This window comes from Segatella copri, from assembly GCF_003465495.1.
GTDB classification, from domain to species: Bacteria; Bacteroidota; Bacteroidia; order Bacteroidales; family Bacteroidaceae; genus Prevotella; species Prevotella copri_G.
Map to the genome: position 1 here is coordinate 1 of NZ_QSAV01000022.1, position 54,905 is coordinate 54,905.

The window sequence follows — 54,905 nt, forward strand, 5'->3', positions numbered from 1 at the left end:
ATGGTTTCATGCAATATGGTGGCGAATGCGGGCAACGACAAGCCTATCTCTGTAAATGCACTTCCTGCCAAGGCTCAGACCTTACTCAGCCAGCATTTCAATGATCAGAAGGTGATGCTTGCTACCATTGAGTCGGGAGTTGTGAGCAGAAGCTACGACGTGGTTCTGCAGAATGGCACGAAGCTGGAGTTCGACAAAAAGGGAAATCTTACAGAGATTGACTGCAAGCAGGCCACCGTGCCAGAGCAGCTGATTCCGCAAGCCATCAGGAATTACCTGATGGATAATTATGCAGGACAATCGGTGAAAAAGATTGAAATGAACAAGAATGAATACGAGGTAGAACTGGCTAACGGATTGGATTTGACCTTCAACAAGCATTTCCAATTAATAGATATTGACTGATTATCAAGTTAACTGAACTTTCGCATATCAGGAAGCTAAGCTTAGCAAATAGTTAAAGTACGGACTGAAGGCCCAAAAGCCAAAAAAAAATCCCAGTCAGGATAAAACCTCGACTGGGATTCTTATTTTAAATCTCTCTCTTATTTTTCTCATCTATAAAAAGATGATTACTTCAAACCACGGTTGATAAGAGTTGTGTTGAGAAGCATCACGTACTTACGATACTGACTGTTGTTCAAGATAACGTGCATGTACTTGAGATCCTTCAAAACAGCCTTGTCAATCATTGCAGAACGTTCCTCACCCTTTGCTGTTGCAGCATTCATCATGTCTGCGGTGAAGTTCTTGTGTACATCAGCTACAGCCTCTACCTGGTCGATGTTCAAGCTCAAAGCATCTGCCAAGCTAGACATCTTTACATTCATGTTGTAAGCTGCTGTTGCATTTGTCTCCTCTTCTGCTGCGAAAGTAGCTGTTGCCATTGCAAACATAGCTACTGCTAATACCATAATCTTCTTCATAATCTTTTTACCTTTCTTTAATTTTGTGAGTCCTGCACATCCGTAGACGCCGGCTCTGTTAAACATTATCCTATAGTCTTTTTCTTTAAGACGCTGCAAAGATACGAACTTTTCTCTGTGTGCGCAAACATTTCTTGGGGTATTTTCAGTTTTCCGTCTATTTCTTGACTTAAATCAACAACAATACACCCAAAAAGGCGTCAGAACGTTAGAGATATTACATTTTCTCTATCATTTTGTAATATCATCGAAAAAAAAGCCCTTTTTCTTCGTTTATACCAATTATTATTTGTACCTTTGCAAAAGATTCAACCTATAAAACAAGCAAAATGGTACAGGAAAATCATATAGACAAGGCACTCGCCTTTATGGAAAGTCTCGAGAAACTGGGTAACCAGCTCAAGGCGGCTGAGGAACACCAGAAACAGCTCATCGCCCGAATGCTGGATCTCAAGAAAGAGAATCTGACCGACGGCGAGGAATATGCTGAACTCTCGCAGAAGAGCAAAAGTCTGCAGGACATCATCGACAAATGGCGCCCTATCTATCTGGAACGCATGGAGATGGTAAAGAGCGTAAGTATTCAGAAAAGAAAAAGAAATAATAAAAAATAAATATAGAAATGGAAACAAACAACAAAAACAAGTTTATTGTAGTTTCATACGCACTGTATGATGTAACTAATGGTGACAACGGCGAGGAGATGCTCATCGAGCGCACAACCGACGAGCGTCCGTTCATCTTCATCAGCGGTATGGGTGTTACCCTGCCAGCTTTCGAAGAGAAGGTGGTAGACCTGGCTAAAGGTGAAGAGTTCGACTTCCAGCTGGACCCAGAGCAGGCTTACGGACAGCACTATGATGAGCGCGTACTGGAGCTCGACAAGCAGATTTTTACCATCAACGGCCAGTTTGATGCACAGCACGTACAGGTAGGCGCTATCATCCCATTGCAGAACGAGGATGGCAACCACTTCAACGCAGTAGTGAAGAACATCAGCGATACAAAGGTAACCTGCGACCTGAACCACCCATTGGCTGGCTTGAAGCTCAACTTCTGCGGTCAGATTCTCGAGAGCCGCGAGGCTACTGCTGAGGAGATTGCCAAGATGGCTCAGATGATCAGCGGCGAAGGTGGCGGCTGCTCAGGTGGCTGCGACAACTGCGGTGGCGACTGCAAGGATGGCAACTGTGAAGGTGGTTGCGAAGGCGGCTGCAACAAGTAATAAACACCTTTATAATATATAAGGTAATGAGGAATACATTTGGTAATCTTTTCACTCTCACTACGTTTGGAGAGAGTCATGGAATAGCAGTAGGAGGCGTTATTGACGGATTTCCTGCAGGCATAGAAATCGACATGGACTTTATCCAGAGCGAGCTGAACCGCCGACGTCCAGGACAGAGCCACATCACTACGGCCAGAAAGGAAGCTGACAAGGTAGAGTTTCTGAGTGGTGTGTTCGAAGGCAAATCAACAGGAACCCCTATCGGTTTTGAGGTGCGTAACCAGAACCAGCATTCTCAGGACTATGAGAACATGCGCTGTCTCTTCCGCCCTTCTCACGCAGATTTCACCTATCACGAGAAGTATGGCGTACGCGATCATCGTGGCGGCGGCCGTTCTTCAGCCCGCATCACCATTGCCCGATGCGTAGGCGGAGCCTTGGCTAAACTTGCCTTGCGACAGTTGGGCATCAGCATCACGGCTTATACATCGCAGGTGGGCAGCATCGCGCTGGAGAAAGATTATCATCTGTATGACCTTAACACCATAGAAGATAATCCGGTGCGCTGTCCTGACCAGCGGAAGGCGAAGGAAATGGAAGATCTCATCGCCCAGGTTAAGGCCGACGGCGATACGATTGGCGGAATCATCACTTGCGTCATCAAGGGGTGCCCGGTAGGATTGGGCGAGCCTGAGTTTGACAAGCTTCATGCCCAACTGGGTGCTGCCATGCTTGGCATTAACGCCGTGAAGGGTTTTGAATATGGTGAGGGATTTGCCGGAGTTACTGCCCGCGGAAGTGAGCAGAATGATGTCTTTATCCCGAAGGCTGATGCTGCAGAGACGCCAGCTGATGCTGCTGCTGTGAATCAGGATATTGCTGCCCGTATTACAACAAAGAGCAATCATAGCGGAGGAATACAGGGCGGTTTGAGCAATGGTCAGGACATCTATTTCCGTGTTGCCTTTAAGCCAATTGCTACTCTGCTGATGGAGCAGAATACGGTAGATTTGGAAGGAAATGCCACCACGCTGACTGCCCGCGGCCGTCATGATCCTTGCGTTTTGCCAAGAGCCGTGCCAGTGGTTGAAGCCATGGCTGCCATGGTGATTCTGGATAATTATCTCTTGAATAAAACAATAAAACTTTAATTAGTGATTAATTAGTAGTGATTAGTGATTAACAAACTAATCACTACTAATTAATCACTAATCACTAATAACTACCTAAAGTTTACTGTCCTTTAATAGTTTTGGGCAATATTCATTAAAAAAGCATTTATCGCAGAGCGGTTTCGTACTCTTGCAAATATATCTGCCATGCAGCAGAATCCAATGATGCGCATTCGGAATATCCTCAGCCGGAATGTGTTTCATCAGATAATCTTCTACTTTTCGGGGCGTATCTGCCGTTTTCGGCACCAAACCCATACGATGACTCACACGGTAAACATGCGTATCCACCGCCATCGTAGCATGACCAAACCATACGGCACGAATCACATTCGCCGTCTTGCGCCCCACTCCTGCCAACTTCTCCAAATCATCCGCAGCCTCAGGCACCTCACCTCCGAACATATCAACCAGCTGGCGAGACATTTCAGCAAGATGCTTCGCCTTGGCATTCGGATAACTCACCGAACTGATCAACTCATAAATATCTTCCTCGCTCGCCAGTGCCATGTGCTGCGCATCAGGATAACGGGCAAAGAGAGCAGGCGTAACCATGTTGATGCGCTTGTCGGTGCATTGCGCAGAAAGCAAGGTAGCCACCAGAAGCTGAAATGCGCTACCGAACTGCAACTCGGTAGTTACATTCGGCAGCGCACTTCTGAAATGATTCAATATAAAATCGTATCTTTCCTTACGAAGCATTTCTCTTACTTTTTAGCAGGAGCAGCCTCCTCTTTCTTCAGCTTTCCCTTGTAAGCCTTGTTCAAGCCGGAAATCACCTCTTTTGTAATATCGTAAGCCTTGTCAGCATAGAGCAGGTTGTCACCACTCTTAGAGAAGATGATACTATACTTCTTGTCCTTGTTGTAGCGGGCAAGATAGTTGGCAATGCTGTCGTGAAGTGCCTTGTTGTACTTCTCCTGCTCAGCAGCAAACTCGTTGCTCAAGCGCTGCTGCAAGCCCTGCAGGTCGTTATTCTGCTTCTGCAGTCCAGCCTGGATAGCCTCAGCCTGCTCGCGGGTGTAAGCATTCTGCTGAATCTTCTGCTGGAAGTTGGCTGCTGCTGCCTGAAGCTGCTGGCCCTTCTGCGCAATAGTAGCCTGAATGTTCTGACCCTTCTTCTCCAAGATAGAAGAATACTCCTTAGCAAAGGTATACTGAGTCATGATAGAGTCTACCTCTACATAAGCAATCTTCAATTCAGCAGGAGCCTTGCTCTCTGACTTAGCCTCTACCTGAGGCTGAGATTTGTTGCATGATGCCAATGACAGGGCAGCAACAGCTGCAATTGCCACTGAACTCAAAATGTTCTTTCTCATTTTTTCTATCATATTATATTATTACTATTTTCTAATAAGCCTTGTTGGCTTCCCTTGCCTCGCGGTCCTGATCCACCACACAATGAATGCCCTGCTTGCGCAAGCCCGGATTGTCATGCACATGCTGGGAAGAGAACTTGCCGTTCTTCTTAAAAATCACCTTTACGCAAAATAATGCCATGCAGATAGCAATTATTAACACGCTTAATAACATTAATTTTATCATTTTTATTACCTTTGCAGTGCCTTAGTGCACTTTTGGGTGCAAAGGTACTATTTTTTTGGGAATAACCAAAACAAAATAGCAGAAATAAATGTTTTATCAAAACAAAATAATAGAAAATAAATGAATAAAAGTGAATTGAAGCCTGCTCTCGTGTTCGAGCAGTTCGCAAAAATCAACGAAATACCTCGTCCTTCCAAGCACGAGGAGAACATGATTGAGTTTTTGAAATCTTTCGGTGAGGCTCATCAGCTCGAAACGCTGGTAGATGAAACTGGTAATGTGCTCATCCGTAAAGCTGCCACTCCAGGCTACGAGCATGCTGAAACCATCATCCTGCAGAGCCACATGGACATGGTTTGCGATAAACTGGTAGATGTGGATTTCGATTTCCACAAAGACGCCATCCAGACTTACGTAGACGGAGAATGGCTTAAGGCAAAAGGCACTACATTGGGTGCTGACGACGGTATAGGCTGCGCCATCGAACTGGCTATCCTGGCAAGCAACGATATTGAGCATGGTCCTATCGAGTGCGTCTTTACACGTGATGAGGAAACCGGACTGACCGGTGCTCACGGCATGAAGGCGGGCTTTATGACCGGAAAGATGCTCATCAATCTTGACTCAGAGGATGAGGGCGAAATCTTCGTATCCTGTGCCGGTGGTCAGACAACCCATGCCACTTTCCACTTCTCACGCGAAGAGGCTCCTGCGGGTTATTTCTTCATGGAAGCTTCGCTGAAGGGGCTCAACGGTGGTCACTCGGGCGATGACATCAACAAGAAGCGCGCCAATGCCATCAAAATTCTTGCCCGCTTCCTCTTCCTCGAAAATGAGAAACTGGATGGAAGTCTGCGCCTCGTAAGCTTCAACAGCGGCAAAATGCACAATGCGATTCCTCGCGACGGAAAGATTGTTTTCGCCGTCAAGAATGCTGATAAGGAACAGGTTCGTGCCGATTGGAACATCTTTGCATCAGAAGTAGAAGATGAATTCCACGTAACCGAACAGGCTATGCTGTTCAATATGAGCAGCAGCGATGCAGCACCTGTCATCGAGAAAGCTGTAGCTGACAAGTTCGTAATGGCTCTCCAGGCTGTAGACAACGGTCCGCTTACTACCTGTCAGGATGAGGCGATTGCCTGGATGGTAGAAACCTCAAGCAATGTGGCAAGCGTGATGACCGATGAAAGCAGCATCAACATCGTAGCTTCTCAGCGAAGTAACGTGATGAGCAATCTGGCGAACATGACCAACACCGTAAAGGCAGCCTTCCTTCTGGCTGGCGCCGAGGTAACTGTAGGCGACAAGTATCCTGCCTGGAAGATGCGCGCCAACAGCGAGCTTACCGACCTGGCTGTGAAGGCTTACGAAAAGCTCTTCGGCAAAAAGCCATTGGTAAAGGGTATTCATGCCGGTTTGGAGTGCGGTCTTTTCTCAGAGCGTTATCCTGAGCTCGATATGGTAAGTTTCGGTCCTACCCTTCGCAATGTTCACACCCCAGACGAGGCTCTTCTCATTCCTACTGTAGAGATGGTTTGGGATCACTTGCTGGAGATTCTCCGCAGCGTGGCTAAATAAGCAAGCGTGCTAAATAAAGCAACGAGCTTCATAAAAGCAGCACAGCTTAATAAAAAAGAAGATGTCTATGATAAAGAAAATGATGTTTGTCATGGTTTCAGGACTTGTGCTGATGTTCACCTCGTGTGGCGATCAGCACAAGGCTCAATCTCTGGTCAAGGATTTTCTTAATGAAAACCTCGTTGATCAGGACTGCAGCTATGAGCGATTCTCCCGCCTCACTCCTACCGCCATGATCAGTTTCGACCAGATGAAGGTGATGCGACAAAATGTCAGCAAACTGCCTTACGTCAAGAAGAATATTGATTATAATGATGCAGCTTATCCCGACACCTTATTATATTTAAGGGCTACATACAAGCTGACCAACCATCAGGGCGAGAAGCAGGAAGTAACCCAAACCTTTTATCTTGATAAAGGTTTGACAAGAGTAATCGGGTTTAAGGAAAACTAAAAAAAAACAGTTAAGAATTGCCTTTCAGCAAGGCAGTAAGAATAAACAGAAAGAGTTGACTAGCATTTTAACTAGCCAACTCTTTTTTCATAAAATCTCTTATTTCTTTTCTAGCCAGAGTCAGACGATTCTCAGCCGCTTTATATCCGAGGTTCAGACTTTGGGCAATCTCGCTCACCTGCATTCCTTCGAAGAGATTCAGGCGGTAAACCTTGCTTCTCTTCTCTGTGAGCCGGGCAATGCCACGCTCCAGAATCTCGTTGGTCTGCTGGGCAGAGAAAACAGATTCGCCATCAACATCATATCTTCCCATCCAGTCACTAGCTCCCAGGAAGTGTTCATACTCCTCAATCTTATGCTTGCGCCGGTAATAATCGATAATCAGATTCTTGGCAATGGTGTATACAAAACAAGGTAAAGTAACAGGCGTAATCATCTTATCGCCTCGAAGTAATCGCACAAAAGTATTCTGCACGATGTCTTCAGCCTCGTCTGCCGGAAGCGAACGGGACATGACATACAACTTCAGCTCGTTGTAGTGTTCAGAGTAATAATCAGCAATAATGCTGTAATTTGAATTTGTTTGTTCCATGATGGCGATTTTTTTAATCATGTTTTTCGTTTATCGATATTGCAAAGGTAATAAAAAAAAGGAAAGCCACCAAAGGAAAGCGAAAAAAAATGTGCTAAATGTTCGTTTTGAAACATTTAGCACATATGATAGAAACAATTTGTAACATGAAATGTTACGCATCGCAAAGTTTTATTTCTTAATTCAAACCTTTTTACAGGTTGGATTACTTAATCATGTCAACGCTTCTCTTGAGGAATGCGTCGAGCGAAGCACCCTTCAACATACCGTTCTGAAGCAGGGCGAGGTCGATGAGCTGGTGAACAATGTTGTTGTTCTTAGCATAGCCCGAGATGATTTCGTTGCGCTTAGCCTTCTCATCGTTGATGGCCTTCTCTGTGTTGTGAACATCATCCTTCTCCTGCTGGGTAATCTCTTCAGGCTTCTTCTTGTTCTGCTCCTGATGGAGTACGGCAAGGCGAGCTTCCTGACCCTTGATTTCTGCAAGGATTGGCTTCAATGTTTCAGCAGTGTTGGCCTCAGCATCTTCCAATACCTTCTTTACCAGAGCATGGTCTGAGTTCAGTACGATGTTGTAGCTGTCTGGCATCTGACCGTAGAAGTTCATGCCTGCCTGGAACTGGCTCATCGCCTTCATACGGCGCATGTACTCGTTCTGAGTGATGAGCACTGGCTGGTTCTGTTCGCCCAAAGCCTGAATCTCAACAAAGAATTCTGTCTTGTCGAGTTGAGGCATCTGAGAGCGGAATACTTCTGTCAAGTTGTCAGACTGCTCTTTGCTCAAATCGGTCTTCTTAGCATCTTCCTTCACGATGAGGCGGTCGATAATGTCGGCGTCAACACGTGTAAAGCGGCTCTTCTCCAGCTTCTGCTCCAGCATGTTTACCATCGGCGTATCGAGCTGACCTTCCATCAGGAGTACAGAATAACCCTTCTGCTTGGCAGCTTCGATGTAAGAATACTGCTCTTCCTTATTGTTGGCATAGAGATAAACCAGGTTGCCGTCCTTATCGGTCTGGTTGTCCTTAATCAGCGTCTTGTACTCCTCGAAAGTAAAGTACTTGCCCTCAACATCTTTCAGAAGTGCGAAGTCCTTTGCACGCTCGTAGAAATCTTCCTGAGAGAGCATTCCGTAGTTGATGAAGATCTTGAGATCATCCCATTTCTCTTCAAACTCCTTGCGGTTCTCCTTGAAGATAGAGTTCAGACGATCGGCTACCTTCTTGGTGATGTAGGTAGAAATCTTCTTCACGTTGCTGTCGCTCTGCAGGTAGCTGCGGCTTACGTTCAGCGGAATGTCCGGTGAATCGATTACACCATGAAGCAATGTGAGGAATTCTGGTACAATGCCTTCTACCTGGTCGGTTACGAACACCTGGTTGCAATAGAGCTGAATCTTGTTGCGCTGCATGTCGATGCTGCTCTTGATGCGTGGGAAGTAGAGAATACCCGTGAGATTGAATGGGAAGTCTACATTCAGATGAATCCAGAACAACGGGTCGTCCTGCATCGGATAAAGGGTGTGATAGAACTTCTTGTAGTCCTCATCCTTCAGTGTACTAGGAGCCTTGGTCCAGAGAGGCTCCACATTATTAATAATGTTATCCTCATCAGTCTCCACATTCTTGCCGTCCTTCCACTCCGTCTTCTTGCCGAAAGCAACAGGCACTGCCATAAACTTGCAGTACTTGTTCAGAAGTTCCTCAATCTTGTTCTTCTGCAGGAATTCCTTGCAATCATCAGCAATATGGAGGATGATGTCTGAACCACGCTCAGCCTTGTCTGCATCTTCGATTTCGAAAGCAGGTGAACCATCGCAGCTCCACTTTACAGCCTTGCTTCCCTCTTTGTAGCTCTTAGTGATGATTTCTACCTTGCTGGCTACCATGAAAGAAGAATAGAAGCCGAGACCGAAGTGGCCGATGATGGCGTTGGCATTCTCCTTATACTTGTCGAGGAAGTCAGTTACGCCTGAGAATGCAATCTGGTTGATATATTTATCGATTTCCTCCTCTGTCATACCTATACCATGGTCGCTGATAGTCAAGGTTCCAGCCTTCTCATCGAGAGAGACACGAACGGTTGTGTCGCCTATCTCGCCCTTGAAATCGCCCTGAGCTGCAAGAGTCTTCAACTTCTGTGTAGCATCTACGGCGTTTGAAACCATCTCGCGGAGGAAGATGTCGTGATCTGAATATAAGAATTTCTTGATGACAGGGAAAATGTTCTCTGTCGTTACACCAATATTACCTTTCTGTGCCATAATATAAAATGTTTTTATTCGTATTTACTTTATTATTGTTTGGCAAGGGGACTTACAAATAGCGTGCCAAAATAAAAGCCCTCTTACCAAACAGAATAAAATAGCTGAAAAACATTTTATGATTCAGCGAAGCATTTTATGACTAAATGTCTCTTGGAAATCCCTTTGCCAAACCGCCTTCGCTTGTTTCCTTGTAAAGCGAAGGTAGGTCATGACCCGTCTGTCGCATTACTTCAACTACACGGTCGAAAGATACGGTATGATGGCCATCTGAGAAGGAAGCGTAGAGGTCTGCATCCAAAGCTCGGGCGGCAGCAAAGGCATTTCGCTCGATGCAAGGAATCTGAACCAGTCCGCAAACCGGGTCGCAGGTCATTCCGAGATGATGCTCCAATCCCATTTCGGCAGCATATTCTACCTGAGCCGGACTGCCTCCGAAAAGCTGGCAGGCTGCAGCCGAAGCCATGGCGCAGGCAACACCTACCTCGCCCTGGCAACCTACATCAGCACCACTGATAGAAGCATTCTGCTTTACGATGTTGCCTACCAATCCGGCTGTAGCCAAGGCTCTCAAGATGCGCTGTTCACTCATATCATGAGAAGTAAACATGTGGTAGAGTACAGCTGGCAATACACCGCAGGCGCCACAGGTAGGAGCTGTAACGATGGTGCCACCCGAAGCATTCTCCTCGCTCACAGCCAGCGCATAAGCATAAACCAAGCCGCGGCTCTGCAGGGAAGCACGGTAACCCTTCGCCTTTATATAATAGGTGGCAGCCTTACGCTGTAGCTTCAGCGGACCCGGCAAAACACCTTCATGGTCCAAACCATTCCTGATGCTCTGCTTCATCGTTTGCCAAACCATGTCGAGATAATCCCAGATATCATCCGATTCGCATTTCTCAACATACTCCCAGAATGAGCGTCCGTTATCATAGCACCATTGCTTGATGTCGGCGAGCTTGTTCAGATCATAAACATCCTTGGCGCCCAGCTCTTCGTTGCCGGCAGTACCATCTGATATAGCTCCACCACCAATGCTGTAAACGGTCCATTCATCAATAATATCGCCGTTCAGATCCTTGCCCACAAATTTCATTCCGTTGGGATGATAAGGCAGGAAAGTCTGTGGCTGCCAGATAATATTCACAGTTTTATGAGGTCTGAGCACTTCTTCTATTGCCACATCAGTCATGTGTCCCTTACCTGTAGCAGCCAGACTTCCATAGAGGGTTACTTCATAATAAGAAGCGTTAGGGCAACGCTCCTGAAAAAGTTTGGCTGCACGCTGAGGCCCCATCGTATGACTGCTCGATGGCCCCTTACCTACTCTATATAATTCCTTTAATGACTTCATTTTTCTCGTATTTAATATTTTTACTTATCGATTTTTTCTCTTTTAATGGGCTCAGTTACTTATTTCTTCAGTTTACCATCAGAAAGTTACTTCATCTGCTTGGCTTTCAGAATGATGACATCCGTGAGAGGTCTGTCGTTGTTCGCCTTATCGGTAGCCACATTCTGAATCTTATCAACCACATCCATGCCTTCAAGCACCTCTCCGAATACAGTGTAGCCGTTGTCAAGGTGAGGAACACCACCATGCTTGATGTAGCCCTTTTGCAACTGTTCTGAAGGAATGGCGTAATACTTGCCGTCCCGTTTCAGTTTTTCTACATAATATTCCATCTGCCGGGGAGAAAAATTTCTGCCCCAGGTGATGTAGAAATCAGTAGACGCCGAAGCTTTGGCCGGATTTTCATCATCTCCTTCGCGAGCAGCACAGAGCTGTCCGCGCTTATGATAATATTTAGGATAGATGATTTCTGCCGGAACCGTATAGTTTACATCAAACTTCTGCGGCTTTTCCATGTTCACCTTTCTGCATGAATAATCGCCACCCTGAATCATGAAATTCTTGATGACACGCTGAAAGATGCAACCATCATAATAGCCCGAATTGACAAGTTTCAGGAAATTATCCCGATGCTTGGGAGTATCGTTGTAGAGAGCTACGAGAATGTTACCCACCGATGTTTCCAGCAACACCTGAGGGCAGGTTGGATCGTGCGGTGTTTCCCAGTCGAGCAGAGAATCGGGCTTAGACGCCACAACTTTTCCGGCTGGTTCTGATGTGTTCTGATTGTCTTCACTCTGAGCGAATGTCATAACAGGCACCGTAAGAAGAGCGAGTGTCAATAATCTGATGATCTTCTTCATATTTTTGTATAATTTTACATCTATTTATGTTATCGGATGCAAAGATAATGATTTTATTCTAAAAAATTGATTTTTTATGTGGGAAAAGTTCCTTTGTTTCATACATTCTTCATATCTTTGCAGCAGAAGACAGAAAATGCAATCAATTATGAAGAAAAAAATATATTTTATCATCGCTTTTTGCACTTTCCTCACTACAGAAGTAAGTGCACAGCAACAGGTAAACTTCGGACCATTGCACAGTCCGGACAGTCCGCGCGAAGAATGGTTGCTGCCTGGCGATACGGTTTACCAGGCAGGAAAACCTATGATTTATCAGGGAAAACCGGTGAAAAATGCATATATGACTCCTGCCCGACTATCAGATAAGAAAGAAACTCTCGGCAAAAACGGATTGCTGGGTGATGCTTCGCTAGACAGCACCTATTATAATAATCCCATCTCCAACCTTACCAACGGCTTGAGTTATCCGTTGGGCTATGGCTGGGGGCTGCACAAGGGATTGAATCTCTCGGTAGATCTTTCTGCCTTTGCCACATTCGGCAAGAATGTGCCTCACAGAGGCGGTTTCACTCAGACCATCGATGCAACCTACCTGACGCCACTCACCAAAGACAACAAACTTTGGTTGGCTCTGGGCACTTATATCAACAACGTAAACTATGGTGGAGACAGTTATCATGACGGTGGAGTCTACGGCATTCTGGGCTACCAGTTTAATGAGCATTGGGAGGCTTACGTTTACGGTCAGCTTAGTGTAGCCAACAATTACAATTCTCTTTACGGCCGTTATGGCGGTTATGGCTATGGTCCATACGGCTATTCGCCTTGGGGCTACGGAATGTATCCTTGGGGGATGGGAAGAGGAATCATGCCGGGTGGCTACGGAATGGGAGTACCTGGCGCCAACGTTTTAGGAGCCGGTGTAAGATACACTAATTCCAAAAAGACTTTCTCTATCGGCTTAAACGTAGAAGGAGTATGGTATGATAATAAGACGCCAGCCTATTTCAAGCAATACGACTATCCTGTGCCAAAGGCGCCTGAAAAGGATTAAGGAAAAGGATGGTTTTAAGTTAAGAAAAAGATAAAGCATAAAAAGAAAGAGGTTCACTTTTCAATATAATCATATTGAAGTGAACCTCTAAGTTTATTGTGAAAAGAATCAGTTTACATAGAATTATCTCTCTCCATGAGATTATACCTATGAGTTAAGATTCTATTCAGCGAGAATCTGGACTATTCTTTCTGCTGAGCGGCCATCCCATCTGTCAGGAATGCCCGCTTTCTTCCATTCACCCTTCAGAAGTTTCTGCATAGTTTGCTTCAGTAACTCCGGATCTTCAGCAACCAGTTCGTTTGTACCCACCTTTACAGTTTCAATATGCTCAGTATAGCTGTTGAGCGTAATGCAAGGAACCCCATTGAAGGTAGCTTCTTCAGCCACATTACCCGAATCGGTAATCACACCTTTGGCGTGAGCTGTAAGATAAGCAAACGACAGATAATCGAGCGGCTGAACCACCTGGATTCCACTCTGATGATTACTCTCTTCCTGATAAGCCTTGAATGCGAGCACGAAGCCCAAGGCTTTACCTCGAAGCGGAGCAATCACCTTCACTCCAGCCTGGCGCGCCTCTTCATCTATGACAGAAATGAGCGATTTCATCTCATCAATGTTATTGACGATGGCCTTGCGGTTCAAGGTCAGAACCATATATTCTCCTTCTTTCAGATGAAACTCGTCCATGACTTCAGGCCGCTGCATTTTAGACTGAAGGAAGCGGATGTTGTCGATAAGCACATTTCCTACCATGTAAACCTTAGACAATTCTGCACCTTCCTTGTTGGCGATGCTGTTGTTTGAAATGCCAGCGGTAAAGAGAATATCTGACAAGCCATCAATCACCAGACGGTTGATTTCCTTTGGCATGGTAATGTCAAAACTGCGGGTTCCGGCTGCAATATGAGCAAGCTGCACCCCCTGCTTCTTGGTAACAATAGCCACAGCCATGGTTGAAGCCAGATCATCAACCACAATGACAACATCTGTAGCATTCTGCTGCAGATAGCGCTCAAACTGACCCATCACCTGTCCGGTAAGTTCGTTCATGTTTGGACAGTCTACGCCGAGATAAGCATCCGGTTTCTGAATGCCTAAGTCATCGAAAAGAGAAGATTCCAAAGTCGGATCATCCTCTTTTCCTGTGTAAACCAACTGATAGCTGATTTCGTTACCAGCTTCCTGAGCATTACGAATTGCTCTAATTACGGGCGCAACCTTGATAAAGTTAGGTCTTGCACCTGCAACGATACAGATTTTCTTCATTTTTATCCTGTTTTATATATTTACTGAAGTTACAGTTTACTGATGTCTGAGTGCTTTATTTCTTGAGTCAAAGGGCATTATCCATCGACTCAGAGGTCTTTATCCCTTGAAAAGGTCTTTGATTCCTCCTATAGAACCCAAGAGATTGGTTGCCTCGTATGGCAGATAAACCACCTTATTATCCTTACCCTGTGCTACTTCCTGCATCATACTGATGTATTTCTGGGCCAGGAGATAGTTGGCTGGATTCGTACTCTGTCCTACAGCTTCCGTAATCTTCTGAATGGCAATAGCCTCGGCCTCAGCCTTACGGATGCGGGCAGTAGCCTCACCTTCTGCATTTAGGATAGCCTGCTGTTTGGCAGCCTCAGCCTTGTTCACGATGGCAGCCTTCTCACCTTCTGAGAGCAGGCGCTGCTTTTCCTTCTCACCTTCAGAAGTCAGGATGGTAGCACGCTTGTTGCGTTCAGCCTGCATCTGCTTTTCCATCGCCTGGAGTACACTCTCTGGAGGTGTAATATCCTGCAACTCCACTCGGTTTACCTTGATTCCCCACTTATTGGTAGCATCATCCAAAACAGCACGGAGTTTGGTGTTAATCGTATCGCGGGAGGTAAGAGTCTGGTCAAGTTCCATCTCACCTATTATATTACGCAAGGTAGTTTGAGTCAGTTTCTCTATGGCGTTTGGCAGATTGTTGATTTCATACACACTCTTGAATGGGTCCACAATCTGGAAATAGAGCAACGCATTTATCTGCATCTGGATATTATCCTTAGTGATTACGTTCTGACGGTCGAAATCGTAGACCTGTTCACGAAGGTCGATGCTGTTTGTATAAACGTATCTTCCGTTTCTCATAGACACAATATCCTTGGCATGGTCAATGAAAGGAATGATGACATTAATACCCGGCTTGAGCGTAGCAAAATATCGTCCGAGACGCTCTATGATTTTCGTCTCACTCTGAGGGATGATAACGATGGTTTTCTTAACCACTACGAGTGCAAGTGCTACTAGAGCCACCAGCACATAAATTCCTATGTTCATGATGTTTATACGATTAAGTGAATAATGTTGACTCTAAACTTTTCTTACCTAAACTTTTTCTACCTTGAGGATGATAGATTCGTGACCTAAGATTCGAACCATATCGCCTACAGCAAGCGGTTCGGCAAGATGTGGAGCTTCCGCTTTCCAATCATCTCCATCCAGCTTTACCCTGCCGTATCCTCCGGCAGGAATCATCTCAGTCACTTCCCCTATCTGTCCTGCCAGCGCATCGGCGTTACTGCGGCGGTCTTCCCCACCCTTGTGTAGCGATTTCAGCAGATGCGGACGAACCAACCAGATGCTAAGCATAGAGCAGATAGCCCAAACCACTACCTGCACCCAGAAAGGTGCTCCTACTAAAGCCACAGGAATGCTGATGAGCGCACCAATGGCAAAACAAGTAACATAGAAATCGCCGGAAGACAACTCTAAGATGAGGCAGATGAACATCACCGACGTCCATACCAGCCAAAGGTTATGAGATAAATACTCCATACTTAACTATTTTAATTTGATTCTTCGGATTCGAGAGATTTGGAAAATTCCTTATTTTCTGCGGGTTATAGTCTTCTTTTTGCTACTGGTCTTCTTGGTTGTAGAAGTCTTGCTCGTAGAACCTACCTTATAAGTTGTCTGAGGTTTATAATACTTCAGCGCAGTAGGCATTTCCTTCTGCAAGTCAGCAATACGCTTGGTGTCTGAAGGGTGATCACTGAAAATATCACTCTGATTGCTGCTAGAGCCCTGCGACATTCGCTGCCAGAAAGGAATGGCCTGCTGAGGATCGTAACCAGCCATGGCAGCGAAGATAAGTCCCATGTAATCTGCCTCGGTTTCATTATCACGGGAATACTTCAGATTGCGGAATGAGAAATACCGTCCGGCAACTGCACTTGCCACATTACCTACACCATTACCAACTGTCTGGTTCAACACAGTTCCCAGGATGCTTGTACCGGTTTGCTGATTCTGCTGTTTGGTGAGCTGCTCAGCACTATGTTTAGCCACAGCATGAGCTATTTCGTGACCCAAAACGATTGCCAAACCGGTTTCATTCTGAGTGTAAGGCAAAAGTCCTTCATAAACCACGATTTTACCGCCAGGCATACAGAATGCATTGGCTGACTTATCTTGTACCAGGTTGAATTCCCATGAATAATTCTTCACATCAGCTTCAAATCCGTTCTGCTTCAAATAGAGTTCAACAGCATTGGCAAGTTTTTTTCCTACTCGCTGAACCATCGCCGTATTGGCTGCATTGGTCGACTTCTTGGCAGAAGCCATGTACTTTGTGTATTCCTGATTAGACAGACTGAGAACCTGCTCATCGGATACAGAGATGCGATGAGTGCGACCGGTCAGAGGCACCGTCTGAGTAGTGCCGCAAGATGACAGCGCAAGGACTGCCACAACCGTCAGAACTAAAACCTTAAACTTTTTCATCTTAACTTATGTATATTATGTTTATTCATTAAGTTTATGTGCTGTTTGAAACAGATTTTCTCTGCAAATATACTATTTCTAGTTGAAACCACCAAAGAAAAATGAGAAAAACATGAAATATAACCTAAAAATAACACAAGATAACTGACAAAAAAGGGGTGTAGGAAAAAAAGATGGCAAAAAATAAGGTGTGGCACAATCTTTGCAGTTTCGCAAAACCGTCAGGCTGCCAGATGACAGCTGCCCGAGAAAGCAGCATTATCAGCAGACTGGCTCTAAGAAGTATAACATTAAAATATTTTAATATGAACGCAAAGAAGGAAGTGCCTGTATTGCTTTTGACAGGCTACCTGGGTAGTGGAAAGACAACCCTTCTCAACAAGATTTTAGCTAACGAAAAAGGTATTAAATTTGCCGTCATCGTCAACGATATTGGTGAAGTCAATATTGATGCAGCCCTGATAGAAAAAGGTGGCGTAGTAGGTCAGAAAGATGATTCGCTTGTTTCTCTCCAGAATGGTTGCATCTGCTGCACATTGAAGATGGACCTGGTAGAACAGCTCAAGGAAATCGTAGACATGAAGCGTTTCGATTACATTGTCATCGAGGCTTCCGGAATCTGCGAGCCTGCTCCTATTGCACAGACCATCTGCTCTATCCCATCCCTCGGTCCTCAGTACATCGAGAATGGCATTCTGCGCCTTGACAGCATCGTTACCGTAGTAGATGCTTTGCGCATGAAGGATGAATTCTCCAACGGCAGCGACCTGATGAAGAAGAATATAGATGAGGAAGATCTAGCTTCGCTCGTCATCCAGCAGATTGAGTTCTGCAACATCATTCTTCTGAACAAGGCTGCAGAGGTTGAACCTAAGGACCTGGAGCACCTTAAGCAGATTATCCGTGCCATCCAGCCTAAGGCAGAAATCTTTGAATGCAACTATGGTGACGTTGACTTGAATCTGATCGTCAATACCAAGAAGTTTGATTGGGAAACCGTAGCCACTTCAGCCGGTTGGATTCAGGAGATTGAATCAGAAAGAAACGAAGAGCATGAAGAAGATGATGTAGAAGAAGCACATGAACATCATCACCATCATCACGATCATGACGAGGAAGACGAACATGAGCATCATCATCATGACCACCATGACCACGAGCATGAACATCATCATCACGACCATGACCATGATCATGAAGGCGGAGAAGTTGAGGAATACGGAATCGGCACCTTCGTTTACTATCGCCGCAAGCCTTTCGACCTGGGCCTCTTCGATGATTTCGTAGCAAGAAAATGGCCTAGAGACGTGGTTCGCGCCAAGGGAATCTGCTATTTCGATGATGAACGGGACATGTGCTACGTGTTCGAACAGGCTGGCAAGCAGAAGACTGTAAAGCAGGCTGGCCAATGGTTGGCTACCATGCCGAAAGACGAACTCGCCCAGGTATTGATGAATAATCCACAGCTGCAGAAGGAATGGGATCAGGAATTGGGCGACCGCATGATAAAAATCGTATTCATCGGTCAGCATATCAAGGAACAGAAAGATGCTATCATTGCTGAGCTCGACAAGTGCTTGGCGTAGAATCTTATTCACCCGGCTTCCTAGCAAAAAGCAAAGGAAAAACCGCTCAAAATGAGCAGCAAACAAGAAAAACGGAGGAAAACGAACAAAAAAAGTGAAGTTTTTCCTCCGTTTTTTAGTTTAATTCGTTTTTTTTTGTTAATTTTGCACCCGAATAATAAAAGCGTAATTAATATGAAGACAAACTTCAGACCGGCGTATATAAAGGACTTTGCTGCTTGCTGGAAAGTCATCGACCAGGCTCGCCAAAGTATGATAGAATCGGGACGTCATCAATGGACTGAGGAATATCCATCAGAAAAAGACATCAGAAAAGACATAGAAAATGGCAATGCCTTCGTTCTGACAGTAAATGAAGAGGTAGTTGTCTATGGAGCAGTCATATTAAATGGTGAACCCAAATATAAGAAATTAGTAGGCAACTGGATTACTGATGGCGATTATTATGTAATACATCGCTTTGCCACGTTGCCTAGTTTCCAGCGTGAAGGTTTAGCGCGTATTTTCATCAGTAAGGTGAACAGCATGTGCGAGGTAGAAAAAATACCTAGCATCAAGGTTGACACCAACTTTGACAACACGCCGATGATTAACCTTCTGTCTTCGATGGGTTTCTGCATCTGCGGACGTGTAAACTATGGAGGAAACAGAGGTCAGCGTTTCGCCTTTGAAAAACTCTCCATAGCCATGGAACCTGCAGAATAATTTCTTGCCATCGAAAAACACAACATTTGATTAACATCCTCAAACATTCATTATGGAAGAGAAACTATTGCAGATGAAGAGCTTGGTTGAAAGACTCAACCAAGCTTCGGATAGTTATTATAACGGAAAAGGCGAACTCATGACCGACTATGAGTGGGATGCCCTTTTCGACCAGCTCAAGAGATTGGAAGAGGAAACAGGCGAAATTCTGCCTGACTCCCCTACTAATCGCGTGTCAGAAGATTCTATCGTAGGAAAGAAAGAGGAGCATGAATTTGCCGCCCTCTCTCTGGCAAAGACCAAACAGGTAAGTGATCTTGTAAAATGGGCAGAAGACCGCCCTATCTGGATTTCATGGAAACTGGACGGACTGACCCTCGTAGTAACCTATGACGGCGGAAAACTCACCAAGATTGTTACCCGCGGTAACGGACACATCGGCACCAACATTACCCATTTGGCTCCAGCCATTTCAGGCATTCCTGGTACCATTTCAGAGAAAGGACATCTTGTAGTAAGAGGAGAAGCCGTCATTTCGTATACTGATTTCGAACAGTTCATCATCGAAAGCGAAGGCGATTACGCCAATCCACGAAACCTCGCTTCAGGCTCACTCACGCTGAAGGATATTGAAGAGGTGAAGCAGCGCCACATCCAATGGATTCCGTTCACCCTGGTTTATACTGAGCGGGAACTTACCTCATGGGGCGAACGCATGCAAATGCTGAAAGACCTGGGAATGAATCCTGTAGAACGTGAGCGTATTGACCACCCTACCACAGAAAATATCCAGCTGGAAATAGACAAGTTTACGGAAAAGGTGACAAGCAAGAAGAATCCTTTCCCGGTAGACGGACTGGTGATTTGTTACGATGATACGGCTTATGCAGCTACGGGGTCGGTTACAGGCCACCACGCTACGAGGGCAGGATTTGCCTTTAAATGGCAAGATGAACATGCTGACACCGTACTCGACCACATCGAATGGTCGTGCGCAGCCAGCACCATCACGCCTGTAGCTGTTTTCAAACCGGTAGAACTAGAAGGAACCACCGTGCAGCGTGCCTCGCTCTGCAATGTAAGCGAATGCGAGCGTCTGGGCATTGGTGACAAGGGAACCAGACTGCAGGTCATCAAGGCCAATAAGATTATCCCGAAGGTAATCAATATTACAGAGGTTGTGGGGAGTTTTGTCATTCCCAACGAATGTCCGGTTTGCCATGCGCCAGCCGTAGTGCGCGAGAGTGAGAGCGGCACCAAGACTCTCCATTGCACCAATGCAGCCTGCCCAGCCAAACAACTTAAGAAATTTGCCCGCTTCGTCAGCAAGGAAGGAATCAATATTGACGGAATCTCAGAACAGACTGTCTGGAAATTCATCAATCATGGTTTTATCAGGGAATATGCAGATTTCTACAAACTGAAGAATTATGCATTCGAGATTTCCTGTTTCGAAGGATTTGGCAAGAAGAGTGTAAGCAATCTTCTGGAGAGTGTTGAGAAGAGCCGCCATACTGATGGCCGTCATCTGCTCTACGCCTTGAATATTCCGCTCTGCGGCGGCGATGTGGCTAAAAAACTACTCAGCCGTTACAAGGTGAAGGAACTGATAGAAACTGCGCGCCTGAGCATGTTTGACGATGAGTTTGCAAGCATTGATGGTATTGGACCTGAAAAGAGTGCCAAGTTTATCGCCTGGTTCAAGGATGATGTTCATTTCCAGCATGTGCAGCATCTGCTATCCGAGCTGATTATCGAGGAGCAGGAGCCTGTAGAAACAGGAAATAAATGCCAGGGGCTGACTTTCGTCGTAACGGGAGATGTGCATCATTACAAGAACCGCAACGAGCTGAAGGCTTATATTGAAAGCCAGGGCGGCAAGGTAACGGGAAGCGTGAGCAAGAGTACTAACTTCCTGATTAACAACGATGCAGCTTCGCAGAGTTCGAAGAACAAGAAAGCCCATGAACTCAATATTCCAATCATTACTGAGGATGAGTTCATTGAAAAGTTTCAGGAGTAAACAAGTGAATTAAGCGAAATAAAAAGCGAAAGCCAGATTCCGGATTACGGACTTGGCTTTCGCTTTTCTAGTTTTAAGAACCTGCAAATTCTCTGTTATTATTCTCCCAGGAACTGACCCATGAAGAGAATGGCGCCACTGTTACGTTCGGTAATGAAATAAACGAATGGACGGTTGGCATGAAATTCTACACGCTTCATCTCGTTAGGACCCAGTGAGGTCAGCATCACAGCAGCTGTTACGGCAGCAGCCTTTGTTCCACGCTCGCTTACCTCAATCTTTGCCTTCTGCAACATCTTCGATACGTAGAAGCTGCCATTGGCAAAACGGCTGAAATCTGCCGTGCCTGGCTGGAAGATGCTTGGAGCTCCCAATTTACTAATAATCTGGTTGAGCGACAAATCCATCTCTGTGGTAAACTTAGGGAATTTTAAATCTACCTGGCAACGGTCCATGTCATTACTCAACTTCTGAAGTTTATCAGCATCCATCTCCTTCATCACCTCGCTGATGCTCTTGCCAGCCTTAGGAAGAAGAACGGTCATCTGATAACTTCCATTTCCGTATGGCAGCTCTACAGCCTGCAACATATCATTTTCTGTATAGGCAAACTTCTTGTTCAGGTGCATCATGTTCACCTTCTTAATATCGCGAGTGTAACCGCTGAAGTTCTCGAGTCTAGTGTTCTTCGCATCAAACTTCTCCTGCCAGGTTCCATTAAAATAAATAGCATTCAGGAGGTAAGAAACGGCTGCAGGGTCTACCTGGTCGATGATGCTAGGAATCATGCCTTTAGTCTGCTTCTTGCACCAGTCATTAATGCGAGTGGCAGATTTAGGAGAGGTAAAGTCCATGCTCTCCACGCCAGCCTGATAAGAATCGGCCACGGTGTGAGCGAAATCACTGTTCAATCTGAAATTCTTATTGATGGCGATAAAATTGGCAATGTTTACGGTTGTCTGCTTGTCGAGCTTGCCAGCCGAAAGCATCAGCGCCTTATAACAGTTGTTGAGTTCCTTTACGCTCACGCCCTCGCAACCAATTGCCTTCAGAATCTCCTGCTGAGTCTTGCCGTCGGCACCATTTGCAAGCATTCCCATCAGATAGGCGATGCTCATCGGCGAAACCACCTCAGAATCCATGCCGCTAATCTGCTGATAGAGTTTGAAAGCGAAATCATTATTCTTCTTCACAATGTTCTGCTGAGCCTCTGAGAGGATAAGATAACTCTCGTCCATTTCCTCATCTGCCGACGGACGGGCAGCCTCTGCCTCTGTTATCTTCTCAGCCTTTGTTGCGTTCTCATTCTGTGCATTCTTGCTTGAGCTGCAAGAAGTCATTGCCATTGCAGCTGAAGCTAAAATAGCTGCACTAAATACTTTCTTATACATATTTCTCTAATTTATTGGTTCATTTTAATGACTCAACGCTCCTGAACCCAAAGGGACTGTTCCTCTTTTTTAAAAGCAGTTCCCGAATCGGAATCTGAATCGTGAGTTCTGAAGATAAAATGAAAAACCGGCTAATCCTTGCACGGGAAAAGCCGATTTTACTATTTCTTAACAAAAAACAACTATGTTCTTTACAAAAAATCAATGCAGCGGTGCCTCTTCCGAAGGTCTGCCAGGCTTTATTCTGAGATGATATCTGTTTCCATCATATTCCACGCGCATGATGTTCGTCCTATTGGTCTTCATCTCATCGCTCGAATTAGCCACAAGATGTTCGTAGAGATCGATTGCCACATGTCCCATTGTTCTGCGCAGATTGATTTCGATGCAAGGAACCACGCCCAGTCCGGTTCTGTTTACGTCCTCACCTTCCTGATTCAGCACAGCCTCGCAGAATTCATCCTTCTCCCCTTTCGTGCAGATCATCATGTCAACGCCGAACGGGCCACTGTAAATATCCTTCAGCGCCGGCTCCATTACCTCGATGATGCGCTGTCTGATTCCGGCAAGCTGAGCCTCGCTAATGAGCGGTTTCATCATTTCCACCTTATCGGCTTCAGAGCAGAGCACATTGCCCGAATAGGCATTCTTGATCGTATCGAATAGCGAAAGACCGCGATAGAGCGCCTTGCCATCTTTCATTTCAAACTCCATGGCGAAATCTCTCACCTTATTATATAGGGGTTCTACGGTTACGCCGCCCTGATGATAAATCATGTTTGCCACCCATCTTTCGAAGGTAGGATAATCTCCGGCTGTTCTGAAGTCCTCAGCGCTCACATATTTCACTCCCCTCCCGCTACTGCTCCAGGGAGCCTTGACAACAGCTTTGCCGTGCTGGAGAATGAGTTCTTTGACGCGAGCCGTCTCAGTAACATATTCCACGCCACGCTGCAGATGAAGGGCAGCCCATTGCCTGCTGCTCACCTCGCGTACCTTATTTAATACAGCATCAGTCGGCAACATAATCTCCGGCATTCCCAAACGCTCCAACTCACCTTTCAGCGACAGGTTCCATCCCCAGGGATGAACACTGTCCAGAAATTCCGTCTTGAGCAGATGCTTCAGCTGAGGCTTGGTGATGAACTCAACCTTGCTGTTCAGTTCAGCTCCAAAATGACGCACCCTGTTCTTCGCAAAATCAATATCATCCACAAGTACGAGGTCGCCCTCTTCCGCCCAAAGAGCCGGAATGAAAGCAAGATCACTTCTAAGTTGTCTACCCGCATGAGGCGCGGTGAACTGTTTCAGATTTGCAGCCAAAGCCAAATCATGTTCTGGATTGAAAATATGTAACTTCATGGTGCAAAGATATAAAGAAAAGTGCAAAATAGGGAAGAAAATCCCCATTTTTACTTAGACAAGTGCTAAATAATAAAAAAAAAGTTACTTTTTGCTATCTAGAGTTTGCAAATTAGAAATATTTAATTACCTTTGCATCGTAAAAACAATTAGAAACGATATAAACTCATGGAAGAAGCATTCTTCAGAACACATACATACCTCGTAGAGCATACGGACGCACCAGTAAGACGCACTCTGATGGACGAAATCGACTGGAGCGACCGTTTGATTGGCATAAAGGGAACACGCGGTGTAGGAAAGTCTACATTCCTCCTTCAATATGCCAAGGAGCACTTTGGCCCTACTGACCGCAAGTGTCTGTATGTGAATATGAACAATTTCTATTTTCAAAGCAGAGGAATCGCAGATTTTGCAGGTGACTTTGTTCGCCACGGCGGCAGAACCCTTCTCATCGACCAGGTCTTCAAGCAGTCGGACTGGAGCAAGGAGCTGCGCAAATGCTACGACCTGTATCCAGAGTTAAGAATCGTGTTCACAGGTTCCAGCGTGATGAGACTGAAGGAAGAGAATCCTGAGCTCAATGGAATCGTGAAAAGCTATAATTTGCGAGGCTTCTCTTTCAGAGAGTTTATCAACCTGCAGACTGGCAACAGTTTCCAGCCATATACACTCGATGAAATCTTGCGCAATCACGAGCACATCATCAAGCAGATACTGCCCAAGGTGAGCCCGATGAAATACTTCCAGGACTACTTGCATCATGGATTCTATCCATTCTTCCTGGAGAACCGCAACTTCACAGAGAATCTACTAAAGACAATGAACATGATGACCGAGGTAGACATCCTCCTCATCAAGCAAATCGAACTGAAATATCTCACCAAGATCAAGCGGCTCTTCTATCAGCTAGCTGTAGAAGGTGCCAAGGCTCCCAACGTGAGCCAGCTTGCCGAAGAGATCAACACCAGCAGAGCTACGGTAATGAACTACATCAAGTATCTTGCTGATGCGCGACTCATCAACATGATTTACCCTACCGGGCAGGAGTTCCCAAAGAAACCATCCAAGGTGATGATGCACAACTCCAACCTGATGTACGCCATCTATCCTATCAAGATAGACAAGCAGGAGGTGATGGAAACATTCTTCGTCAACTCGCTCTGGAAAGACCATAAGGTAAGCCAGACCGGCAAGGACCACTACTTCATTGTAGATGGTGAGAAGAAGTTCAGAATCTGCGATGCGCAATCTCCAAACAAGGTGCGCAACAATCCCGACATCATCTACGCCCGATACAATACCGAGGTAGGCAAGGACAACAGGATTCCGTTATGGCTTCTGGGTTTCCTATATTAATATGGTGTTGGAATGGGCAAAAACATTCGAAAAACAAAAACAGAACTGAAAATTGAACTCTCAAACAGATTCAACTATCAAAGTTCAAAGGAATAAAAATACAAAACATTTTTAATATTTTATCTAAAAGTAAAATGGCTAAAGAGAAAAAATTTATCACTTGTGATGGTAACACAGCTGCCGCACATGTAAGCTACATGTTTACTGAGGTTGCTGCTATCTACCCTATTACTCCATCATCACCAATGGCGGAGCATGTAGATGAATGGGCTGCCAAAGGTCGTAAGAACCTTTTCGGTCAGCGAGTTTCTATCCAGGAAATGGAATCAGAGGCTGGTGCTGCCGGTGCAGTTCACGGTTCTCTCCAGGCTGGTGCCTTGACTTCAACTTACACTGCTTCTCAGGGTTTGTTGCTGATGATTCCTAACATGTACAAGATTGCTGGTGAGTTGCTCCCTTGCGTGTTCAACGTATCAGCTCGTACATTGGCTTCTCACTCACTTTGTATCTTCGGTGACCACCAGGACGTAATGGCTTGCCGCCAGACAGGTTTCGCTATGTTCTGCTCAGGTTCTGTTCAGGAGGTTATGGACCTCTCTGCAGTTCCTCACTTGGCTACATTGGAGACAAAGGTTCCTTTCATTAACTTCTTCGACGGTTTCCGTACTTCTCACGAGTACCACAAGATCGAGGAGATGGATATGGAAGACATCCGTCCATTGGTTAAGGAAGAGTTCATCGAGGACTTCCGTAACCGTGCATTGACTCCTGAGCGTCCTGTTACTCGCGGTACCGCTGAGAACCCAGAGACATTCTTCACACACCGTGAGGCTTGCAACCCTTACTACGATGCAATCCCTGAGGTAGTAGAGAAGTACTGCCAGGAGATGACTAAGATCACTGGCCGTGAGTACCACCTCTTCAACTACTATGGTGCTGAGGATGCTGAGAACATCATCATCTTGATGGGTTCTGCTACAGAGCCAGCTCGTGAGGCTATCGACTACTTGAACAAGCAGGGCAAGAAGGTTGGTATGGTTGCAGTTCACCTGTATCGTCCATTCTCTGTTGACTTCCTGAAGAAGGCTATCCCAGCTACTGTTAAGCGTATCGCTGTTCTCGACCGTACTAAGGAGCCAGGTGCAGAGGGTGAGCCATTGTACCTCGACGTTAAGTCAGCTCTCTACGATGACGAGCGCAAGCCATTGATCGTTGGCGGTCGCTACGGTCTCGGTTCTTCTGATACAACTCCAGCTAAGATCGTTGCTGTATTCAAGAACCTCGAGTTGCCACAGCCAAAGAACCACTTCACTGTAGGTATCGTTGATGACGTTACATTCACTTCTCTCCCAGAAGAGGAGGAAATCCCAATGGGTGGCGACGATTTGTTCGAGGCTAAGTTCTACGGTTTGGGTGCTGACGGTACTGTTGGTGCTAACAAGAACTCAGTTCAGATCATCGGTAACAATACTAACAAGTATTGCCAGGCATACTTCTCTTACGACTCTAAGAAGTCTGGTGGTTTCACCTGCTCTCACTTGCGTTTCGGCGACAGCCCTATCCACAGCGCTTATCAGGTAAATACTCCTAACTTCGTAGCTTGCCACGTACAGGCTTACCTCCACATGTACGATGTAACACGTGGTTTGCGTAAGAACGGTTTCTTCCTGTTGAACACTATCTTTGATGGTGAGGAGTTGGTTAACTTCATCCCTAACAATGTAAAGCGTTACTTCGCTCAGAACAACATCACTGTTTACTATATTAACGCAACTAAGATTGCTCAGGAGATTGGTCTCGGTAACCGTACCAACACCATCCTCCAGTCTGCATTCTTCCGTATCACAGAGGTTATTCCTTTGGATCTCGCTGTAGAGCAGATGAAGGCATTCATCGTTAAGTCTTACTCTAAGAAGGGTCAGGACGTTGTTGACAAGAACTTCGGCGCTGTTGACCGTGGTGGTGAGTACAAGCAGTTGACAGTAGATCCAGCTTGGGCTAACCTCGCTGACGATGAGGCTAAGGAGGATAACGCTCCAGCATTCGTTAAGGAGCTCGTTCGTCCAATCAACGGCCAGGCAGGTGACCTCTTGAAGGTTTCTGACTTCGTTAAGCACGACACAGTTGACGGTACATGGCAGAACGGTACTTCAGCATTCGAGAAGCGTGGTGTTGAGGCATTCGTACCAGTATGGAACGTAGAGAACTGTATCCAGTGTAACAAGTGTTCATTCGTTTGTCCTCACGCAGCTATCCGTCCATTCGTATTGACAGATGAGGAGCTTGCAGGCATCGAGGGTCTTGAGACTCAGGATGTAAAGGCACCTAAGGCTTTGGCTGGCATGCACTTCCGCATCGAGATTTCAGTACTCGACTGTCTGGGTTGTGGTAACTGTGCTGACGTCTGCCCAGGTAAGAAGGGTGAGAAGGCGTTGACAATGGTTCCATTCAACGTTGACGCAGAGGATATGGTCAAGGAAGCAGCTAACTGGGAGTATCTCGTACACAAGGTAGCTTCTAAGCAGGATCTCGTAGACATCAAGCAGAGCCCTAAGAACTCTCAGTTCGCTCAGCCATTGTTCGAGTTCTCTGGTGCTTGCTCTGGTTGTGGTGAGACTCCATACGTTAAGTTGATTTCTCAGCTCTTCGGTGATCGTCAGATGATTGCTAACGCTACTGGTTGTTCTTCTATCTACTCAGCTTCTATCCCATCTACTCCATATACAAAGAACGCTAAGGGTCAGGGTCCTGCATTCGACAACTCATTGTTCGAGGACTTCTGCGAGTTCGGTCTCGGTATGGTAATGGGTAACAAGAAGATGAAGGAGCGCATCGCTCACTTGCTCGAAGAGGCTAAGGCTAGCGAGAAGGTTTCTGCTGAGTTCGTAGCTGCTGCTGACAAGTGGATGGCTAACATGAACGATTCTGAGGGTTCTAAGGAGGCTGCTGCAGAGTTGAAGCCTCTCATCGCTGCCTGCGCTGAGAAGGGTTGCCCTATCTGCAAGGAGCTCAAGACTTTGGATCACTACCTCGTTAAGCGTTCACAGTGGATCATCGGTGGTGACGGTGCTTCTTATGATATCGGTTACGGTGGTCTCGACCACGTATTGGCTTCTGGTGAGGATGTTAACATCCTGGTACTCGATACTGAGGTTTACTCTAACACTGGTGGTCAGTCTTCTAAGTCTACTCCACTCGGTGCTATCGCACAGTTCGCTGCTCAGGGTAAGCGTATCCGCAAGAAGGATCTCGGTTTGATGCAGACTACATACGGTTACATCTACGTAGCTCAGGTAGCTATGGGTGCTGACAATGCTCAGACATTGAAGGCTATCCGCGAGGCTGAGGCTTATCCAGGTCCATCACTCATCATCGCTTACGCACCATGTATCAACCACGGTTTGAAGCGCAAGGGCGGTATGGGTCGTTCACAGCACGAGGAAGAGTTGGCTGTTGAGTGCGGTTACTGGCACTTGTGGCGTTACAACCCACTGTTGGCTGATGAGGGTAAGAACCCATTCACACTCGACTCTAAGGCTCCTAACTGGGAGAACTTCCGCGACTTCCTGCTCGGTGAGGTTCGTTACCTCTCTGTACAGAAGGCATTCCCTAAGGAGGCTGATGAGCTCTTCTCTCAGGCAGAGAAGATGGCTAAGCTCCGTTACCAGACTTACGTTCGTAAGAGCCAGGAGGACTGGAGCGAGCAGATCTAATCTAGCGAGATTTCAATAGGTTAAATATATCATCTCCGAAGACCTTGGTTGCGTTCTGCAATCAAGGTCTTTTTTGTTTAAAATGCTCCATATTCATGTAAAAATTGGAAATAAATGATGAAACATAGGGAAAAATCGTGATTTTAAGATTGAGTTCATTAGGGGCAATTCTAATTGTTTTGTAAAGAAAACAGAATATTCAGATGTGGTATAAGACGGGCTGAAAGCCCAAAAGCTCTTAGCACAGGGCGTATTGGGTAATTTCAACCGTACAGATCGAACTATTATGGATTTTTAATCCGCTAAAAGAAACGGAGCTAGAAGCGCAATCAGACAGAGCAATGTAAATCATCCTTACCTACCCAAAACAGAAACCAAAAGAGGCAAAAATCAGTGCTTTTTAGTGAGTTTTCGAAGAAAAAATGCAAAATAAGAGGGTTAGAAAGGTGTTTTACCCCCTCTACTAAGGGTGAAAAATGCCCCTCCTCGGCCATAAAAACAGCCTCTGAGATGATATATTTTTAACAAAAGCAACATAAAACAAGGATAAAAATGCAGAATTGAACAGTATAAAAGCTAACTTAAGTGACTTAATATGTAGATAATTATTATACACAGAACGTTAGAGTAGAAATATAATTAAATACACATAATACACTAATAACCAATACATTCAGGAATACACACAACCTATATCAGGTAAAACTCACAAGTTCATCTAGTGTGTCATTAAGGGTCAAGGTCATTAAGGGTCATTTTCATTTTCGGGGGAGAAAAATCCCCTATAGTATATATATAAATAAATATTTATATATACTATAGCTCAAAATGACACTTTCATTTTTCTAAATGACCCTTAATGACACTGACCCTTAATGACACGCTTACTTTTTCATCCTTACTTTCCCATTGTTGATTGTTTTGCAATAAAGTTCAGCTAGAAAACCAATAGAAATCAGTATCAATCAAACACTTACACTACTTCTCCGAAAGAAAGTCAGGGTAAAAGCTTGCATTCTGCCCAAAAATGTTGTATCTTTGCACCGGCAATCGAAAGAACAGCTTTTTGAACCTTGCTCAGGTCTTCTCTTAAGACCAACATGGGGCATAAATGATGGCAGGCGCTGGTCATCAATGAAGCCCCCGAAAACGGCAAGAACAGGGCATTCTGGGGAGTTGCTTAAAGAAACAAAAATTTGAACAAGAAGAAAATAATATGATTACAGTTGATGGATTGACCGTAGAATTTGGCGGCACCACCCTATTCAAAGACATTTCCTTCCAGATCAACGAGAAGGACCGTATAGCCCTGATGGGAAAGAATGGCGCAGGAAAGAGCACATTGCTTAAGATCATTGCCGGTGTGAGAAATGCTAATCGTGGCACCGTTTCCGCTCCCAAGGATTGCGTCATCGCCTATCTGCCTCAGCATCTGATGACCGAAGACGGCAGAACCGTATTCGAGGAAACCTGTCAGGCGTTTGCCCATCTGCACGAAATGCAGGCTGAGATTGACCGCATCAACAACGAGCTCACCACCCGTACCGATTACGACAGCGATGATTACATGCAGCTCATTGAGAAAGTATCCTCTCTCTTAGAGAAATTCTACGCCATCGACATGACTCATTTCGAGGAAGATGTAGAGAAGACGCTGCTCGGTCTCGGTTTCGAGCGTTCTGATTTCAACCGCCCTACAAGCGAGTTTTCGGGAGGATGGAGAATGAGGATTGAGCTGGCAAAACTGCTCTTGAAATCGCCAGACGTACTGCTGCTCGATGAGCCAACCAATCATCTCGACATTGAATCTATCGGCTGGCTCGAAGACTTCATCATCAACAGTTCGAAAGCAGTAGTTGTCATCAGCCACGACCGAAAATTCGTTGACGACATTACAACAAGAACCATCGAAGTAACCATGGGTCGCATCTACGACTACAAAGCCACTTACAGCCAATATCTGGAACTGCGCAAGGAACGACGCGAACAGCAGATGAAGAAATATGAGGAACAGCAAAAGATGATTGCTGAAACCAAGGACTTTATAGAACGCTTCAAAGGCACTTATTCTAAAACCTTCCAGGTGCAGAGCCGCGTGAAGATGCTGGAGAAACTGGAACTTATCGAAGTGGATGAAGAAGATACAAGTCGCCTTCGACTCAAGTTCCCGCCGAGCCCACGAAGCGGTGCTTATCCGGTTCAGATGAGCGATGTGGCGATGTCGTTTGATGGCAAGAAGATTTTCAGCGGCGTGAATCTTACCGTAGAAAGAGGCGACAAGATTGCCTTCGTGGGAAGAAACGGAGAGGGTAAGTCAACGCTCGTGAAATGTATCATGGGTCAGCTTCAGAACGAAGGAAAGTTGGAATTGGGACATAATGTGCAGATAGGTTATTTCGCCCAGAACCAGGCTTCTCTGCTCGATGGCGAACTTACCGTATTCCAGACGATTGATGATGTTGCCAAGGGTGAAATCCGCAACAAGATACGCGATTTGCTTGGAGCATTCATGTTTGGCGGAGAGGATTCTACCAAGAAGGTGAAAGTATTGTCGGGAGGTGAGCGCACCCGCCTTGCCATTCTCAAACTGCTGCTGGAGCCGGTGAATCTGCTGATTCTCGATGAGCCTACCAACCACCTCGACCTGAAGACCAAGGATGTGCTGAAACAGGCCTTGCTCGATTTCGACGGAACGCTTATCGTGGTTAGTCACGACCGTGATTTCCTCGATGGTCTTGTCAGCAAGGTTTATGAGTTCGGTCATGGTCGCGTCCGCGAACATCTCTGCGGCATTTACGAATTCCTGGAATCGAAGAAGATGGAAAATCTTCAGGAACTGGAGAAGAAGCAATAACCCCTATTCTATTGTTTTCTTATCAAAAAATATTTCAAGTATAAAACAAAAAGTCCTGATGTTTCAAACAAACGAAACATCAGGACTTTATTTTTTTCTATCTATTCGGAAAAACCATTCCCGAAAAATTCTATTCGGAAAAATTTCCTTCCGGAATTACCAAAGCTCCAGGCGCTGGTTCTTAGGAATGAACAGCTTGTCGCCCTGCTTTACACCAAATGCCTCATACCATGCATCGATGTGAGGAAGCGCACCATCAACACGCCACTTGCCGAGAGAATGAGGATCATTCTTTACGCGGTTGCGGATTTCCTTATCAGTAATGTTCTGTCCCCAAACACCTGCATAGGCGAGGAAGAAACGCTGGTCAGGAGTGAAACCATCCTTGTTCTTCAATGGCTTCTTAGCAGTAGCATTCTTGAAGGCATTGTATGAAACCATCAAACCACCATGGTCGGCAAGGTTCTCGCCGAGGGTGAAACGGCCGTTGGCATTCAGATCAGGCAATACCTTGATGTTGCTGAAGAAATCAGCATACATATCAGCACGCTTGTTGAAACCTTCTGCATCTTCAGCTGTCCACCAGTCCTTCAGATTACCGCTAGCATCATACTGACGACCCTGATCATCGAATCCGTGAGTCATCTCATGACCGATTACTACGCCGATAGCACCATAGTTGAATGCAGCATCAGCCTTAGGATCGAAGAAAGGATACTGGAGAATACCAGCTGGGAAGCAGATCTCATTGGTAGTAGGATTGTAGTAAGCGTTCACGGTCTGAGGAGTCATGAACCACTCATCCCTATCTACTGGCTTTCCTGCCTTCTCTGCAATCTCCTTATCGTTGGCAAACTTGCGGCAAGCCATTACGTTCTCATAATAGCTCTTAGATGGGTCGATGCTGAGCTTGCTGAAATCAGTCCACTTGTTAGGATAACCAATCTTTACATAGAACTTGTCGAGTTTGTTGTGGGCAGCTTTCTTTGTAGCATCGCTCATCCAGGTCTGAGCATCGATACGCTGACCGAGGCTGATCTGAAGATTCTTCACGAGTGTCTCCATCATCTTCTTAGAGCTTTCTGGGAAATAGCGCTTACAGTAGATGCTACCGAGCGCCTCGCCCAACTGAGCCTCAACCTGAACAGTAGCGCGCTTCCAAAGAGGATAATCCTCCTTACGGCCACTCATAATCTTACCGAAGAATTCGAAACGGGCTTCGCGAATCTCATCGCTGAGGTAAGAAGCAGAACTACAGATGATGTCCCACTCCATCAAAGCCTTCAATGTGCCTGCACATTCTGCAGCTGCCACCTTGTCATAACCGGCAAAGAAAGCAGGCTGACCTACGATCATCTCCTTGAGATATTCGCTCTTGATTCCCTCGGCGTTGGCAAGTGCCTCGAGAGGAATGTTAGGATAATTCTCCTTGAATTCTGCCAAGGTCATCTTGTTGTAGTTGGCCTGAGGATCACGAAGTTCGGTACGGCTCTTTGAGAAAGTAGCGAGCGTTGTTTCGTGAAGGAATACGGCAGAAGCCTTCTTGGCAGCTTCATCAGCAGAGAATCCATAGAGCTGGAACATCTTGCTGAGGTAAGACTTATAAGCCTCACGGATAGCTACGGTTGCAGCATCGTTGTTGAGGTAATAATCCTTGGCACCGAGAGTAAGACCGCCCTGCATCAGGTTGTAGATGTTCATGGTTACGTTCTTCTCATCGGCAGCGAAACCTGCGCCATAGCTCAAACCTAGACCCATCCATGCATACTTAACCTGAAGCTTCTGAAGCTCGTCCTTGGTCTTGGCAGCTTCAATCTCATCCATAAGAGGCTTTACAGGAGCGATTCCAGCCTTGTTGCGGCTGTCAACATCCATAGAGAGTTTGTAGAAATCAGACAATTTCTGCTCAATGGTTCCAGCCTTGTAAGTCTTCTTCTGGAGTTCAGAAAGAATGGTGTTGATGCGCTTGTTGTTGTTCTCAGCAAGCTGGTCAAAACTGCCATAACGGCTGTAAGCGGCAGGAAGAGGATTGTTCTTCTGCCATCCACCTGTAGCAAACTGATAGAAACTGTCTGCTGGCTTCACTGTCTGGTCGAGATTGCTCATGACAAGACCCGATTTATTCTGAGCATCAGCGCCTAATGGCAAAGCTGCAATCAGCATCATCGGTAAGATCATTTTCATTTTCATTTTCTTCTCTTTATTTTATATTAATGTTACTGTTATTTCGAAACTTCTTCCAATTCTTCCGAAAGGAGCATCCAGCGCTCGTTCTCCTCATCGAGACCCTTCATGAGTTCGGTGTATTCAGTAACGAGTTCCATGTTGGTTGCATTTTCCGGTTTCATCAGGAGTTCATCAATCTCCTTCTTTCTCGCTTCCAGTTTCTCAATCTTTGCCTCACATTCCTTCACGGCTTTCTCAGCCTTACGGATCTTCTTCTGCTGTTCCTTATGTTCAGCGTAGCTCTGCTTGCCGGATGTGGCAGAGGCAAGACTGTCGGCTGTAGAACCTGATGCGACAGAAGAACCGGAAGTATTGGCAGAAGGCGAACCGGCAGAAGCCATACTCTGATTGGCAAGAGCCTGATTAATATTCTCGGCATTATGGGCACGGAGATAATCGTAAATACCACCGAGATGCTCACGAACCTTGCCGCCGCCAAACTCATAGACCTTATCTACCAGACCATCGAGGAATTCACGGTCATGGCTCACGATGATGGCTGTTCCATCGAAAGCCTTGATGGCTTCTTTCAGCACATCCTTCGACTGCATGTCGAGGTGATTGGTAGGCTCATCGAGAATGAGGAGATTCACCGGTTCGAGCAGGAGCTTGATCATAGCCAGACGGCTGCGTTCGCCTCCACTCAGAACCTTGACAAACTTCTCTGAAGTCTCGCCGCCAAACATGAAGGCGCCCAGGAGATCGTTCACCTTCAGACGCATTTCGCCTGTTGCCACATTGTCGATTGTCTGGAAGATAGTTAGATTCTCATCCAAGAGCTGCGCCTGATTCTGGGCGAAATAACCAATCTGCACATTATGACCAATCTTGAGAGTTCCGGTGAAAGGAATCTCACCCATGATACATTTTACCAGGGTAGACTTACCCTCGCCGTTCTTACCGACGAAAGCCACCTTCTCGCCACGCTTGATGGTAAAGGTAACATGGTCGAAGACGGTGTGTGCGCCGTAATCCTTGCGCACCTCATCGCAGATGATAGGATAATCGCCACTTCTGAGACAAGGAGGGAATTTGAGGTGCATCTGCTTGTTGTCAACCTCATCCACCTCGATAGGCACGATTTTCTCGAGCTGCTTGATTCTGCTCTGCACCTGAACCGCCTTGGTAGGCTTGTAGCGGAATCGCTCGATGAAATCCTTGATGTCGGCAATTTCCTTCTGCTGGTTTTCGTAAGCACGGAGCTGCTGCTCGCGGCGTTCAGCACGCAACACAACATACTCATCGTATTTCACCTTATAGTCTTCTACCCTTCCGCAAGTAATTTCGAGGGTACGGTTAGTTACATTGTTGATGAAAGCACGGTCGTGGCTCACCAGAACCACTGCCTTGGCACTCTGCGCCAGGAACTGCTCCAACCACTGGATACTTTCAATATCAAGGTGATTGGTAGGCTCATCGAGGAGCAGTACATCAGGCTTCTGCAACAGAATCTTGGCAAGTTCGATACGCATTCGCCAACCACCGGAAAACTCCTTGGTAGGGCGCTCGAAATCATCGCGCGTAAAGCCAAGACCGCTCAAGGTGCGCTCTATCTCAGCCTCATAGTTTTCGCCACCCATCATCATGTAGCGTTCATGTTCCTGGGTAAACTTCTCTACGAGCTGAGCATAGCTTTCGCTCTCATAGTCGGTGCGGTCGGCCATTTCCTGCTGCATCTTGTCCAGACGCGCCTTCATCTCGGTATTATGGGCGAAAGCCTTGCGGGTTTCCTCCTTCACGGTCGTATCGTCCTGCAGTTTCATCACCTGTGGCAGATAGCCGATAGTGGTTTCATTAGGAATAGCCACAACGCCGTCAGTAGGTTTCTGTAAACCGCAGAGAATCTTAAGCATCGTAGATTTTCCCGCACCATTCTTACCCACCAGGGCAATGCGGTCGCGGTCGTTGATGACGAAACTTACATCATGAAAGAGAGGCTTAACGCCAAACTCTACTTTCAGTCCTTCTACTGAAATCATCTATTTTAATTTATAATTTACAATTAATAATTTACTGAACTTTCGCACGTGGTTCAAGTACGGGCTGAAGGCCCAAAAGCTCTTAGCCCAGGGCATCGCCCTGGGTATAATGGCAGCGCAACAATGCGCCCTGTAAGGGCAAAAGCTTTGTAAATTGCCTGGTACTTGAAAGCTTTTGCCCTTTCAGGGCGACAAACTTGCGTCCATGATTACCCAGGGCGTTGCCCTGGGCTAGGAGCTTCTGCCCTTTCAGGGCGTGTGGAGCTCACTTGCGAAACTTGAATAATTGATAGTTTTCCTAACTCCTTTTACGGAATGAGCAGGGATGAATCTCCATAGCTCAGGAAACGGAAATCATGCGAAAGAGCATAATCGTAAACCTTCTTCCAGTCGCCCTTGAGGAAAGCACTCACCAGGAGCAGGAGCGTACTCTGAGGCTGATGGAAATTGGTGACCAGCATCTTCACAATCTTATACTGATAGCCAGGAGCAATGATAATCTGCGTGCTGGAATGGAGAGCCTCCAAGCCGTTGCGGTCCAGATAATCGATGATTGCCTGGATAGCCTGCATCGGAGTGATTCCATCTACCAGATTGCCATCTTCAGAAAGCTCGTAAGGATCCCACTGTTTTACGTGCAGATCTTCTTCATTTGCCTCAGGATGCTTCAGCAGATGAACGCCCATGTAATAGAGGCTCTCAATGGTACGGACGCTGGTGGTTCCTACGGCAATGACCCGGCACTCGTGCTTGATGAGTTTTTCCAAACTGCGACGATGAACAACAATGTATTCCGTATGCATCTGATGGCCTTCGATTTCAAGGCTCTTCACCGGTTTGAATGTGCCTGCTCCTACATGCAGGGTTACTTCCTCGCGGTCGATTCCATGCGCATCAAGATCCTTGAGAACCGCCTCAGTAAAGTGAAGTCCGGCAGTTGGAGCAGCCACACTTCCCTTGATTTTAGAATAAACCGTCTGATAGGTGGTCTTGTCGCTCTCCTCAGTCTTGCGGTTGAGATATGGAGGAATAGGCAACTCGCCTACTGCTTCGAGAATCTCAGCGAAAGACACCTTGTCGTTGTCCCAATCGAAGTCAACCCAGTAGTTGGTTCCTCCGCCTTTGGCAACCATTTTCTGCGCCTCAGAACCGAGAGCATCTCCGCGTCGCATAGTAGCGCTGAGCGTAAGCTTGTGACCCTTAATTTCAAAATCACGCTTCAGGGTGCCCTCTTTCCATTTCTTCAGATTACCGATCATGCAGAGCCAGGAACAATGTCCGGTGGTCTGGAACATGAGTTCATAATCAGTAGGTTCTGCAGGCTCCATCAAGAAAACCTCAATAAGCGCACCTGTTTCCTTGCGGAAGTGCAGACGCGCTTGTATCACCTTGGTATTGTTGAATATCATCAAGGCTCCTTGAGGGAGATATGTGGGAAGATGATGGAAAACATCATCGCTTACCTCGCCGTGCTTATAGACCAGCAGTTTGCTGTGGTCGCGCTGGGCGATAGGGAATTTTGCGATGCGCTCATCCGGTAAATCATAGTTATAATCACTAATTTTAATGTGTTTTGTATCCATTATTTATTTTTACTTTAACTTTCTATTTTAAACTTTTATTTCTGTACTAAAGATGAGCCATCCGACAGGTGGCATAAAACACAACCATGATAAGGGTAAATATCACTACGGTCATGATTTTATCTACATCATCATAGTCGTAACCCGTACTTGTATACTGGTTGGAAATATATTTAATCTTTGGGGAGATGCGGTAATACATCCTGATGTAGATAAGATAAACGACAACTCCCACCACTGCTCCAATAGCCAGACCGCAAAAAATGTCGACCGGATAATGAACACCCAGGTAAAGACGGGTCCAACAGTTCACGAGCGACCATAATAACAGGGTCCACGTAACCAGTTTGCTGCGGATAAGCAACGAGAAGAAGATGGCTATAGAAAGCGTATTAGCCGCATGAGCCGAACAGAAGCTGAAACTCTTGAGGCGCATATTGTCAACCACCTGAACCGTATACTTGAACATCGGGTCGCTAGAAGGTCTGTATCTTTCAGCCAGCGGTTTGATGATTCCATCCACCAATCCATCAGCCAGAAAGATGCAGAGCACCGCTCCTCCAACCACGAGCGCAATCTGCCCCATCATCTCGTTGTTTCTTATCACAACAACGAAGAGGACGATATAAAGCGGAATCCATGTCCAGCCCGACGTAAGCGCCATCGCCATCTGATCGAGCCAGACATTCTCGCTGCCGTTAAACACATGCAACAGCTGCATGTCAAAATCTTGTATCCTACTAAAATCCATTCTCTTTATTTTAATCAGATTTTATCTTAATCAGATTTCCTCAATTGCCTTGGTTTCAATCCAGCCTTCTCTGCCGTCTCCTACCTTGATTTCACGCCAGCCTTTCATCGCCTTATCGGTAATGTCAACGCGGGTTCCTTCATGCAGCAGGAAGAGGTCAGCGCTCGTCTTGGCTGGAGTCTTCTTCACATTGACAGAAGGAGCGATGATGATGGCTCCCGTACGGTTGATAAGCATCTGCCGCTGCTGGTAAGCAAAGAGATTGCTCAGCAGGAAGACTGCCACGAAGAAGATTCCACCGAAGAAACCAATCTTGCGCAACACGATATGCGGACCGAAGAGATAAACCAAGACCAGAACCAGCGCCATGATGATGGCTATGATGCCAGTCTTTGCCCAACAGTCAACACTCGTAAAGTTAACCAGCGCCTTCCACCAGGTTACGAAGAACATCTCGCTTTCCGGAGTAATCTTGTCGATGGTCTTGCTACGTGCAAACTGCAGGTTGAAGCTGATGTCTTCATCGCCTGGCGAGAGCAGATGGGCACGCTCATAATTGAGCACAGCCTTGGTAATATTGTCTGTACGGTAATAAGCATTGCCCAAGTTATAGTAAACTTCGGCAGAAACACCATAGTTGTTCAATATTTCCTCATAGTCGCGTATGGCCTGCTGATAGTTACCTTTCTGATATTCCGTATCAGCATTGTTCTTGGTTACAGCGCCTGCAGAAACCGAGCAGCCCAACATCACCATGATCATCATGACGAATGAGTATCCGGTTGCACTCTTCTTGCGCTGCTTACGCGTTGCATTGATAGCATTTTCTATATCCATAATAGCAGTCATTGCTGAGTCGAATGTACGGTTCATATTGCCGGCAGGGTCGCCCGGCGCATAGCGTTCAAACTCACATTCATCAAGCGCAGTTGTAAACTTCTCGATAGTTCTCTCCTCTACACAATGTTTTTCGAGCATAGCCTGAATGTTTTCACGTGAGAGTTTTTCAGCTGGCATGTTGAGCTTGTAGCTTACATAGCCCCACAAAGCACGGAGCACTTCATCGTAGAATTCTTCCTGCTTGCCACCGAGCATCAGCAGATGAGCCTTCTTCAGGCGCTTGGTTGCTATCTTGTTTGCCTTATTGGAACGGACCTTTACCAGGTCGGCATTCTCGAGAGCACGGCGGCGGAAGACGATGAGCAGGGCAAAGAAGGCTGCCAATGGAACCAGCAGACTGGTCCAGTAGCCGAAGCTTCCGTAGAACATATCGTCAATATCATGGAGCTTAGACTTGCCCAGTTTCAGCGCGTGAATGTCCTTATCCTTGTTGCTGAAATCTGAGGTTTCATTGTCTGAAGTTCCATCGCCCTTCTCCACGTTCAGCGTGAACGGCTGGGTCTTGATTGTCTTATACGTGTTAGCCGAAGTATCATAATAGGTGAATTCTACCGCAGGAATGGTATAATTTCCCTGATTACGAGGCACAGCCAGAAAGTCATAAATCATATTGCCTTCTACGCCATTGGCTGTAAGGCGGGTCTTGTCGGTCACCTTCGCATCGTACTTGTCAAAATCCTTAGGGAAGGTAATGACAGGCTGCTTGAGCAGCTTCAGGTTTCCGATTCCTCCTACCACTACACGAATGGTGATTGGTTCACCAGCCTTCACTTCCTTCTTGTCGATGGAAGCAGTAATGTTGAATTTACCTACACCGCCCGAGAAGTTGGCAGGGCGCTGAGGCAATGGATCAACCTGAATTTTCACACTAGGAGCTATAATATCTTTCTTTACTTCAACATAGCCAGAACCGCCATTGAAGAAAGCTTCCATCGGGTCAACGTTTCTGTTCTGCTGAACTACGATTCCCTTGAAGGTAATGGCTGGAATGGTGAGGTTTCCCGTCATCTGCGGATACATGACATACTGGCTCCATGTAACGCATCGGTATGGTCGGCCGTTCACGGTTTCAGTATGGAAGGTCTTCTGCTGAGGCAGCGGAACTTCCTGGTTGTGGAATCCCTTCAGGTCAGGCATCTTGCCTTCCAACTGGGTAAGGTCTACCTGCGTGTAAACCTTATAAGTAAGGAGCACCGGTTCCTGTTCGTGAACACGTCGCTTGTTGGCTGTAACCTTGATGAAGAGGTCACGGCCTGATATTCTTGATCCGGCAGTTCGCATGCGTGGTTCATTATAATCATTCTGTCCGTGCATGGAAGGTGCACCGTTGTTGCGTGCAGCATGGCCAGAAACCGTAATCTTAACCGGATGGGAAGAGAGTTTCTTACCATTTACGATGGCATGAGAGGCACCAATGCCAAAGGTTCCGTTCTTAGCTGCGTAGAGCGTATAGGTAATGGTTACCGATGATGAAGAGGAAGTATGGCCATTGATCATCTGATAACTGGACTGCGATGAGGTGTAAGGACCTGCGATTACCTCAAGTCCTTCTCCTACTCCGCCCAGGCGGAATTCCTCTACATCACGTGTATTGATGGTATAGGCCACACGGAAGTTTTCTCCCGCCGCCACGTGTGTTGGTGCCGACACACTGATATGCTGGGCTTTCAGCTGCAAACTGAAGCCCAGAAGCATTGCCCATATAATAATATACCAACCTATATGTTTCATGTTCTTAATATATTATGCTCGTTGAATTATTTTACTTTTTACCAGTTTTTCTCATATTGCTTTCTGCGAGGCTGACTCATCGCTTTCTGCATCTTGCGCTTCGTATCCTTCTCCTGCTGGATGGCAGCATTCAAGAGTTGTTCAGCATTATCTTTGCTCATCTTGTCCTGATTGTTCTGATTCTGCTGATTGTTCTTATTCTGGTTGTTCTTGTTTTTGTCGTTCTTGTTCTTGTCTTTATTCTGATCTTTGTTCTGATCCTTATTCTGCTTATCTTTGTTCTTGTCCTTGTTTTTATTCTTGTTGTTCTTGTTCTTATCGTTCTGCTTGTTCTGCTTCTGGTTTTTGAGCAGTTTCTTGCAGAGGGCAAGATTATATCGGGTTGCATTGTCCTGCGGATTGCAGCGCAGGGCGTTCTCATAACATCCTATGGCCTGCGCATATTGCTGATGCTGCTGCATGACCACACCCATGTTGTGGTAACTTCTGGCGCGTCGCATCTTGTTCGTTTCCAGTTTCGAAGCATTCTCAAACTGTATCATTGCCATCGAATCCTTCTGCTGCATCATCAGGGCGCAACCCAGATTATAGACAGCCTGCGCATTCTTCTGGTTCTTGGAGATAGCCTTGCGATATTGCGTTTCGGCTGCAGCCCACTTCTGTTTATGATAGGCGCGGTTTCCCTGGCGGATGAAGTTGCGGTCGTTCTGCGCTCCCACCTTCGCCAAGCCCAGCACCATCAGGGCAAAAACCAATATATATCTTAAATATCTCATTCTTATTATATAATAATGTATAAACGTTTATCAGAAAGGCTTCTTGATGTCTTTCTTAAAAAACTTGATGTTTCTGAGCAGAGGATTCTTTACCTCCAGCAGACAGATTTCGATGATAAGCAACAGGATGACAAGAATACCTACAGCCTGGAACTGTTCATCATAAGCGCTGTAAACCACACTCGTTACATCGCCTTTCTGCAATTTGGCAATATCATCATTCAATGCTCTTTCCGCATCGCTGGTATTATCTACATGAATGTACTGACCCTTGCCTGCCTGGGCAAGCTCCTTGCACATCTGCTCATTCAGAGCGGTCATTACGGTGTTGCCCGCATTGTCCTTCAGATAAGAGCCGTCGCCCATAGGGATTGGCGCTCCCTTGGTGTTACCTATGCCCAGGATAAAGACATTGATTCCTTTCTTGTTGGCAGCAGCTGCAGCCTCCTGTGCGCCAGGCTCATGGTTTTCGCCATCAGTAATTACGATAATGGCTCTGCCTACATTCTCCTGCTGAGTGAAACTCTTGGAAGCCAAATCGATGGCTTCGCCGATATTGGTTCCCTGGGTCTGGATAAGACCAGGGGTAATGTTCTGAAGAAACATCTTTGCCGAAACATAATCGGTGGTGATTGGCAACTGCACGAACGCATCGCCTGCAAAGACAATGAGTCCAATCTTGTCGTTGTTAAAGTTGTCGACCAGATTTTCGATAAGCATCTTACTCTTGTCCAAACGGGAGGGAACCACGTCCTGACAGAGCATGGAATTTGAAATATCGAGGCAGATGATGGTTTCAATACCATGTCGCTTATCGTGAGAAATCTTGCTGCCCATCTGCGGGCGAGCTACCATCACGATGAGAAGCGCCAAGGCTGCGAGCATCAGCACAAACTTAACTGTAGGGCGATATTTGGAGATGTTGGGCATGAGCTGTTTCAGAAGTTCCGGATCGCCGAGCTTCTTCAGTTTAGCCTTTCTTCTTCTCCATCCTATCAGTCTGATCAGAATCAGTACTGGTATAATCCACAACAGCCAGAGAAATATAGGATCTTCAAATCTTAACATTTTCTATTCTAATTATATCTTCTATTCGATTATCCGATAATCAGTAAAATATCTCCGATAACTGGTAAAATATCTCCGAAAGATAGCAGAATATCTCCGAAGGATAGCGGAATATCTCCGATAATCAGTAATGGCTCAGTATCCGGATTACGGAATTCTTCTGAACCAGGTGATGCGGAGCAGGATTTCTACCAGCAATACCAGGAGAGCTGCCAGGGCGAATGGCTGATAAGCTTCATAGCGCTTAGCAAAGTGCTTGACATTAAACTTGGTTTTCTCCAGTTTATCAATGTCTCTGTAAATCTTCTTCAGCTCATTATTATTCGTAGCGCGATAGAAATTACCATCGGTTGTCTGCGCAATGTCGCTCAGCGTCTTCGTATCTATCTCTACCGGAATGTTGACGTACTGTACTCCTCCTGCCACAGGCATTGGATAAGGAGCCACCTTGTTGGTTCCTACACCGATGGTGTAAACGCGGATTCCGTAGCTTTTGGCAATCTCGGCTGCGGTCATTGGCGAGATTTCGCCCATGTTGTTACTGCCGTCGGTAAGAAGAATCACAACCTTCGATTTTGACTTAGAATCCTTCAGGCGGCTCACGGCATTGGCGAGTCCCATTCCCACTGCAGTACCATCGTCAATCAGTCCCCGGGCGGCAATATCCGTACGGGTTGCCTGCAAGAGGCGCAACAGACTGGCATGATCGGTTGTCATCGGGCACTGGGTGAAGGCTTCACCGGCAAAGATAGTCAGACCGATGTTGTCGTTCGGTCTGCCCGAGATGAATTCTGTTGCCACATCCTTAGCCGCTTCCATACGGTTTGGTCTCAAATCTTCGGCAAGCATAGAGGTGGAAACGTCCATTGCCAACATAATGTCAATGCCTTCCACCGTCTTGTTGTCCCAAGCCGTATGCGTCTGCGGACGAGCCATCGCACAGACGATGAGCACGAAACAGATGCATCTCAGCACCATTGGGAGATGGATGAGACGCACACGCAGGCTCTTCGGAGCATATTGATACTTTTTCGTGTCGCTCATGCGCATGGTTGGCGCATTCTTCTTCCTGTAGAGGAAATACCATAATATATAAGGTATCAGCAACAGGAGCAACAGAAAATAGCCTTTACTTGCAAATTCCATTTCTATATTTTTCTATTTATAGCCAGGCAAAGAGTTTCGGAATAAACCGCTTTGCCCGGCGAAACGTTTCATATGTACACCCTGCTTTACATCAGCAGCATGGCTGACTGGTAAATGATGTAACCCAACAGAGCCAGACCTACGATGGCTCCTATCCAGAGAAGCGACTTGATGAGGCGACGCTGAGATTGCGTCTTCTGCTCTTCATTGGTCAGCTGTGGAACCACCTTTTCTTCAGTAGGTTTCTCATCTGTCTTGGTCTGGTCGATGAAGTTGATGGCATTCACCAGGTTTGCGTCGTTCTCATTCACCAGGGTTTCATATTTGGCAAACTTCACGAGATCGGCAGTCTGGAAGAGTTCCTTCAGTTCATCAATCATCTTCTGGTCGCCTGCTTCGCGCAAACGTTCGATGATTTCCATACTGGTCATTTCCATCGCATTGAATCCGAAACGGCTCACGATGTATTCTCTCAGCGTATTGGTAAGCTGGGTGTAGTAAGCCTTCTGTGTTTCCTGATTCTCTACGTGCTGCTGCTTGATGACGTTGATTTGATTCAGCGCCTTTTCATGAGCCGGAACACGTTTTACGATGCGGATATGGGTGATGATTGGCTTGTTATTCTTCAATCTGTTGCGCAAATAAAGCCATGCGCCACAGAGGATTAACAGCAATAGGCTCAACCAGAACAGCGGGCTCCATTCGCTCCAGGAGAAAGGATTATCCTGAACATCCTTGGGCGGATAGAACTGGTTGGGATGAACCGTATCTACGGGCACGGTGAGCACCTTCAGCGCAAGCTGGTTTCCATGACAGTTCTTGCCGTTTACCTTCACATTGAGCGCAGGAATCGCATACACCTTTTCATCAAACGAAGTCAGCGTATAGTCGCGGCTCACCACCATGCGGTCGTCGCCTATGTGCGAAGTGTCGCCTTTACTCTGCTCTACCACTTCCACTCCCGGCGTAATTTGCTGCTGCGGCTTGAAAGATGGCAGTTGCACCTTATCGCCCTGCTTTACCGAAGCCTTCAGATGCAGCACGGTCTGCTGTCCTATCAGTATCTGCAGCGAGTCGATGCGTTGCTCTACCTGCTGGGCTTGAGCTAAGCCTGAGCACCCCAGGAGAGCGAGCGACAATATGATATTCTTTACTTTAAACATAGTTTCTTTACTTTGAGCTTTCGGTTTATCAGCCCCTCTGCTTGAAAAGCATCAGGAGCGCCTTCGAGAAGTCCTCGTTAGTGGCAATCGAAGTCCAGTCGACCTTGCTTTTGGCAAAGTCGGTTTTCAGATTCTCCTGCTGCATCAGCCATTGCTGTGTATGAGCCATTCGCAGTTTCTTCGAACTTGTATCAATATACATTTCGTGTCCGGTTTCTGCGTCCATCACCTTGAGCAGTCCTACATCAGGCAGCACCTTGGCACGCGGGTCGTAAACCTGGATGGCTACTACATCATGCTTCTGGTTGGCAATCTGCAGCTGATGCTGGAAATCCTTATGATCGTAGAAGTCGCTGATTACGAAAGCTGTGCAGTGGCGTTTCATCACGCGGGTGAAATATTCCAGGGCGCAACCGATGTCGGTACGCTGGCTTTGCGGCTGGAAGTTGAGCATTTCTCTGATGATATAGAGAATATGCTTTCTTCCTTTCTTAGGCGGAATGTACTTCTCGATACGGTCAGAGAAGAAGATGACACCTATCTTGTCATTGTTCTGAATGGCACTGAAGGCGAGTGTGGCAGCAATCTCAGTAGCCAGATCGCGCTTCATCTGCTTCATCGTACCGAAATCGAGCGACCCGCTGACGTCTACGAGCAGCATCACCGTCAGTTCCCTTTCCTCTTCAAACACCTTGACATAAGGTTTATGAAAGCGGGCGGTCACGTTCCAGTCGATGTCTCTCACATCATCGCCGTACTGATATTCGCGCACCTCGGCAAAGGCCATTCCCCTACCCTTAAAGGCAGAATGATACTGACCTGCGAAGATGTTCTGACTCAGTCCGCGAGTCTTGATTTCTATCTTCCGAACCTTTTTTAAGATATCTTGTGTATCCAAAATCCTAAACTATTAACTATAAACTATTAACTGTTAACTATCAAGGCACTTCCACCTTATTAATGATGCGGCTCACGATTTCCTCGCTTGTTACATTGCTTGCCTCAGCCTCGTAAGAAAGGCCGATACGGTGGCGCATTACGTCATGGGCTACAGCTCTTACATCTTCTGGAATCACATAGCCGCGATGCTTGATAAACGCATAGGCTCTGGCTGCCTTGGCAAGAGAGATGCTGGCACGAGGACTGCCGCCGAAGGTAATCATGTCTTTCAGTTCGCCCAGTCCGTAGCGCTCAGGATAACGTGAAGCAAAGACGATATCGGCAATATACTGCTCAATCTTCTCATCGAGATAAACCTCGTTTACAATCTTGCGAGCCTTCAGAATCTCCTCGGCAGATGTTACAGGAGTAACCTCAGGAAGTCCGCCCTGGATATTCTCGCGGATGATGAGCTTCTCCTCTTCCAGTGTAGGATAATCGATGATTACCTTCAGCAGGAAACGGTCTACCTGTGCTTCAGGCAACTGATAGGTTCCTTCCTGCTCGATAGGATTCTGTGTAGCCATTACCAGGAACGGACTAGGCAGTTTGAAGGTTTCATCGCCAATGGTAACCTGGTGTTCCTGCATGGCTTCGAGCAGCGCACTCTGCACCTTGGCTGGGGCACGGTTAATCTCATCTGCCAAAACGAAATTGGCGAAGACAGGACCGCGCTTTACATGGAAAGCCTCGTCTTTCTGTGAATAAATCTGAGTACCCACCACATCGGCAGGCAACAGATCAGGAGTAAACTGAATGCGGCTATAGTCGGAGCTGATAAGCTGTGACAATGTCTTGATTGCAAGTGTCTTCGCCAGTCCAGGTACACCCTCAAGCAGGATATGACCATCAGAGAGAAGACCGATAAGAAGGCAATCAACGAGGTGTTTCTGACCTACGATTACCTTATTCATGCCCATTACCAGGTTGGTAACAAACTGACTTTGTTGTTCTATCCGGATATTCAATTCGCGGATATCAATAGCTTCTGCCATAATTCTATATTTTTACGTTTAATTTCTTAATTCAAACAATATATTTCCAAAACTAAACGCAAAAGTACTCAAATTAAGCCACAAAAGCGAAAAAACCTATCTAAATAATATTAAAAATGTTTCATAAAAGCTATTTTTAGGTTCTTTTAAAGAATAGCTTTTATGAAACAAACGAGATTTCAAATATTTTATCTGTTTTTATGCTTCATGTACCAAGGATGAACCAAGAAATTGTACACCAGCAACGATACGATTGTAAAAAGAAGCGCATAGTGCAACATCCCTGATTCAATCATATTATATACAGGATGATCTACGTCAAAATGCACTCTCGCCGGAAGATTATGGAACAGGAATCCGAGACCGAGTCCCAAGCTCAATCCCAATTCCCAAGCCAGGAAGAACGAGTTCACGCTCGTGCCGCGCTGACAATGTTTGGCAAGCTTGATATAGAAGAGCAGGAAACGGCTTCCGATGATTCCCAAGCTGAAACCCAGCAAGGTTGGAACCACGATTTCTACAGCAAACTCCTGATTCGCAAACGAAATCAGCTGAGCAGCTCCCAGCAGCACCAGACCTACTATTATCTGACTCTTCAGATCTGCATCAGCAAAGACAAACTTTTCTGCCAGTAACGCCAAGACCAATCCTCCTAAAATCATCAGAAAGATGCCAGAAGAATGAGGCAAAGAAAAGTATAATCCCGCAGAAAAAGTAATCAGGATGATATTGACAAACAGCGGAGTTCCCTGTGGCAGACAGAAGCGGTCGAGGCTGAAAACCTTGATTCCTTCGGCAGGCGCCTTGAAAGGAAACTTGGCGCGAGAAACCAGCACGAAGGCTCCCAAAGCCAGCAACGAAGCCGTAGGGAAAACATAACCCATGCCGAAATAGTTGTAAACAAAAAATGCCAACAAGGGTCCTACAGCTATCGAAAAGCGGGCAAACCAGGAGGTAATATAATTAGCCTCGGTGCGCTGGAACGACTCGCAGGAATCAATAACCAGCGTACTGGCAAGCGTCATCTGAGCCAGTCCCAGAAATGCTCCCAACAGGAAACGGACCGCCAGGAGAATCTCAAAAGGAAACCTGATGTTCCAGAACGTATCCAGATAGTAAAGAACCGAAAGGCAAACAACCACACCTAAAATGGAAAGCTGACAGACCATATTCCTGCGGTAGCGCTGCACCAGATAAGAGCAGAAGCCGCCAAACAGAAACAGTCCAAAGCCGTATGCAAGAAGCACACACCCTATCTGCCACATCTGATAATTCGCCGGAATCAGGAAATAAGGAATGGCAATAATGAGCATGTACACACTCGACATCAGCAAGAGGTTGGCAAAGCATAACCGCCAGAAGTCCTTGTGCCACAGTTTGATATGTACTGGAGTATTTTGTGTATCCATTATTCTAAACTCTTTTATGAATCTATCGTATTTATACTCTCTTACACTTCACTAAAAAGAGAGTTAATGTTAGTAACTCTCTTCTGCGCTAGGATAATCTACGGTCTTCACCGCATCAATATAAGCCTTCACACCCTTGGTCATTTCCTCGCCTACCTGAGCAAAGTGGCGCAGGAACTTAGGCTTGAAGCCCTGTGTCATTCCGAGTGCATCAGCATAAACCAGAACCTGTCCGTCGCAGCCGTTACCAGCACCGATTCCAATCGTTACAGCCTTCACCTTCTTGCTTACTTCAGCAGCGAGCTTAGCAGGAACCTTCTCCAGCACGATGGCAAAGCAGCCTGCTTCGTCCAGCGCAATGGCGTCGCTGATAAGTTTCTGTGCCTCAGCCTCTTCCTTGGCACGAATGCCATAACCTCCAAACTTATTAACGCTCTGCGGGGTAAGTCCGAGATGACCGTGAACCGGGATTCCGGCATTAACCAGCGCCTTAACCGTGTCGCAGATTTCTACGCCGCCTTCCAGTTTCAGAGCGTCAACACCCGTTTCCTTCATCATGCGGCAAGCATTGCGCAGCGCCTCTTCCTTGCTAACCTGATAGCTGCCGAAAGGCATGTCGCAAACCACGAAAGCATGCTGGCAGGCACGGGCCACGCTGCGGGCGTGATAAATCATCTGGTCTACGGTAATCGGCAATGTGTCTGCATTTCCTGCCATCACATTGCTGGCCGAATCACCTATTAATATAGAGTCAATTCCTGCAGCATCTATAATTCCGGCTGTTGTAAAGTCGTATGCTGTCAGCATGGTTACTTTCTCGCCAGCCTTCTTCATTTCTGCGAAGGTCTTGGTGGTAATTTTCTTCTTGTCAGTAGATAAATATCCCATTTTTTTATTTTGATTTATTTATTGTTCTGCGTTGAATCTATTTCGCATTCTCCACGATGCACTGCAAGTCAGCAAAGCTAAAACCTCTGTAATCATCTATCACATAGTCGGATAGCGGCTGGATGGCTTCTCTGCTGTTCGTTGTGGCGAGACCTAGGGTAAAGGCTCTTGAGGCTCCCACCGCCTTCAGTCCGTTGAAGCTGTCTTCCAGTCCTACACAGTCCTCTGGTTCCACACCGAAATAGGCTGCACCTTTCAGATAGCAGTCTGGATGAGGCTTGCTCTCGGCGAAATCCTCGCTGGTCAGCACACGGTCGAAATAAGCCTTGAATTCCGGGTGACGGTCATAGACATTCAGCATCTTCTGAATGTTGCTGCTCGTTACCACAGCGCATTTTACGCCATGCTTCTTCAAGTCGCTGATGAAGTCTTCAAACCCCGCAATATATTCATACTGCATGGTCTTTTCAAACTCATCCAGTCGGGCTGTAATCTTAGCCTGTTCCTCCTTTGCGCCTGTAAAACCTTCGATGTGGGCGAAGACGGCTTCATCGGTGAAATACTTGTCGTAAATCTGAACCAGAGTCTGTCCTTTGATGCGATATTCGAAATCGGGCATTTCCGGATGATACTCCCTGCCTATCATTCCCCAGAAGATGGAGTACTGCGATTCTGTATCGAAAACCACGCCATCCAGATCGAAGAGTGCTGCTTTTATCATATTTTCTTGTCTGTTTTTATCTATTTTTGCTTAAATTATATTGAAAACGGGTGCAAAGTTACGCAAAAAACTTAATATACGAGCATAATCTGACAGATTTTGATGTTTTTATAGCGTGTTTTCCGATTTTTTACACTACCTTTGCAGAAAAATCAGTAGAAATAAAGAAGAATACATATAATTATATGATAGAAATAATAGAGAAATACTTCCCGAACCTCACGGAAGAGCAGAAAAAGCAGTTCGAGGCACTCGATGCATTATACCGCGACTGGAACAGCAAGATCAATGTCATCAGCCGCAAGGACATCGATAATCTGTACGAGCACCACGTGCTCCATTCTCTGGCTATAGCCAAAGCCATCCATTTCCGTCCGGGCACGGAGATTCTCGATTTCGGCTGCGGCGGAGGTTTCCCAGGCATTCCGCTCGCCATCCTCTTCCCTGAATGCAAGTTCAAGCTGATAGATGGAACGGGCAAGAAAATCAGAGTCTGCAACGAGGTGGCTACGGCCATCAATCTACAGAATCTCAAGGCTGAACACCTGCGCGGAGAAGACGAAAAAGGCAAGTACGATTTCGTGGTAAGCCGTGCGGTAATGCAGCTTCCTGACCTGATGAAGATTATCAAGAAAAACTTTAAGCAGAAGGGGCAAAACGCTCTACCTAACGGACTTCTGTGTCTGAAAGGCGGTAATCTGAAAGAAGAACTGAAGCAATACTTCAAGATTTCAGAAATCACTCCGCTCAGCACTTTCTTCGATGAAGAATGGTTCAGTCAGGACAAGCAACTGGTTTACGTTCCGGCGTAGTAGAAGTGAAGAGTGAAAAGTAATCATAAAGTTCAAAGTAAGAAATGTTACATATAGAAAGATTTCAAGTAAACATGTTGCAGGAAAACTGCTACGTGGTGAGCGATGAGACCAAGGAATGCGTCATCATCGATTGCGGCGCCTTCTATCCGGAAGAGCGCACGGCTATTACACAATATATTAAGGAGAACGAGCTCAAGCCCGTTCACCTGCTCGTAACCCATGGACATCTTGACCATAACTTCGGCAACAACACCATCTATCAGGAGTTCGGACTGAAACCTGAAGTATCGGCAGCTGATGAAAACCTGATGAAGGGACTCGCCAAGCAGGCAGAAACCTTCTATCAGATGCAACTCGATTACCAGTTTCCGCCTATCGGCAGATTCTTCGAAGATGAAGAGGTCATCAAGTTCGGCAACCACGAGTTCCAGGTCATCGCCACTCCGGGCCACAGCAGCGGTTCCGTCACCTTCTATTGCGAGGCAGAGCACGTAGCCTTCACCGGTGACACCCTCTTCCACAACTCTATCGGCAGAACCGATTTCCCTGGAGGCAGCATGTTCCGCATCATCAACAGTCTGCGCCATCTCGGTCAGTTGCCTGACGAAACCCAGGTTCTACCGGGTCATGGCGAATACACCAGCATAGGCGAAGAGCTCGCTCACAATCCTTATATGGACCGCTAGAACAAGCGTCTTTTTAAAAAGTCAGGAGATTTATTTGTGATGATCAAGAAATCGAATACAGAGAAGATTATTCTCGGCATTGACCCCGGAACCAACGTGATGGGCTATGGCGTAATCCGCATCATCGGCAACAAGGCAGAACTGGTGGTGATGGGCGTCATCGACATGCGCAAAGAGAGCGATCCCTATCTCCGGCTGGGCAAGATCTTCGACCGCGTAACCGGCATCATCGACAGCTATCTGCCCGACGAGATGGCCATAGAAGCTCCCTTCTTCGGCAAGAACGTGCAGTCGATGCTCAAGCTGGGCAGGGCGCAGGGAGTAGCCATCGCAGCCGCCATTCATCACAGCGTTCCTATCCACGAATATGCGCCGCTCAAAATCAAGATGGCCATTACCGGACAGGGACAGGCTTCAAAAGAACAGGTGGCGGGAATGCTGCAGCGACTGCTCCATATTCAGCAAAACGAAATGCCGAAGTTCATGGATGCTACCGATGCGCTGGGGGCAGCCTACTGCCACTTTCTGCAGATGAACCGCCCGGAGACCGATGCCAAGCACTACAGCAGCTGGAAAGACTTTGCAACAAAGAATCAGAGTAGAATAAAAAAATAAGAGAGATGCAAAAGATTATTAGCATAAAAAACGGTGTTACCCGTATGCCTGAATGGCGTATGGCAGAACCCGTAAACTTCGAGGCGTGCGATGGTGAGCACATCGCTATCGTAGGTCCGAACGGTGGAGGAAAATCAATGTTTGTCGACATCATCGTAGGTCGCCACCCACTCCTGATGCACGATCCTGATTACGATTTCTCACCTAGTCAGAAAACTATGGTGAGCGACAACATCAAGTATATTACCTTCCGCGACACCTACGGAGGCGATAACGACCGCACTTATTTCCTGCAGCAGCGCTGGAACCAGCTCGAGATAGACGAAAACACGCCTATCGTAAAGGACAAGCTGGAAGAAGCCTACCAGATGGCAGGCGAAGACACACCGGAGCGCAGAGCCCTGCAGCAGCACATCTACGAGCTCTTCCACATGCAGCACCTGATGGACAAATACACCATCCTGCTCTCAAGTGGCGAGCTCCGCAAGTTCAAACTTGCCTCTACCCTCTTCTCAGAGCCTCGCGTGCTCATCATGGACAATCCGTTTATCGGACTCGATGCTGAAACCCGCGACCAGCTCAAGGAACTGCTCAAGACCCTCTCTTCAGAGCGAGCCCTGCAGATTATCCTCGTACTGAGCAAGAGCGATGATATTCCTGATTTCATCACCCATGTGGTAGAAGTGAAGGACATGAAGGTTCTGCCTAAGGTAACCCTTGCCGAATATCTTGCCGGCAGAGAATCCGTGCCTGCCCATGTGCTGAGTCCGGAGTTGGAACAGGCCATCGTAGACCAGCCTTACAGCGACCGCGAATATCACACCCAAGAAGTGGTGAAGATGAACAAGGTACGCATACAGTATGGCGAGCGAATCATCCTCAACGACCTCGACTGGACCGTGATGAACGGCGAGCGATGGGCTTTGAGCGGACAGAACGGAGCCGGAAAGAGTACGCTCCTCAGTCTGGTTTGTGCCGATAATCCGCAGAGTTACGCCTGCGACATTACCCTCTTCGACAATCCTCGAGGCAGCGGCGAAAGCATCTGGGACATCAAGAAACACATCGGCTACGTATCGCCTGAGCTTCACCGTTCCTATCAGCGCGACCTGCCAGCCATCCGCATCGTAGCAAGCGGCTTGATGGATTCCGTAGGTCTCTACGTAAAGCCGAAGGAAGAAGATATGGACAAGTGCCGCTTCTGGATGAAAGTATTCGGACTGGAAGGTCTTGAAGACCGTGGTTTCCTGAAGCTCTCCAGCGGCGAACAGCGCCTCGTGCTCCTGGCACGTGCCTTTGTCAAGGATCCGGAACTGCTGATTCTCGATGAACCGCTCCACGGACTCGACAACCGCAACCGCCGTCTTGTAAAAGACGTCATCGAAGCCTTCTGCCGCCGCCAGAACAAAACCATGATCATGGTAACGCATTATAAGGAAGAATTGCCAGCGTGCATCGACCACAGCATCTTCCTCTTGCGCCACACCAACGATTAAAAAAAATTGATAATTAATAATTTCAGAAAGATGAGATACATAATATTATTATTTGCGCTCACCCTCAGCATAGCTAAGGCAAGCGCCCAGGATGTATTAAACGAGGTGCTCCGCACTTCTGATGCAATCCTCAACGACACCACGAAGAGCATGGACGAGCGCCGTACAGCCCTCTTCAAGTTTGACGCGATGACCTACATGCGCAGCAAGATTCTGCCACCGTATGTTATGCTCGACAAGAATCTGAGCAAGGACACCTTGAACATAAAGGTTCGCTATCTCAACGAGCAGGCCTACGCCATGAGCGTATATATTACGCTCTACCAGAAGCGATTGAAGGAGGCTTCTAAAAAGAATAAGCCGCTCGTAACCCAGTTTTTCAAGCAGGCAACCATCGACCACAAGGCATTTAAGGATGAAGATACAGAGTTTACCCTGGCTTATTACAACACCCCGGATGTTCCTACTCCTTTCTGCCTCGACTGCGATTGGGTTTCAACCTTGGCATTTATCCGCAGCATCGACTGGTCAAAGCTTTAAGAACGTTTTCAGTCAGAAAAATATAAAGACAGATTAGCAGCATCCCTTATGCAGGGATGCTGTTTGTCTATAGGATGGTTATCCAGATACCTTCGTCTCGGTCGCGCGCCGCTGTCATGGCGTTGATGAGCCGCTGCAGCCAGATACGGGAGTTCACCACCATGCCCTCGAACTTGTTCTCCCCAACGAGGATGCAGCCTTGTGTGTCGTCAGGATAATTGCCTGCATGGATGCGGATACCCTCGAAATTCGGCACACCCACCAGCAATGGCAACCAACGCTTGAATCTTGGAGAATACGATATGACCACAGGATAAGTACCCTCAGGAATGGCAGTATGGCCAGGTACCTTACGAGCCTTCACGCCGCTCTTGCGGCTATAGCGGGCATCCACTTCCTCTGGCTTTAGCTTGATACCCAACAGATTGCGCCATGTAGGCTCCATGGTATCGCAGAGATATGTATCTTTGGACAACAGCTGGCTGTCAAAGGTATGAATCAATTTGCACTTGTCGTCTTTCTTCTTGCCGGGCAGCGAGTTACGACTTACGCTTGCATCGGTCAGCAGATAGAGTCTGCCGATGGTATAAGTTCCCTTTTTAGCTATACGCTTTAATACTATTTCCATTTGCTTGAATGTTAAGTGTTAAACTATTTTGCGTTAAAACATCTCAGGTCG

Annotated in this window: 47 protein-coding genes; 18 read left to right on the forward strand and 29 right to left on the reverse strand. The window is 46.5% G+C overall.

What is annotated here, in order from left to right; genetic code table 11:
- Nucleotides 1-405 (forward strand): PepSY-like domain-containing protein (locus tag DWV53_RS07955; protein WP_259318942.1); only part of this gene is annotated, 405 nt, incomplete at its 5' end.
- A gap of 167 nt (nucleotides 406-572) precedes the next feature.
- Here the strand turns inward: DWV53_RS07955 and DWV53_RS07960 are convergent.
- Nucleotides 573-926 (reverse strand): hypothetical protein, encoded by a 354-nt coding sequence (locus DWV53_RS07960; protein WP_118152866.1) that lies wholly within the window; start codon nucleotides 924-926, stop codon nucleotides 573-575.
- Nucleotides 927-1,255: 329 nt separating this feature from the next.
- Between DWV53_RS07960 and DWV53_RS07965 the strand changes: the two genes are divergently transcribed.
- The 3 genes from DWV53_RS07965 to aroC are packed head-to-tail and all read left to right on the forward strand — an operon-like array spanning nucleotide 1,256 to nucleotide 3,305.
- The gene (locus tag DWV53_RS07965) at nucleotides 1,256-1,540 is read left to right on the forward strand and encodes a hypothetical protein (RefSeq protein WP_006846647.1); all 285 of its coding nucleotides are present in this window, start codon (nucleotides 1,256-1,258) and stop codon (nucleotides 1,538-1,540) included.
- 8 nt (nucleotides 1,541-1,548) lie between these two features.
- Nucleotides 1,549-2,151, forward strand: coding sequence for an FKBP-type peptidyl-prolyl cis-trans isomerase (locus DWV53_RS07970; RefSeq protein ID WP_117694761.1), 603 nt, complete (start codon nucleotides 1,549-1,551; stop codon nucleotides 2,149-2,151).
- A gap of 26 nt (nucleotides 2,152-2,177) precedes the next feature.
- A complete protein-coding gene (gene aroC, locus DWV53_RS07975) occupies nucleotides 2,178-3,305 on the forward strand; it encodes a chorismate synthase (RefSeq protein ID WP_118152813.1) in 1,128 nt (375 codons plus the stop codon).
- Between the two features lie 75 nt (nucleotides 3,306-3,380).
- Here aroC and nth read toward each other — a convergent pair whose 3' ends face one another.
- From nth to DWV53_RS07990, 3 genes are read right to left on the reverse strand one after another with little or no spacing between them, the layout of a single operon-like run.
- Nucleotides 3,381-4,028: an endonuclease III gene (gene nth, locus DWV53_RS07980; protein WP_118152815.1), complete on the reverse strand. Its 648-nt coding sequence runs from the start codon at nucleotides 4,026-4,028 to the stop codon at nucleotides 3,381-3,383.
- Between the two features lie 5 nt (nucleotides 4,029-4,033).
- The gene (locus DWV53_RS07985; protein WP_040552750.1) at nucleotides 4,034-4,645 is read right to left on the reverse strand and encodes an OmpH family outer membrane protein; all 612 of its coding nucleotides are present in this window, start codon (nucleotides 4,643-4,645) and stop codon (nucleotides 4,034-4,036) included.
- 31 nt (nucleotides 4,646-4,676) lie between these two features.
- Nucleotides 4,677-4,871, reverse strand: a complete 195-nt coding sequence (locus tag DWV53_RS07990; protein ID WP_117586554.1) for a hypothetical protein — start codon at nucleotides 4,869-4,871, stop codon at nucleotides 4,677-4,679.
- 120 nt (nucleotides 4,872-4,991) lie between these two features.
- Here DWV53_RS07990 and DWV53_RS07995 point away from each other — a divergent pair, with 120 nt between their 5' ends.
- Together DWV53_RS07995 and DWV53_RS08000 are read left to right on the forward strand one after the other, a co-directional pair.
- On the forward strand, nucleotides 4,992-6,452 hold the full coding sequence (locus tag DWV53_RS07995) for an aminoacyl-histidine dipeptidase (RefSeq protein ID WP_118152817.1): 1,461 nt from the start codon (nucleotides 4,992-4,994) through the stop codon (nucleotides 6,450-6,452).
- A gap of 67 nt (nucleotides 6,453-6,519) precedes the next feature.
- Nucleotides 6,520-6,906 (forward strand): hypothetical protein, encoded by a 387-nt coding sequence (locus DWV53_RS08000; protein WP_147468755.1) that lies wholly within the window; start codon nucleotides 6,520-6,522, stop codon nucleotides 6,904-6,906.
- Nucleotides 6,907-6,973: 67 nt separating this feature from the next.
- Here DWV53_RS08000 and DWV53_RS08005 read toward each other — a convergent pair whose 3' ends face one another.
- The 4 genes from DWV53_RS08005 to DWV53_RS08020 form a co-directional block, all read right to left on the reverse strand.
- A complete protein-coding gene (locus DWV53_RS08005; protein WP_118152868.1) occupies nucleotides 6,974-7,498 on the reverse strand; it encodes an RNA polymerase sigma factor in 525 nt (174 codons plus the stop codon).
- A gap of 205 nt (nucleotides 7,499-7,703) precedes the next feature.
- Entirely contained in the window at nucleotides 7,704-9,761 is a 2,058-nt protein-coding gene (gene htpG, locus DWV53_RS08010) for a molecular chaperone HtpG (RefSeq protein ID WP_118152821.1), read from the reverse strand.
- A 142-nt stretch (nucleotides 9,762-9,903) separates the two neighbouring features.
- The gene (locus tag DWV53_RS08015) at nucleotides 9,904-11,118 is read right to left on the reverse strand and encodes an L-serine ammonia-lyase (protein ID WP_118152823.1); all 1,215 of its coding nucleotides are present in this window, start codon (nucleotides 11,116-11,118) and stop codon (nucleotides 9,904-9,906) included.
- 86 nt (nucleotides 11,119-11,204) lie between these two features.
- The gene (locus DWV53_RS08020; RefSeq protein WP_118152825.1) at nucleotides 11,205-11,981 is read right to left on the reverse strand and encodes a peptidylprolyl isomerase; all 777 of its coding nucleotides are present in this window, start codon (nucleotides 11,979-11,981) and stop codon (nucleotides 11,205-11,207) included.
- Nucleotides 11,982-12,129: 148 nt separating this feature from the next.
- Here DWV53_RS08020 and DWV53_RS08025 point away from each other — a divergent pair, with 148 nt between their 5' ends.
- The gene (locus DWV53_RS08025) at nucleotides 12,130-13,038 is read left to right on the forward strand and encodes a hypothetical protein (protein ID WP_118152827.1); all 909 of its coding nucleotides are present in this window, start codon (nucleotides 12,130-12,132) and stop codon (nucleotides 13,036-13,038) included.
- A 162-nt stretch (nucleotides 13,039-13,200) separates the two neighbouring features.
- Here the strand turns inward: DWV53_RS08025 and DWV53_RS08030 are convergent, their stop codons facing one another.
- From DWV53_RS08030 to DWV53_RS08045, 4 genes are all read right to left on the reverse strand, one after another.
- Nucleotides 13,201-14,310 carry a UDP-N-acetyl glucosamine 2-epimerase gene (locus DWV53_RS08030; protein ID WP_118140541.1) on the reverse strand — a complete coding sequence of 370 codons (1,110 nt, stop codon included), beginning with the start codon at nucleotides 14,308-14,310 and terminating at the stop codon, nucleotides 13,201-13,203.
- A 99-nt stretch (nucleotides 14,311-14,409) separates the two neighbouring features.
- The gene (locus DWV53_RS08035) at nucleotides 14,410-15,360 is read right to left on the reverse strand and encodes an SPFH domain-containing protein (RefSeq protein WP_117694779.1); all 951 of its coding nucleotides are present in this window, start codon (nucleotides 15,358-15,360) and stop codon (nucleotides 14,410-14,412) included.
- A 48-nt stretch (nucleotides 15,361-15,408) separates the two neighbouring features.
- Nucleotides 15,409-15,858 (reverse strand): NfeD family protein, encoded by a 450-nt coding sequence (locus DWV53_RS08040; RefSeq protein ID WP_117586546.1) that lies wholly within the window; start codon nucleotides 15,856-15,858, stop codon nucleotides 15,409-15,411.
- Nucleotides 15,859-15,909: 51 nt separating this feature from the next.
- Nucleotides 15,910-16,806, reverse strand: coding sequence for a M48 family metallopeptidase (locus DWV53_RS08045; RefSeq protein ID WP_118152829.1), 897 nt, complete (start codon nucleotides 16,804-16,806; stop codon nucleotides 15,910-15,912).
- Nucleotides 16,807-17,111: 305 nt separating this feature from the next.
- Here DWV53_RS08045 and DWV53_RS08050 point away from each other — a divergent pair, with 305 nt between their 5' ends.
- The 3 genes from DWV53_RS08050 (at nucleotide 17,112) to ligA (ending at nucleotide 21,120) form a co-directional block, all read left to right on the forward strand.
- A complete protein-coding gene (locus DWV53_RS08050; protein WP_118152831.1) occupies nucleotides 17,112-18,392 on the forward strand; it encodes a CobW family GTP-binding protein in 1,281 nt (426 codons plus the stop codon).
- Nucleotides 18,393-18,566: 174 nt separating this feature from the next.
- The gene (locus DWV53_RS08055; protein WP_006846667.1) at nucleotides 18,567-19,097 is read left to right on the forward strand and encodes a GNAT family N-acetyltransferase; all 531 of its coding nucleotides are present in this window, start codon (nucleotides 18,567-18,569) and stop codon (nucleotides 19,095-19,097) included.
- Between the two features lie 52 nt (nucleotides 19,098-19,149).
- The gene (ligA, locus tag DWV53_RS08060) at nucleotides 19,150-21,120 is read left to right on the forward strand and encodes an NAD-dependent DNA ligase LigA (RefSeq protein ID WP_181985904.1); all 1,971 of its coding nucleotides are present in this window, start codon (nucleotides 19,150-19,152) and stop codon (nucleotides 21,118-21,120) included.
- 98 nt (nucleotides 21,121-21,218) lie between these two features.
- On the opposite strand, the gene DWV53_RS08065 is transcribed toward ligA, so the two are convergent.
- Entirely contained in the window at nucleotides 21,219-22,511 is a 1,293-nt protein-coding gene (locus DWV53_RS08065; protein ID WP_118152833.1) for a serpin family protein, read from the reverse strand.
- A 201-nt stretch (nucleotides 22,512-22,712) separates the two neighbouring features.
- On the reverse strand, nucleotides 22,713-23,873 hold the full coding sequence (locus DWV53_RS08070; RefSeq protein WP_118152834.1) for a hypothetical protein: 1,161 nt from the start codon (nucleotides 23,871-23,873) through the stop codon (nucleotides 22,713-22,715).
- Nucleotides 23,874-24,041: 168 nt separating this feature from the next.
- Between DWV53_RS08070 and DWV53_RS08075 the strand changes: the two genes are divergently transcribed.
- From DWV53_RS08075 to DWV53_RS08085, 3 genes are all read left to right on the forward strand, one after another.
- Nucleotides 24,042-25,232, forward strand: coding sequence for an ATP-binding protein (locus DWV53_RS08075; protein WP_118152836.1), 1,191 nt, complete (start codon nucleotides 24,042-24,044; stop codon nucleotides 25,230-25,232).
- A 134-nt stretch (nucleotides 25,233-25,366) separates the two neighbouring features.
- A complete protein-coding gene (gene nifJ / locus DWV53_RS08080; protein WP_118152838.1) occupies nucleotides 25,367-28,945 on the forward strand; it encodes a pyruvate:ferredoxin (flavodoxin) oxidoreductase in 3,579 nt (1,192 codons plus the stop codon).
- A 1,216-nt stretch (nucleotides 28,946-30,161) separates the two neighbouring features.
- Complete coding sequence (locus DWV53_RS08085) at nucleotides 30,162-31,799, forward strand: ABC-F family ATP-binding cassette domain-containing protein (protein WP_118152840.1); 1,638 nt, start codon at nucleotides 30,162-30,164, stop codon at nucleotides 31,797-31,799.
- 156 nt (nucleotides 31,800-31,955) lie between these two features.
- Here DWV53_RS08085 and DWV53_RS08090 read toward each other — a convergent pair whose 3' ends face one another.
- The 14 genes from DWV53_RS08090 to DWV53_RS08155 form a co-directional block, all read right to left on the reverse strand.
- Nucleotides 31,956-33,989: a M13 family metallopeptidase gene (locus tag DWV53_RS08090; protein WP_118152842.1), complete on the reverse strand. Its 2,034-nt coding sequence runs from the start codon at nucleotides 33,987-33,989 to the stop codon at nucleotides 31,956-31,958.
- 32 nt (nucleotides 33,990-34,021) lie between these two features.
- Nucleotides 34,022-36,004: an ABC-F family ATP-binding cassette domain-containing protein gene (locus tag DWV53_RS08095; protein ID WP_117727935.1), complete on the reverse strand. Its 1,983-nt coding sequence runs from the start codon at nucleotides 36,002-36,004 to the stop codon at nucleotides 34,022-34,024.
- Between the two features lie 308 nt (nucleotides 36,005-36,312).
- Nucleotides 36,313-37,587, reverse strand: coding sequence for an S-adenosylmethionine:tRNA ribosyltransferase-isomerase (locus tag DWV53_RS08100; RefSeq protein WP_118152844.1), 1,275 nt, complete (start codon nucleotides 37,585-37,587; stop codon nucleotides 36,313-36,315).
- Between the two features lie 46 nt (nucleotides 37,588-37,633).
- Nucleotides 37,634-38,338, reverse strand: a complete 705-nt coding sequence (locus DWV53_RS08105; RefSeq protein WP_118152846.1) for a phosphatase PAP2 family protein — start codon at nucleotides 38,336-38,338, stop codon at nucleotides 37,634-37,636.
- Between the two features lie 30 nt (nucleotides 38,339-38,368).
- Entirely contained in the window at nucleotides 38,369-40,969 is a 2,601-nt protein-coding gene (locus DWV53_RS08110) for a BatD family protein (RefSeq protein WP_118152848.1), read from the reverse strand.
- A 38-nt stretch (nucleotides 40,970-41,007) separates the two neighbouring features.
- Nucleotides 41,008-41,745: a tetratricopeptide repeat protein gene (locus DWV53_RS08115; RefSeq protein ID WP_118152850.1), complete on the reverse strand. Its 738-nt coding sequence runs from the start codon at nucleotides 41,743-41,745 to the stop codon at nucleotides 41,008-41,010.
- A gap of 30 nt (nucleotides 41,746-41,775) precedes the next feature.
- Nucleotides 41,776-42,813 (reverse strand): vWA domain-containing protein, encoded by a 1,038-nt coding sequence (locus tag DWV53_RS08120; RefSeq protein WP_117727930.1) that lies wholly within the window; start codon nucleotides 42,811-42,813, stop codon nucleotides 41,776-41,778.
- 147 nt (nucleotides 42,814-42,960) lie between these two features.
- On the reverse strand, nucleotides 42,961-43,959 hold the full coding sequence (locus tag DWV53_RS08125; RefSeq protein WP_006846684.1) for a vWA domain-containing protein: 999 nt from the start codon (nucleotides 43,957-43,959) through the stop codon (nucleotides 42,961-42,963).
- 86 nt (nucleotides 43,960-44,045) lie between these two features.
- Nucleotides 44,046-45,122, reverse strand: a complete 1,077-nt coding sequence (locus DWV53_RS08130; RefSeq protein ID WP_118080393.1) for a hypothetical protein — start codon at nucleotides 45,120-45,122, stop codon at nucleotides 44,046-44,048.
- Between the two features lie 28 nt (nucleotides 45,123-45,150).
- Nucleotides 45,151-46,020 (reverse strand): DUF58 domain-containing protein, encoded by an 870-nt coding sequence (locus tag DWV53_RS08135; protein WP_006846686.1) that lies wholly within the window; start codon nucleotides 46,018-46,020, stop codon nucleotides 45,151-45,153.
- A 40-nt stretch (nucleotides 46,021-46,060) separates the two neighbouring features.
- Entirely contained in the window at nucleotides 46,061-47,056 is a 996-nt protein-coding gene (locus DWV53_RS08140; RefSeq protein ID WP_117586534.1) for an AAA family ATPase, read from the reverse strand.
- A gap of 188 nt (nucleotides 47,057-47,244) precedes the next feature.
- Complete coding sequence (locus tag DWV53_RS08145) at nucleotides 47,245-48,465, reverse strand: MFS transporter (RefSeq protein WP_118152852.1); 1,221 nt, start codon at nucleotides 48,463-48,465, stop codon at nucleotides 47,245-47,247.
- A gap of 69 nt (nucleotides 48,466-48,534) precedes the next feature.
- Complete coding sequence (gene panB, locus DWV53_RS08150; protein WP_117694810.1) at nucleotides 48,535-49,353, reverse strand: 3-methyl-2-oxobutanoate hydroxymethyltransferase; 819 nt, start codon at nucleotides 49,351-49,353, stop codon at nucleotides 48,535-48,537.
- 37 nt (nucleotides 49,354-49,390) lie between these two features.
- Nucleotides 49,391-50,074 carry an HAD family hydrolase gene (locus tag DWV53_RS08155; protein WP_118152854.1) on the reverse strand — a complete coding sequence of 228 codons (684 nt, stop codon included), beginning with the start codon at nucleotides 50,072-50,074 and terminating at the stop codon, nucleotides 49,391-49,393.
- Between the two features lie 185 nt (nucleotides 50,075-50,259).
- Between DWV53_RS08155 and rsmG the strand changes: the two genes are divergently transcribed.
- The 5 genes from rsmG to DWV53_RS08180 are packed head-to-tail and all read left to right on the forward strand — an operon-like array spanning nucleotide 50,260 to nucleotide 54,226.
- The gene (rsmG, locus tag DWV53_RS08160) at nucleotides 50,260-50,886 is read left to right on the forward strand and encodes a 16S rRNA (guanine(527)-N(7))-methyltransferase RsmG (protein ID WP_040552760.1); all 627 of its coding nucleotides are present in this window, start codon (nucleotides 50,260-50,262) and stop codon (nucleotides 50,884-50,886) included.
- A gap of 44 nt (nucleotides 50,887-50,930) precedes the next feature.
- Nucleotides 50,931-51,575 carry an MBL fold metallo-hydrolase gene (locus DWV53_RS08165; RefSeq protein WP_118152856.1) on the forward strand — a complete coding sequence of 215 codons (645 nt, stop codon included), beginning with the start codon at nucleotides 50,931-50,933 and terminating at the stop codon, nucleotides 51,573-51,575.
- Nucleotides 51,576-51,614: 39 nt separating this feature from the next.
- Nucleotides 51,615-52,190 (forward strand): crossover junction endodeoxyribonuclease RuvC, encoded by a 576-nt coding sequence (gene ruvC / locus DWV53_RS08170; protein WP_118152858.1) that lies wholly within the window; start codon nucleotides 51,615-51,617, stop codon nucleotides 52,188-52,190.
- A gap of 5 nt (nucleotides 52,191-52,195) precedes the next feature.
- Nucleotides 52,196-53,686 (forward strand): ATP-binding cassette domain-containing protein, encoded by a 1,491-nt coding sequence (locus DWV53_RS08175; RefSeq protein ID WP_118152860.1) that lies wholly within the window; start codon nucleotides 52,196-52,198, stop codon nucleotides 53,684-53,686.
- Between the two features lie 30 nt (nucleotides 53,687-53,716).
- Nucleotides 53,717-54,226, forward strand: coding sequence for a hypothetical protein (locus tag DWV53_RS08180; RefSeq protein WP_118064133.1), 510 nt, complete (start codon nucleotides 53,717-53,719; stop codon nucleotides 54,224-54,226).
- 67 nt (nucleotides 54,227-54,293) lie between these two features.
- Here DWV53_RS08180 and DWV53_RS08185 read toward each other — a convergent pair whose 3' ends face one another.
- The gene (locus DWV53_RS08185; protein ID WP_118152862.1) at nucleotides 54,294-54,854 is read right to left on the reverse strand and encodes a DUF5675 family protein; all 561 of its coding nucleotides are present in this window, start codon (nucleotides 54,852-54,854) and stop codon (nucleotides 54,294-54,296) included.
- Between the last annotated feature and the right edge of the window lie 51 nt (nucleotides 54,855-54,905).

Excerpts from the sequence above, each read along its gene's own strand:
- DWV53_RS08030 (WP_118140541.1), bottom strand. The coding sequence starts at position 14,310 with ATGAAGAAAATCTGTATCGTTGCAGGTGCAAGACCTAACTTTATCAAG.
- DWV53_RS08100 (WP_118152844.1), bottom strand. The coding sequence starts at position 37,587 with ATGGATACAAAACACATTAAAATTAGTGATTATAACTATGATTTACCG.
- DWV53_RS08115 (WP_118152850.1), bottom strand. The coding sequence starts at position 41,745 with ATGAGATATTTAAGATATATATTGGTTTTTGCCCTGATGGTGCTGGGC.
- rsmG (WP_040552760.1), top strand. The coding sequence starts at position 50,260 with ATGATAGAAATAATAGAGAAATACTTCCCGAACCTCACGGAAGAGCAG.
- DWV53_RS08090 (WP_118152842.1), bottom strand. The coding sequence starts at position 33,989 with ATGAAAATGAAAATGATCTTACCGATGATGCTGATTGCAGCTTTGCCA.
- DWV53_RS08040 (WP_117586546.1), bottom strand. The coding sequence starts at position 15,858 with ATGGAGTATTTATCTCATAACCTTTGGCTGGTATGGACGTCGGTGATG.
- DWV53_RS08015 (WP_118152823.1), bottom strand. The coding sequence starts at position 11,118 with ATGAAGTCATTAAAGGAATTATATAGAGTAGGTAAGGGGCCATCGAGC.
- DWV53_RS07965 (WP_006846647.1), top strand. The coding sequence starts at position 1,256 with ATGGTACAGGAAAATCATATAGACAAGGCACTCGCCTTTATGGAAAGT.
- DWV53_RS08085 (WP_118152840.1), top strand. The coding sequence starts at position 30,162 with ATGATTACAGTTGATGGATTGACCGTAGAATTTGGCGGCACCACCCTA.
- DWV53_RS08020 (WP_118152825.1), bottom strand. The coding sequence starts at position 11,981 with ATGAAGAAGATCATCAGATTATTGACACTCGCTCTTCTTACGGTGCCT.
- DWV53_RS08185 (WP_118152862.1), bottom strand. The coding sequence starts at position 54,854 with ATGGAAATAGTATTAAAGCGTATAGCTAAAAAGGGAACTTATACCATC.
- DWV53_RS08000 (WP_147468755.1), top strand. The coding sequence starts at position 6,520 with ATGATAAAGAAAATGATGTTTGTCATGGTTTCAGGACTTGTGCTGATG.
- DWV53_RS07995 (WP_118152817.1), top strand. The coding sequence starts at position 4,992 with ATGAATAAAAGTGAATTGAAGCCTGCTCTCGTGTTCGAGCAGTTCGCA.
- DWV53_RS08050 (WP_118152831.1), top strand. The coding sequence starts at position 17,112 with ATGAACGCAAAGAAGGAAGTGCCTGTATTGCTTTTGACAGGCTACCTG.
- DWV53_RS08065 (WP_118152833.1), bottom strand. The coding sequence starts at position 22,511 with ATGTATAAGAAAGTATTTAGTGCAGCTATTTTAGCTTCAGCTGCAATG.
- DWV53_RS08070 (WP_118152834.1), bottom strand. The coding sequence starts at position 23,873 with ATGAAGTTACATATTTTCAATCCAGAACATGATTTGGCTTTGGCTGCA.
- DWV53_RS07990 (WP_117586554.1), bottom strand. The coding sequence starts at position 4,871 with ATGATAAAATTAATGTTATTAAGCGTGTTAATAATTGCTATCTGCATG.
- DWV53_RS08045 (WP_118152829.1), bottom strand. The coding sequence starts at position 16,806 with ATGAAAAAGTTTAAGGTTTTAGTTCTGACGGTTGTGGCAGTCCTTGCG.
- DWV53_RS07960 (WP_118152866.1), bottom strand. The coding sequence starts at position 926 with ATGAAGAAGATTATGGTATTAGCAGTAGCTATGTTTGCAATGGCAACA.
- DWV53_RS08035 (WP_117694779.1), bottom strand. The coding sequence starts at position 15,360 with ATGAACATAGGAATTTATGTGCTGGTGGCTCTAGTAGCACTTGCACTC.
- DWV53_RS08120 (WP_117727930.1), bottom strand. The coding sequence starts at position 42,813 with ATGTTAAGATTTGAAGATCCTATATTTCTCTGGCTGTTGTGGATTATA.
- DWV53_RS08130 (WP_118080393.1), bottom strand. The coding sequence starts at position 45,122 with ATGTTTAAAGTAAAGAATATCATATTGTCGCTCGCTCTCCTGGGGTGC.
- nth (WP_118152815.1), bottom strand. The coding sequence starts at position 4,028 with ATGCTTCGTAAGGAAAGATACGATTTTATATTGAATCATTTCAGAAGT.
- DWV53_RS08095 (WP_117727935.1), bottom strand. The coding sequence starts at position 36,004 with ATGATTTCAGTAGAAGGACTGAAAGTAGAGTTTGGCGTTAAGCCTCTC.
- aroC (WP_118152813.1), top strand. The coding sequence starts at position 2,178 with ATGAGGAATACATTTGGTAATCTTTTCACTCTCACTACGTTTGGAGAG.
- DWV53_RS08165 (WP_118152856.1), top strand. The coding sequence starts at position 50,931 with ATGTTACATATAGAAAGATTTCAAGTAAACATGTTGCAGGAAAACTGC.
- DWV53_RS08140 (WP_117586534.1), bottom strand. The coding sequence starts at position 47,056 with ATGGCAGAAGCTATTGATATCCGCGAATTGAATATCCGGATAGAACAA.
- DWV53_RS08175 (WP_118152860.1), top strand. The coding sequence starts at position 52,196 with ATGCAAAAGATTATTAGCATAAAAAACGGTGTTACCCGTATGCCTGAA.
- DWV53_RS07985 (WP_040552750.1), bottom strand. The coding sequence starts at position 4,645 with ATGAGAAAGAACATTTTGAGTTCAGTGGCAATTGCAGCTGTTGCTGCC.
- DWV53_RS08155 (WP_118152854.1), bottom strand. The coding sequence starts at position 50,074 with ATGATAAAAGCAGCACTCTTCGATCTGGATGGCGTGGTTTTCGATACA.
- nifJ (WP_118152838.1), top strand. The coding sequence starts at position 25,367 with ATGGCTAAAGAGAAAAAATTTATCACTTGTGATGGTAACACAGCTGCC.
- DWV53_RS08075 (WP_118152836.1), top strand. The coding sequence starts at position 24,042 with ATGGAAGAAGCATTCTTCAGAACACATACATACCTCGTAGAGCATACG.
- DWV53_RS08125 (WP_006846684.1), bottom strand. The coding sequence starts at position 43,959 with ATGGAATTTGCAAGTAAAGGCTATTTTCTGTTGCTCCTGTTGCTGATA.
- htpG (WP_118152821.1), bottom strand. The coding sequence starts at position 9,761 with ATGGCACAGAAAGGTAATATTGGTGTAACGACAGAGAACATTTTCCCT.
- ligA (WP_181985904.1), top strand. The coding sequence starts at position 19,150 with ATGGAAGAGAAACTATTGCAGATGAAGAGCTTGGTTGAAAGACTCAAC.
- DWV53_RS08180 (WP_118064133.1), top strand. The coding sequence starts at position 53,717 with ATGAGATACATAATATTATTATTTGCGCTCACCCTCAGCATAGCTAAG.
- DWV53_RS08055 (WP_006846667.1), top strand. The coding sequence starts at position 18,567 with ATGAAGACAAACTTCAGACCGGCGTATATAAAGGACTTTGCTGCTTGC.
- DWV53_RS08110 (WP_118152848.1), bottom strand. The coding sequence starts at position 40,969 with ATGAAACATATAGGTTGGTATATTATTATATGGGCAATGCTTCTGGGC.
- DWV53_RS08145 (WP_118152852.1), bottom strand. The coding sequence starts at position 48,465 with ATGGATACACAAAATACTCCAGTACATATCAAACTGTGGCACAAGGAC.
- panB (WP_117694810.1), bottom strand. The coding sequence starts at position 49,353 with ATGGGATATTTATCTACTGACAAGAAGAAAATTACCACCAAGACCTTC.
- DWV53_RS08025 (WP_118152827.1), top strand. The coding sequence starts at position 12,130 with ATGAAGAAAAAAATATATTTTATCATCGCTTTTTGCACTTTCCTCACT.
- ruvC (WP_118152858.1), top strand. The coding sequence starts at position 51,615 with ATGATCAAGAAATCGAATACAGAGAAGATTATTCTCGGCATTGACCCC.
- DWV53_RS08105 (WP_118152846.1), bottom strand. The coding sequence starts at position 38,338 with ATGGATTTTAGTAGGATACAAGATTTTGACATGCAGCTGTTGCATGTG.
- DWV53_RS08005 (WP_118152868.1), bottom strand. The coding sequence starts at position 7,498 with ATGGAACAAACAAATTCAAATTACAGCATTATTGCTGATTATTACTCT.
- DWV53_RS07970 (WP_117694761.1), top strand. The coding sequence starts at position 1,549 with ATGGAAACAAACAACAAAAACAAGTTTATTGTAGTTTCATACGCACTG.